Below are 57,671 nucleotides of genomic sequence, written 5' to 3' on the forward strand. Positions count from 1 at the left end.
TGCGGTTACTTAATAGTAGAGTGGCTGTCTAAGAAAGATTCTTTTCAAGCAAAAATGATTTTGTTTGCTATGTTTTTATATGTATCTTATCTTGCTGCAGCAGCTGTTTTGCATTCAAAAAAAATGTCGTTCATGATTACGGTTTTGACTGCATTTTCTGCCCTCCTATTGAAAGATGGCTTTATATTTATAGTCACGACCTTAACGCAATAAACTGCAAATCGGGACTGCTGAAACAACGGTCTGCGGCACCAGCATCCATATATTTGAAATGGTTTTGGTGAAAAATAACTGAATTTTACATAGTAAGTTAGGATCAATGTTAAGTAATTCCTCTATTAACCTAGTGAAGCATTCAACCTTATATTATACTTATCACGCAGAGTGATTGGGGGATACATAATGAAACACGTGTTATTCATCATGGCAGCAGCATGTTTGCTAACAGGCTGCAGTTCGGAACAAACGCTAAAGAAAACGGATGACAAGAAAGAAGCTGCAGAGGACAGTCAGCAGGAGGAACGAGTGAAAGAAGAAGAGGCCGCTAAAGAGCCGGAGAAAGAGGAGCCAGAGGAAGAAATGATTTCAGAACAGCCAGCAGAACCTAAATACACAATTGATCCTGCCAATTGGACAATAAAACCTCTAAGCGGAAACGTGAACTCAAAGACGGTTTTACTGACAATTGATGATGCACCAGATAAAAACAGTCTTGAAATGGCTCATATATTAAAGGAGCTTGGAGTGAAGGCAATCTTTTTTGTAAATGGTCATTTCATTGATTCTGAAGAAGAAAAAAAGGTTCTTAAAGAAATCCATGATCTTGGTTTTCCAATCGGAAATCATACCTTGACACATGCTAATTTGAAAGATCTTTCAATTGAAGAACAACGAAAAGAAATTATTGGGCTAAACGACCAAGTCGAAGCGATAACAGGGGAAAGACCACAATTTTTCAGAGCGCCATTTGGAAGCAACACAGATGACAGCCGCAAGATTGCCGAAGAAGAAAAGATGGTGCTGATGAATTGGACTTATGGGTACGATTGGGTGAAGGATTATCAAACAAAAGAAGCACTTACAGATATTATGGTGAATTCACCTTATCTGACAGATGGTGCAAACTTGTTAATGCACGACCGTGAATGGACGAAAGCAGCATTGAAAGGAATTGTAGAGGGTTTAATAGCAAAGGGGTATGAAATAGCAAATCCTGATTTTATCAAAAAAATATCATAAAAAAGCGATCCTTTGTGATCGCTTTTTATCTTTTATAATAGTACATAACCCGCCCATTAAATAAGGTTAATTCGCCTTGAAGCTTTTTGGCAAGAAACTTTGAAAACTCATTTGCTTTATTTTTGTCTCCAAATTTTGAATCACCTGGAAGGGTAATTTGCAAAAAAGCAGCACTTTCAGAACCGACACCAACATACATTTTAGAATAGCCGCGTTCGTTTGACGTTAATGAGAGATAGCCTTCTGTTTGCTGGCACTCATATGGAAAAGCAGAATTTTCATATTTAAAGTTCAGTTGTTCTCCTGTTTTGTTCGTAATATTTTTATAGTAGTTGAAGAGATCTTCAACTTCATCCAATGTAATCTGCTGCTGAATTGATCCGGGCACTAATTTAATATAAGCATGGGAAGCCATATTCTCAACTCCATTATTAATTATTGAAATTTATGAATCATTTAAATTTTACAGTGATTTCACGGAACTTACAAGATGACGAAAGGAATAAATTGTATAAAAAGCAAAAATGATTTATAATAAATCTGAATAGTCAGACAAATAATGAAGGAGGCTGTCATGAACGCTTTTGAAAAGTTTTATGATGATTCGGAACAAGCACATGTCAGGTATGTTGGTTTTGTCACTCAAGATCATAGGTATGATTTAGCTATCGTTTACTCAAGCATGTTTTTTGGAAAACCGCTCGTCGTCTGTCTCCAAACTTGTAAAGCGACTCTTCTTGATTCATCTGACATTGAAGACCTCGAACTCCTCAAACAAGCATTTCAGACTGGAACCCTGCAGCAGGCCGCAGAGCTCGCCGACTTTTTCAAAGAAATCATCCCTTCTGTTCAATTGACCACGCAATATGAATAATAGAAAAACTGGCAGTAATTACTGCCGGTTTTTTCTATTTTATCGAAAGGCTATATGCTTAGTTACCTATAAAGATACCATATTTCTACATGAAATAATAAATGTGTTATACAATTTAGGCTTGACGAAATGAATGTGACATATTATTATAGAGTTACAAACTATTAAGCGCTTTCAATAATGTGCAAAGCGCAAATTCATTCAAAAAGGGGTATGTGTGATGGGAACAATCGTATGTCAAACATGCAATGGTACAATCGATCATTTTGAAGATGAAAAGGTCAGTGTGTTGTACGGGAAGTGCACCAGCTGCGATTGCCAAGTACCTGAAAGAGAAATAACGGTTATTCAAGGGGTTTAAATAGAAGATAGATAGAAAGCATGCAGGATTTTCTTGCATGCTTTTATTTTTTTAGCTATAAGTGAAAAATCAGATTTAATCATTAGAGGGAATTGGAAGAGTACATACAATTTCATTTTTTGAACAGGCACACATACGGGATGTGCTCCAAAAACTAATTTTGAGAGAAAAAATGTATTTTTCCTATATAATGGAATGAAATTTTGAATGTCGGCTATTGATTTGTGACCGTTCAATCATTCTTGTAACCACTAAGACAGAACGTTCGATTGAATTATTGACCACTAATCCATTCACTTCTAGTTCCGGCACCTTGGATGCATTTTTTGAGGGTGTCCGACTCTTTGTTGTGGCATCATAACTTGGTTGAAGCACTTATTTTGGTGATCGGGCATATTTGTTGCGTCATAACTTGATTTGAAGCACTTATTTTGGTGATCGGGCATATTTGTGGCATCATAACTTGGTTTGAAGCACTTATTTTGGTGAGCGGGCATATTTATTGCGTCATAACTTGACTTGAAGCACTTATTTTGGTGATCGGGTATTTGTTGTGTCATAACTTGATTTGAAACACTTTATTTGACAAATGCCGACGTTGATCGATGCCTCTTGGAAGTTGAATACGTAACGAACGCAACAAATCATGCGCAAAAAAGGCGATTCATACAAGAATCGCCTTTTTTGCTATTATCTATCTAATTGCCTTATGCTCTTTTATCACTCTTAAATAGTTAAGCTCAGGATCTTCAGGACCTTGAACTGGAAGTCCGACTTCTAAGTTTTTACGCACATATGCAAGATTTTCCTCTGAAATGATTTCACCAGGAATAAAAATTGGGATTCCCGGAGGATAAACCATGATAAATTCTGCAATAATGCGTCCGGCTGATTCACTAAAAGGGACGATCTCCGTTTCAGCGTAAAACGCATCACGCGGTGTTAAAGCCAAAACAGGAATATCCGGCAGCATAACAGTCGGTTTTATTAAGTCTGCTGAAGCGTTGATAAATTCAGAAGAAAGTGCCTGAAGCGCTTCAATTAAGATGCCTGTCTCTCTTTCTGTATCTCCTGGTGTAATAATGCAAAGGATGTTATATAAGTCCGACATTTCTACTTCAATATTATAGTTTTCACGCAGCCATTTCTCTACATCATACCCATTTAAACCGAGCTCTTTAATGGAGATGATCAGCTTTGTCGGATCAAAATCAAATGCTGCTTCGGTTCCGACAATCTCTTCGCCGATGCACTCTATCTTCTCAATCTCATTTATCTTTTTGCGAGTGTCATTCGCCAGGCGAATAGCTTGTTCGGCAAGTTCGCGTCCTTCTGTAGCCAGACGTTTTCTTGCCACATCAAGTGAAGCTAGAAGCAGGTAGGATGTAGATGTTGTTGTCAGCATGCTTAAGATTGTTTGAACTCTTTGAACGGAAACCAATCCTTCGCGGACATTTAAGATAGAACTTTGTGTCAGCGATCCGCCAAGCTTATGAACGCTTGTTGCAGCAATATCGGCTCCAGCCTGCATCGCCGACATCGGCAAGTCCTCGTGGAAATGGATATGCACTCCATGAGCCTCATCCACTAAAACAGGCACATTGTATGAGTGTGCGATTTCAACGATTTTCTTTAAATCTGCAGATACCCCAAAATAAGTAGGATTGATAACAAGCAAACCTTTTGCATCTGGATGCTGCTCTAGTGCATGTTCAACTGATTCGGTTGTAATTCCATGTGATATTCCTAATTCTTTATCAATTTCAGGATGAATAAAGATTGGAGTAGCACCCGAGAAAACGACAGCTGACATAACCGATTTATGAACATTTCGGGGAACGAGGATTTTATCTCCAGGTCCGCAGACAGCCATGACCATGGTCATAATTGCTCCGCTCGTACCTTGTACGGAGAAAAATGTATGATCTGCTCCAAATGCTTCTGCAGCTAAATCCTGAGCTTTTTTAATCATACCCTTTGGAGAGTGAAGATCATCTAAAGGGCCAATATTAATTAAATCTATTGAAAGGGCCTGAGCACCAATAAACGAACGAAACTCTGGATCGATGCCAGCGCCTTTTTTATGTCCAGGGATATGGAATTGAACAGGGTCTTTTTTTGCATGCTCTTTTAAACCGGTGAATAACGGTGTTTCATATTGCGACAATTTGTATTCCCACCTTCTTTTATAAAAAATAAATATCTATTTTCATTATTTCTTCTTTGTCATTTACACATAAAACAAGTGAATTATATCACTTTCTTTTCAGAATGGAAAGTTATTTTTCCAAGGGAATACAAGCAGATAAAAGAATTAATTTATTAGAATTTTTAGAATAATAGTTGTCTTTTTTCACAGAAACATATTATGATAGAAATAGATTTACATACCAACCGGTTAGTAAGTTTAAAGAAAGGGTGATTTAATTGAATTTCACTTATTCAGACAAGGTACTTGAACTTCAAAAACAAGTGACATCTTTTATGGAAGAATTCGTTTATCCAAATGAAAAAAAGTATGAAGAGCAATTAAATGCGCAGGAGTCAAGATGGACTGAAATTCCGTCCATTATGGAAGAGCTGAAAAACAAGGCTAAAGAACGGGGATTATGGAATTTGTTTTTGCCAGAGAGCGAGTATGGGGCAGGTCTTTCAAATTTAGAATATGCGCCGCTTTGTGAAATCATGGGACGCTCATTGCTTGCACCTGAAGTGTTTAACTGTGCAGCTCCAGACACAGGAAATATGGAGGTTCTTGTCCGCTATGGAACAGAGGAGCAAAAAGAGAAATGGCTGAAACCTTTGCTTGCCGGCAAAATTCGTTCTTGTTTTTCAATGACTGAACCTGATGTTGCTTCAGCTGATGCGACGAATATTGAGGCCAGCATCATTCGCGACGGAGATGAGTATGTCGTAAACGGAAAAAAATGGTGGTCTTCTGGTGCAGGCGATCCTCGCTGTGAAATTGCGATCGTCATGGGAAAATCGGATTTCAAGGCACCAAAATATGAACAGCAGTCGATGATCTTGGTTCCTCTTGGTACATCAGGTGTAAAAATCGAAAGAGTATTGCCTGTATTCGGTTATGATCACGCACCACATGGTCACGCTGAGATTACATTTGATAACGTACGTGTGCCAGCTGCAAATATTTTACTTGGAGAAGGAAAAGGATTTGCGATCGCCCAAGGCCGCCTTGGACCTGGAAGAATTCATCACTGTATGAGACTGATCGGGGCAGCTGAACGTGCACTTGAGGAATTATGTAAGCGTGTACAAAAAAGAGAAGCGTTCGGCAAACTGATTTCAAGTCAAGGTGTTATAAGGGAATGGATCGCAGACTCCCGCATTGAAATTGAACAGGCTCGCTTACTGACGCTAAAAGCTGCTTATATGATGGATACAGTCGGCAATAAAGCTGCTAAAACAGAGATTGCGATGATTAAAGTGATTGCTCCTAATATGGCTTTAAAAGTAATTGATCGTGCTATTCAGGCGTTTGGTGCAGCTGGAGTCAGTGAAGATACACCGCTTGCCGCTCAATGGGCAAATGCAAGAACACTCCGGATTGCAGATGGTCCTGATGAAGTGCATCGCGCACAATTGGCAAGGCTTGAACTTAAAAAATATGATGTGAATCTTCAAACCGTATAAGGAGGAGAAAGCATGCATGTAAAAGAGATGTTTGATTTAACAGACAAGGTAGCCATTGTTACAGGCGGAGGGCGAGGACTCGGCGAGCAAATGGCTGAAGGTTTTGCACAGGCAGGTGCTTCACTTGTGCTTTGCTCACGAAAGGCAGAGGCGTGCGAAGAAGTGGCAAACCGATTAAGGGCTGAATATGGAGTTAAAGCCATTGGTTTAGCGTGTGATGTAACAAATATTGATGATGTGAGAAACGTTGTTAAAGCGGCAATTGATACGTTCGGAAAAATTGATATTCTAGTTAACAACAGCGGAGCAACATGGGGTGCTCCTGTTCAGGAAATGCCGCTTGAAGCATGGAATAAAGTAATGAATGTCAATGTAACCGGAACATTCCTGATGTCTCAGGAAGCTGGAAAACATATGATTGAGCAAAAGAGCGGAAAAATCATAAATATTGCTTCAGTAGCAGGACTCGGAGGAACTGACCCGCGTTACATGGATACGATTGCGTACAACACGAGCAAGGGCGCCGTCATCACTTTTACGAAGGATTTGGCTGTGAAGTGGGGTCCTCATAACATTAATGTCAATGCTCTTGCTCCTGGTTTCTTTCCAACGAAAATGTCGAAGGTGATTATTGAACAGGGAGAAGACCATTTCCTTAGTATCACACCGCTTAAGCGATTTGGAACAGATCAGGATTTAAAAGGCGCTGCCTTGTTTTTAGCAGCAAGAGCTTCTGATTTCATCACGGGTGATGTTCTCGTCGTAGATGGCGGAACACATGCCATGTAAAGGAAGGGGTTTTTAAAAAATGAATCGTGATCCAGTAATCGTAGCAGCTGTCAGAACTCCAATCGGGAGACAAGGCGGAACACTTTCTTCAATGGAAGCAAATGAATTTGGGGCAATCGTAATCACAGAGGCGATAAAAAGAGCAAATATCTCTCCAGATATGATTGACGATGTCATCTTTGGAAATGTCCTTTCAGGCGGGGGGAATATTGCCAGATTAACAGCATTATCTACTGGACTATCAATGGATATACCGGGAATGACAGTGGATCGTCAATGCGGATCTGGAATCAATGCAGTTAATCTTGCTGCTCAGGCGATTAAAGCAGGTGATGGAGACATCTTTATTGCAGGCGGCACTGAGAGTATGTCTCTTGCTCCATATTTAATGGAAAAACCGAAAAAAGCGTACAATCCCGCTCCTCCCAAGTTCAAATCAGCTGTTCTGTCACCAAAGGAAATTGGAAATCCGCCGATGGGCATTACAGCTGAAAATTTGGTCTCCAAATATGAGATAAGCAGGGAAGAACAGGACGAATATGCTCTCCGCAGTCAGCAAAGAATGGCTCAAGCTGTTTCAGAGGGAAGATTTGATGAACAGATTGTGCCAATTGAAATCCCTCAAAGAAAAGGAGACCCTGTTCTTTTCAAAGCAGACGAACATCCCCGCCCGAATACAACAATAGAAGCTTTAAAAGCATTGGGGCCAGCATTTAAAGAAGACGGAACGGTTACGGCCGGAAGCAGCTCTGGACTAAATGATGCTGCATCAGCACTCGTTATCATGTCAAGAGAGAAAGCAGAAGAGCTTGGTTTAACACCGCTATGCACGGTGAAACAATATGCTGTTGCAGGTGTTGATCCGAATATTATGGGAATCGGACCTGTCCCAGCTGTGAAAAAAGTACTTGAAAAAGCCAATTTATCTTTATCTGACATGGATTTAGTTGAACTTAATGAGGCGTTTGCAGCACAAGTTTTAGCTTGTGACCGCGAGCTTGATTTTGACCATACCAAGCTAAACGTAAATGGAGGAGCGATCGCTCACGGCCATCCGCTTGGTGCAACCGGAGCGATCTTAATGACAAAGGCTATTTATGAGCTGAAACGGTCAGGAGGACGCTATGCTTTGATTACTGCTTGTATTGGCGGGGGACAGGGTATTGCAACGATTATTGAAAGAGAAACAAACCAATGAGACTTTCCGGAAAAGTTGCTGTCATTACCGGAGGAGGAAATGGGATAGGAAAAGCTGCGGCTCTTTTATTTGCTGAACATGGAGCAAAGGTAGTAATAGGTGATTTTAACAGTGAAGCAGGAGAAAAGGCTGCTCATGAGATTAGAGAGAAAAATAATAATTGCATTTTTGTAAAAACAGATGTTACAAACCCAAAAGAAGTTGAAGCATTAATGAACACGGCTGTAAACGAATACGGAAAACTGGATATTCTTTTCAATAATGCCGGCGTTTCAAATCAGAGCGTAAAGCTTGGGGATATGGAAATTGGAGAATGGGATCGTGTGGTGGACATAAATCTAAAGGGTGTCTTCTTAGGAATGAAATATGCTGTTCCATTTATGATAGATGGTGATGGCGGTTCTATTATCAATACCTCAAGTGTACTTGGGATAAAAGGGAAAAAGCTGCTTGCACCTTATAATGCTTCAAAAGCAGGCGTTATTGCACTTACAAAAAATGCGGCGCTTGACTACGGAAAGAAAAAGATACGTGTAAACGCAATTGCTCCAGGTGTCATTGATACATCTATTGTGGATGAATGGCGAAATGATGAAAGAAGATGGGAAATTTATACGAAATCAAATGCTTTGGCAAGAATTGGCCAGCCTGAGGAAGTAGCCAAGGCTGTGTTATTTCTGGCAAGTGACGATGCGTCTTATGTAACAGCGACTACGCTGCTTGTTGATGGCGGAACCATTACCTTTTAGGGAAATAAAGGAGGAACCATTCATTGGATAAATGGCTTGCAAAATACCCTGATCATGTGCGTCATGATTTCGACATTCCTTACATTTCGATTCCGCAAATGCTAGATGAAACCGTTCATAAGTATGGAGAGAACGAAGCCATTTCTTTTTATGGAAAATCATTTTCGTATCAGCAAATTGCAGGCATGGTGTTTGCCTTTACATCTGCTCTTCAGAAAAATGGCATTCAAAAAGGTGATCGGGTTGCCATCATGCTTCCGAATTGTCCGCAGTATATTGTCGCATATTTCGGTGCATTAAAAGCTGGAGCGATTATAACTCAAGTGAACCCGATGCTTGTGGAAAGAGAATTGGACTATATTCTGAATGATTCAGGTGCAGAAACCATTGTGGTATTTGACGCTCTTTACCCTAGAGTCAAAGCAATAAAAGAGAATACGAGCTTAAAACAGGTGATTACAGTCAGTCTGCAGGAGGAAATCCTTCCTGACGAAGGGGATTGTACATTCCAGCAATTTTTAGGCATGGGCAGAGGGGAAGTGCTTCCAGTCCAAATTGAACCAGAACATGATATAGCCGTCCTTCAATATACAGGCGGGACAACAGGACGTTCTAAAGGTGCAATGCTCACACACAGAAACTTGATGGCCAACATTTATCAATCGAATGAATTTTTTAAAAACGATGTAAAATCAGGAGTAGAGCGCTGTTTAACGGTTATCCCGTTATTTCACGTTTTTGGTATGACTTCGTGTATGAACTTAACGATTTTGCGCGGGAATTCAATGATCATGCTGCCTCGGTTTGACTTAGAAGAAGTCATGCAGACGATAAAAAGAGAGCAGCCTACTATTTTTCCGGGAGTGCCGACGATGTATGTTGCAATTACAAACCATCCAAAGGCGGAAGAATACGGCATCAGCAGCATTCGAATCTGCAATAGCGGCAGTGCTCCTATGCCTGTCGAGCTGTTAAAAGAGTTCGAACGGAAAACAGGTGCGCAGATTTTAGAAGGCTATGGCTTATCTGAAGCAGCCCCTACGACCCACTGCAATCCCCCTTTTGCAGAGCGAAAGCCAGGGAGTGTAGGACTTGGGGTTCCCGGAACAGCTTATAAAATTGTGGATCTCGCAACTGGCAATGAAGAAGTGCCGCCTGGTAGTCTCGGAGAAGTCATTATTAAGGGGCCTCAGGTGATGAAGGGGTATTGGAATATGCCGGAAGAAACAGCCAATACCATTCGGAATGGCTGGCTTTTCACAGGAGATATTGCGAAAGTGGATGAAGAAGGATATCTCTACATTGTGGACCGTAAAAAAGATATGATCATAGCAAGCGGGTACAATATCTATCCGAGGGACATTGAAGAAGTGCTTTATGAGCATGAAGCCATTCAAGAAGCTGTAGTAATCGGAGTTCCTGATCCGTATCGAGGAGAAACAGTGAAGGCTTTTGCCGTATTAAAATCAGGAAAAAGCGCAACAGAAGACGAAATCATATCATTTTGCCGCAGTCAGTTAGCTTCCTATAAAGTACCTGCCGTAATAGAGTTCCGCGACCAGCTGCCGAAAACGAGCGTCGGCAAAATATTGCGAAGAGCTCTCAGAGAAGAAGCTGTGCAAAGATAAAAAATTGATATAATAATCTATGAATCTCGGGCAGAACGGCTTATGGTATAATCTGTTTAAAATAGGATCTAGGCTAGAGAGGATTAGGCATAATGAAAGAAAAAATCATACAGCAAAGCATACAGCTATTTGGAGAAAAAGGATTCAAAGAAACATCGATTCAGGATATAGTAGATGCACTCAGTGTTACGAAAGGGACCTTTTACTACTATTATACAAGTAAAACAGAGCTGCTGATGGCGATTCATTTAAAGTACATTGATGATCTTCTGCGCAAACAGGAAGAAATCATAAATGATGACTCTAAGCTGCATAAAGAAAAACTTCATGAAATTGTTTATATGCTCATTCACGACATAGAAAAAGAAGGATTAAGCGCAAAAGTTTTTTTCCGTGAAATTAGAAATTTAAGTAAAGAGGATATGGCAGAAGTAGTGGGCAAAAGGGATTTGTTCAGAATAAAAATTCAACAGATTCTAGAAGAAGGAATTGCTGCAGGCGAATTTCGGGAAGACCTTCCGATGGATATTGTCACTTTCGGGATACTTGGCATGACGAATTGGAGTTATTTCTGGTTTGATCCAAATGGAAGGGTGTCTGATCTGGAAGTTTCTGAAATTTTCCTGAAAATGGTATTAGAAGGGCTAATGGTATAAGAAATTTCCGTTTACGGGGATTTCTTATACCTAAAACATACCGACTGGTTAGTAGTCAAGGGAGGATAATCATGAAGAAAGAAGATATTCAGCAAATAGCCGTCATCGGAGCGGGCCAAATGGGTCATCAAATTGCTATGCTTTGCGCACTCGGAGGCTATGAAACAGCCATTCAGGATATTCATGAGAGCGCTTTAGAAAAGGCCAAGGCAACACTGCATTCCATTATGGATAAGTGGGTAAAAAAATCCAAGCTGACAGAAGAAGCTAAAAAAGCCGCTTTTGGAAGGCTGACATTCACAACTTCATTAGAACAAGCTGCAGGTCAAGCGGATTTTATTATCGAAGCAGTCGTTGAAAAACTTGATGTAAAGAGAGAGCTGTTTGCGAAATTGGATATGCTTTCAAAGCCGCACGCCATTTTAGCTTCAAATAGCTCGACTATTGTTAATTCTTTGATTGCAGACGCCACAAGCCGACAGGATAAAGTGGTTAATATGCATTTCTTTTTCCCTCCGCTTGTCATGGATTGTGTAGAAGTTGTGATGAGTGAGCAGACATCCAGGGAAACAGCAGAATTGACGATGAATGTATGTGAAACCATTAACCGAACCGCTGTATTGTTAAATAAAGAGATTTCAGGATTTATCGCAAATCGTATTTTAGGCGCCTTGCAAAGAGAAGCTGTGTTCCTTTATGAAGAGGGATATGCAAGCTTTGAAGATATTGACATCATTTGCCGAAAAGCTTTAAATCATCCAATCGGTCCATTTGAATTAATGGATTTATCAGGAATAGATGTCGGCTATTTTGTGATGCAGCAGCGCTTTGCGGAATCAGGGGATCCAGCTGATAAGCCGTTTGCATGCATCGAGCAAAAAGTAAGACAAGGTGAGCTTGGAAGAAAAACCGGTAAAGGCTGGTATGAGTATAAAAAAGAAGAGGTGAAAAAATGATGAATAAACTGGTAACTGCAGATAAAAATGGTTCAATTGCAATTATCACAATTAACAATCCTCCATTAAACGTCATGAATCAGCAAGTAACACGAGAGCTGAAAGAATGCTTTCGGGCATTAAAAGAGGACAGTGAAGTTGTCACAGTGATTTTAACTGGTGCAGGAGAAAAAGCATTTATGGCAGGAGCAGATATTAAGGAATTTCCGCAGCTTATCGGCAAAAAAGGAATCAAGGCCAATTTCTTGGAAGGACATGCTTTTTTAAATGAAATTGATCAATTTCCAAAGCCGACCATTGCCGTTTTAAACGGATTAACATTTGGAGGGGGCTGTGAGCTGGCATTAACGTGCGATCTTAGAATTGCGGAAGAGCATGCTCAAATCGGATTGCCTGAAATCAAGCTTGGATTATTCCCCGGAGGAGGCGGAACTCAAAGGCTTCCGCGCATTGTCGGTGATGCTAAAGCAAAAGAAATGATGTTCACAGGCGATCCTATTGATGCAAGGGAAGCGGAACGATTAGGTCTTGTCGGGTCTGTCGTCCCAAAAGGCGAAGGGATTCAAAAAGCGATTGAACTGGCTAACCGCATCAGCCGTCATTCCCTGCCGGCACTTTCTAAAATCAAAAAAGCAGTTGATGAGGGATTAAACAGCACCCTTCTGAATGGTCTTGACCTTGAAGCAGGCCTGTTTGAAGAGGTGTTTCAGACAGAAGATATTAAGGAAGGCGTACAAGCTTTTATTGAAAAAAGAAAGCCAGCTTTCAGCCATAGATAAGGAGTGGGATTGATCCATGCATGAAGCTCTTATGAGAGTAAGATTTTGTGAAACGGATGCGCTGGGTCATGTGAATAATACGAGCTATTTTATTTATTTAGAGGATGCCCGTGTGCAATTTTTTGAGGCTCTCGGCTATTCGATGTCCACCGGCGATTGGCCATTCATTTTAGCAAGAGCAACGTGTGATTTTCGCGGTCAGGCTTATTTTAATCAGCATCTAATCATTAAAACAGCGGTCCATAAGATCGGCAATAAAAGCTTTACTCTTTCTCATGAGATTGTTGAACAGCAAACTGGGCAGCTCATTGCAGAAGGGGAAGCGGTTATCGTCACATTTAATTTCAAGACACAGGAAAGTGAAGCAATGCCCGCTGCTTTGAAAGATAAATTACGACAGTATGCTGCATCTTTTAATATCTGAATTTTTAAAATAAAAGAGGTGATTCGATGTCTCAAATCATACCCGTACGTGCTGGAGAAGAGCTGGATCTTGTGACGCTAGAAGCATTTTTAAGAAGTGAATTGGCTTCACTGCCCTCTGGCCGATTGCAAATCAAACAATTTGGGACAGGCGCTTCAAATTTAACGTATGCACTGAAAATCGGAGAATGGGAAGCTGTCTTAAGAAGACCGCCGCTCGGTCCGGTTGCAGCCAAGGCACATGATATGGAAAGAGAATTCAGCATATTAAAAGCACTGCATCCCCTTTTTCCATTGGCTCCAAAGCCTTATCTTTTTAACGATAACCCTTCAATCGTTGGAAGTCCATTTTTCGTAATGGAAAGAAGACATGGCATCCTGGTAGATACAGAGCTTCCAGGCGGTATGGATTGTACGGATGAAATTGGCTCTGCACTCTCAGAAAAAATGGTTGAAACACTTGTCAAGCTCCATGCTGTGCCTTACCGGGGAACTGTACTTGAACAAATAAGCAAACCTGAGGGATTTATGGAGAGACAAGTGCATGGCTGGATTGTCCGATATCATAAAGCGAAAACAGATGAAATTTATGAAGTTGAGCTGCTGACAAAATGGCTGCAGAACAATCTTCCGGTTTCGGGGGAGCCTGCTGTCATCCATTATGACTATAAATTAAATAATTCCTTATTTACATCGGATTTAAAAGAGATGACAGGTTTGTTTGATTGGGAAATGACAACCATCGGAGATCCGCTGGCAGATCTTGGTGCTGCCATGAGCTATTGGATGGAAGAGGATGATTCGGAACCTCTCAAATACGGGATGGGCAAACCTTCGATTACTACAAATGGGAAATTCTATACGAGAGAACAGTTTATCGAAAGCTATGCCCGAAAAAGCGGCAGAGATGTGTCAAACATTCATTATTACACAACATTTGCAACATTCAAATTAGCGGTGATTTGTCAGCAAATCTATTATCGCTTTAAAAAGGGACAGACAAATGATCAGCGGTTTGCACGTTTTGGTCCTTTTACAGAAATTCTGATACAGCATGCTTTTAGCATGGCACATAAGGATTGATCATGAGGAAAATACATGTTGTTACTCGAAAAGAAGAAATTGATCCTCTAAAGATGGAGGGGAAAACAGCTGTTGTATTTGATGTGCTGCTGGCAACATCAGCAATTACAACAGTTCTTCATCACGGTGCCGTATCGGTCATACCTGTTTTGGATGCAGCGCATGCAAAGAAGCGTGCCAATCTATTAAAAAAGGAAGAATACATTCTAGTAGGTGAGTATGAAGGGAAAACGATTGAAGGCTTTCTTGATCCTAATCCATCAAGCCTGAAAGAGGCAGCAGCCGGAAAAAAAGTGATTCTTTCTACAACAAATGGAACGGTTGCCATTCATAAGAGCAGTCCAAGCCTAAAGGTATATGCATGTTCTCTATTGAATGCACGTGCTATTTCTGACCAGCTGATCACAGAAAATGAAAATGAGACAATCATTATTGTTTGCTCGGGATCTTCTGGCTTATTTAGCTTAGAAGACTTCTATGGCGCTGGCTATTTAATTAGTCTATTAACCTTAGAACTGGACTTTGAGCTGAGTGATTCTGCAAGAACCGCAAAACTATTTTATGAGGGAAATCATCAGGATCCGTTTCACATCCTCTCTCAGTCACGGGTAGGGCAAATGTTAAAAAAACATGGTTTTGAAGAGGAAATCCATTTTATTTGCAGGAGAGACTGCTTCGATATCATTCCAGTACTAAAAGGGGATGAGCTAATTAACCTCAGTACAGCCAGTGTGAGAGTCGTCCGAGAATGAAAAATGAAATGGAAAGGAAGTGAATAGAGTGAGGTTTGATACGCAAATCGCTGTAGTGACTGGAGCAGGAAGCGGGATAGGAAAAGAAACCTCGAGGAGACTTATACAAGAGGGTGCTCAAGTTGTTTTAGTCGGCAGAAATAAAGAGAAGCTATCAACAGCTGCAGATGAGTTAAATGAAATGTCTGCGCAGAAGACAGCCTTTCCGTTTCCAGCTGATGTAACCAATCAGGAAGATGTTGAAGCTCTTGCAGCATTCGTTAAGGAGCAGTTTGGCAATTTACATGTGCTAGTGAACAATGCGGGAGGCTCCGTGCATTCCAGAATCATGGAAACTTCAGCAGAGCAATGGGACTTTGTCCAAAATGTGAATCTGAAAAGTGTGTTTCTTGTTTCGAAATCCTTGGGAGGATACATGGTGGAAAAAAGTGCAGATCATATTGCAAACAGAGCCATTGTGAATGTTGCCTCCCTATCAGGACACAAAGCAGGTGCAGAAATTCCGCATTACAGTTCAGCCAAAGCGGCAGTTATTAATTTTACAAGAGCACTTGCATATGAGTTCGCCCCATATGGGATTAGAGTCAACTCTGTTTCACCAGGGTTTATCGAAACTCCGCTGACTGAAAAAGGACTTCAGAACGAGCGGTTTACAGAAGCAATTAAACGAAATACGGCTCTTAAACGTGTCGGAAAGCCGGAGGAAATTGCAAACATCATTGCTTTTGCGGCTTCACATGAAGCTTCTTATATGACAGGTTCTGATCTGCTTGCTGACGGCGGCTGGCTTATTACATGATGAATAGGAGGAAATTAATATGAGTGATTTATTGGTTGAAAAAAATGGAAGTGTATTATTATTGACATTGAATCGTCCTGACAGGCTGAACGCTTTCAGTGCAGAAATGATTCATTCACTGACAAAGGAAATTAACAATGCGAAGCAGGATGACAGTGTGCGGGTTGTTGTATTAAGCGGATCGGGCAGGTCATTCAGTGCAGGCGGTGATGTGAAAACAATGGGAGAAGCAAATGGACAGCATGTATATGATCATATTGGACGTTTAAATGAATGCATCAATGCTTTCAGTACGTTAGAAAAACCAATTATTGCGGCCGTTCATGGTTTTGCAGCAGGAGCAGCCTTTAACTTGGCACTTGCTTGCGATCAGATTTTAGCAGCAGTGGACAGCAAATTTGTCATGAGCTTTTCTCAAGTCGGTCTGATTTCCGATGGAGGAGGATTGTATTTTCTTCCCCGCATTATTGGTCCATATAAAGCTAAACAGCTATTTTTCAATGCTGAGCCGATCACTGCAAATCAAGCACTTGAATATGGAATCGTCAACAAAACTGTGCCAGCAGAGCAGCTTAAAGATGAAGCCATTTCTTATGCCCATAAGCTTTCACAAGGACCAATCAAAGCCTATGGAATGATGAAAAAAATCATAAATTCCTCTGCCACTTCAAATTTAGATGAAATTTTGGAACAAGAACGTATTGCCCAAACGCTGATGATTTCAACAGAGGATCATCAAGAAGGCATTCATGCATTTAAAGATAAACGCAAACCAGTCTTTCAAGGGAAGTGATAAAAATGAGAGCGATTCAATTAGAAAAGTACGGCGGTCCTGAAGTATTAAAAATGGTAGAGCTTGAGGTTCCTGCACCTGCAGCAAAAGAAGTTTTAATTAAAATAGAGGCTATTGGCGTTAATTATGCAGATACAGCCCGAAGAGAAGGACAATATGTCATCGATACACCGCTTCCGTTTGTCCCAGGTGCAGAGGTTGCCGGGACGGTAGTAGAAATCGGAAGTGATGCTTCCCGTTTTAAAAAAGGAGATAAAGTGGTCACGCTCCTTGGGTCAAGCCGGTCAACAGGATATGCAGAATTCACAGTTGCAGATGAAAAAGGTTTAATTCCCATTCCAGAAGGTGTGGATGTAAAACAAGCTGTCTCACTTCCCCTGCAAGGATTAAGTGCGTATCACATTTTAAAGACAATGGGACGCATTGAACAAGGGGAAACAGTGCTGATTCATGCAGCAGCCGGCGGCGTAGGGACGATAGCCGTACAGCTTGCAAAGCTGTTTGGAGCTTCTATTGTAATCGCAACGGCAAGCACACCAGAAAAACGCAGCCTTGCCCTTGAAATGGGTGCGGACGCTGCCGTTGATTATACACAAGAAGGCTGGGAAAAAGAGGTTCTGCAGCTAACTGGCGGAAAAGGCGTTGATGTAGCTCTTGAAATGGCTGGGGGAGATGTATTCAGAAAAACATTATCCTGTATGGCACCTTTTGGAAGGCTTGTTATTTATGGAGTGGCAAGCGGTGAACAATCACGGCTATATCCTTCATCCCTCATGGCGCAAAATTTATCTGTCATCGGCTTTTTCCTTCCGCAGATTATGAGAAAGAAAGAATTATATTTACAAAGTTTATCTGAATTGCTTGCTTTTCTTCAAAATGGAGATATAAAGCTGACAATCGGAGGAGTCTATCCGCTAGAAAGCGCTAAAGAAGTCCATCAGATGCTGCAGGGAAGACAAACAAAAGGAAAACTGATCTTAGTTCCTTAAGGTGAAGCGGGGCCGGATCAAGATAAAACGGTCCCGTTTTTAACAACTTGTAACTCTTCATATTCTTCTAATCATCCCGCCTATATGCTGCTGTATTCACTTCAATCAAGCTTTTAGACTTCAAAAATAAAAGTAAGGGGGCCCGCTATGGAACTATTACTTCAGCAATTATTTAACGGAATCACAATTGGAAGCGTTTACAGTTTGGTTGCTTTAGGATTGACGCTCGTATTTGGCATTCTTCATATTCCGAATTTCGCACACGGATCGTTTTATACCATTGGCGCATATGTGAGCCTGTTGTTTATGACTCAATACGGGATAAATTATTGGGCAGCCATGTTTTTGTCCATTCTCATAGTTGCCGTTTTAGGCATTTTATGCGAACAGTTTGTCTTTAAGTTTTTAGGAAATGTAAACCCCATGAGAGTTATGGTTGCGGCCATCGGACTTATGCTCTTTTTCGAATCATTGGCACATTTAATATGGGGCACAGATTATAAACAAATGCCAACTCCATTTTCAGGAGTCGTGGAGGTATTCGGCTTAACCCTGACACAGCAGCGGATCTTGATTGTCGCTTCTTCCATTCTATTGATGCTTGCTCTGCATTTTTTCCTGACAAAGACAATGACAGGTGCCTCGATTGTGGCCATGTCGCAAAATAGGGAAGGGGCATTTTTAGTAGGAATCAATGCAAACATGGTCGCCATGCTTACATTCGCCATTGCAGCGGGTCTTGCTTCTGCCGCCGCAACACTTGCTTCGCCTATTAATCTTGTTTTTCCAACGATGGGAAGCCTGGTTATTATGAAAGCTTTTGTCATTATCATTATCGGAGGAATGGGAAGTATACCAGGGGCGATTGTCGGAGGATTTCTCCTTGGATTGACGGAAAGTCTCGGCGCGACCTATTTATCAAATGATTATAAAGATATGATTGCGTTTCTTCTCTTAGTGGCAATTTTAACGATAAAGCCAACAGGATTATTTTCAAAGGGGGCGAGTACGTGAAGATTCAAAGAATTTTGCTTCTTGGCATACTGCTGATCACCGTTCTGTTCCCGCTGCTCTCTCAAAATCACTACCATAAGCAAATCATCATTCTCGTGATGATCTGGTCCATTGCCGTTTACGGATTAAATATTATTTCTGGATTTACTGGTCAGCTCTCACTTGCACATGCCGGATTTTTTGCAGCAGGGGCATATACTCTCGGGATATTGACTGCTACTTATCAAGTGAATTTTTGGCTGGCTTTTCTTGCCTCTATAGCTGTTACGGCAGGACTCAGTTTCTTAATAGGTTTGATTGCGCTTAGGACAAGACATCACTTTTTTGCCATCTATACGATGTGTGTTGGATTTATCATTTATCTGACGATCGATAAATGGGATGAGGTAACCGGGGGAGTCAGAGGTCTTATCGGCATTCCTGTTCCGGCGCCAATCGGACCGATTACGTTTGAAACAATTGAATCCCAATATTACTTCATTTTGCTCTTCCTTCTTGGAACCATCCTTGTTGTAAAGAGAATAAAAGATTCTCTTTTTGGAAGAACTTTGCACGCAATACGGGGGAGTGAAGATCTTTCAAAAACTATCGGCATTAATATTATGAAAAATCAGCTGCTGGCATTTGTTTTATCTGCTTTTTTTGCAGGGCTTGCGGGTGCTCTTTATGCAGGCTTTATCCGTTTTCTCGGACCGGACATCTCAGCCATTACGGTTACATTTGAAATGCTGATGTATCTTTTGGTCGGAGGGATTGGAACAATGGCGGGCCCAATCCTTGGTACGTTTTTAATTGTATCTGTTACTCAATCCCTTCAATTCCTGGAAGAATACAGAATGCTGATTTTTGGACCGATTGTTGTGTTAATTATGCTTTTCTATCCAAAAGGACTTGTTGGAAGCTATTACTCTGTAAAAACGTATATAAATCGCCGCAAGATAGTACAGGGAAAAGAAAAAGTAAAGGAGGCAGGCTGATGCTGGCTGAGATCCACCAATTAACCAAATCCTTTGGCGGTTTAACGGCAGTAAATAACGTTGATCTTACAATCGAGAAAGGGAAGATTACCGCAATCATTGGACCAAATGGCGCAGGTAAATCCACGTTTCTTAACTTAATCAGCGGTTTTCATCGACCTACCTCAGGAAGCATTCACTTTGAAGGAAAAGATGTGACCGCAGCAAAACCAGCAAAAATGGCGAAGCTTGGGATTGGCAGAACATTTCAAACGACGAATTTATTCTCAGATTCTACTGTTATTGACAACGTTCTGATCGGACACCGGCTCCGCACAAAAGCTCATTTGTTTGATGGGATTTTTAACAGCAGAAGGGAAAAATCAGAACAAAAAGCGTGTTACGAAAAAGCCATGGATGCCTTAGCATTCTGCGGCATCGAGCAACTCGAAGGAGAAGTCGTTTCATCAATTACACAAGAAGCTCAAAAAAGGGTAGCTATTGCTCTGGCTTTAGCAACGGAACCAAAAATTGTGCTGCTTGATGAGCCGGCCGCAGGTGTAAATCCTGATGAGACGGAAGGATTGTCAGAGCTCATCCTTAAACTGAAAAACCATGGATATACCGTTTGTTTCATTGAACATAAGATGAAGATGGTCATGAGCCTCGCTGATAAAGTTATGGTCCTGAATCATGGAAAAAAAATTGCTGAGGGTCTGCCGAGGGATATCCAGGCGAATCCCCATGTCATTGAAGCTTATCTGGGAGGCCATGCTTATGCTGAAGCTGCAACATATTAATGTTCATTATGGTCGCTTTCAGGCTCTTAAAAATGTATCGATGGAGATTGGCAGAGGCGAGCTGGTCACAATCCTTGGTGCAAATGGAGCAGGGAAAAGCACATTATTCAATACGATTTCAGGCTTAAATAAAGTCTCAGAGGGACAAATTTTATTTGAAGAAACGGAAATCCATAACAAACCTCCTTATAAGCTTGTCAGATCAGGAATTGTCCAATGTGCGGAAGGAAGAAAGCTGTTTCCAGAAATGACTGTTTTTGAAAATTTGAAAATGGGAAGCTACAGCCATCGCAAAAAAAGTGAAATGGTAAAAAAACGGCTTGACGAGATTTATGCTCTCTTCCCTATTTTATTTGAAAAAAGAAAAAATGCCTCCGGATCTTTAAGCGGGGGACAGCAGCAAATGCTTGCGATCGGAAGGGCACTCATGTCCCACCCAAAAATCCTTCTTCTCGATGAACCGTCGCTTGGGCTTGCACCGCTTATTGTCGAACAAATGTTTAGAGTCATACAGGAGATTCATAAAAATGGCACGACCATTTTGCTTGCAGAACAAAATGCTCATGCAGCTCTCTCGATATCTTCAAGAGGATATGTAATGGAGAGCGGGCAAATTGTTATGGAAGGTTCGAAAGAGGAGCTGTTTGATAATGAAGAGATTAAGCGTGCTTATATAGGCGCATGATCATACACTTCACGCAGCAGGGGGTGAGGTTTTAAGATTGGCAGCAGTCAGGTGAAAATGAAAAATAGGGGGAATCAATGTGAAATCGCTGAAAAGGATTGGTATTGTACTTGGATTATTTGTCTCAGTATTAGGGCTCTCTGCCTGTAACTCAAGTGAATCTTCAACTGCTGCAGGAGGTTCAGATTCAAAAGAGGGTACAGTCAACATTGGGTTTAGCGGTCCTTTATCAGGTCCTGCGGCATTCTATGGGGAAAATACATTAAGAGGTTTAACCATGGCAGCAGATGAAATCAACAAAGAAGGATTTGAAGTAGACGGAAAAAAGTATAAGGTGAAAATTGTGTCTCTTGATGATAAATACCTGCCGAATGAAACAGGAACAAATGCGCGCAGACTTGTTCAGGAAAACAAGACTCCAATCATTTTCGTTCCTCATAGCGGAGGCGTTTTTGCAACTCAAGTATTTAATCAGCAAGAAAATTTCATTATCGGCGCTTATACAAGTGAACCGAAAATCCAGGAACAGGGCAATAAGCTGACCTTGAGTATTCCTTCATCCTATGATGCATATCCGGAACCGTATGCAGACTATCAAATGAAGCGTTTTGGGAAAAAGCTGGCTTTAATTCCGACAGCTACTCAATACGGCAAAGATTGGACAGCAACAATAAAGCCAGTCTGGGTGAAAAAAGGCGGAGAGATCGTATTTGACGGATCTGTTGATTTCAGCAAGGAAACAGACTTTTTCACAATCATGACAAATGCTTTAAAAGAAAAGCCCGATGTCCTATTTGTAGGAGGTCCATCTCAGCCGACAGCCCTATTAATCAAGCAAGCACGAGAACTTGGTTTTAAGGGCGGAATTATGATTATGGATCAGGCGAAATTTGAAGAAATGGAGGTAGTGCTAGGAGGCTACGAAATGCTTGAAGGAGGAGTAGGAACACTTCCAATTAAACAAAGTGATGCACCGGGAGGCCCGGCATTTGTTGAAAAATATGCAGATGTGAGTGATGGCGTACCTACAGCTGAAAGTGCATTTAATTACCAGGCTCTTCACGTTGCAGTAAAGGCCATGCAGGCTGCAGGAACTGTTTCAGATCCGACTAAAATCATGGAAAATATGGAGGAAGGAATTAAAAACCTGGAGGATGAGCAGATGGTCTGGCATTTGACTGGCATAGAAAATAATGGATTTGATTGGAAAACATCTATTTATGCAGTCGAAGAAGGAAAGCTGGTCAATATAAAAAAATAAGGCTCTTTTCGTAAACATTGATGCAATAGCAATTCAGTGAAAAAATTGGGTTTTGATTGAGTCAAAATTAGTCCTGTTTATTGAAATTTAAGACGACCCGAGACCTTGGTGAGTGACTCCTGCTCAAAGCCGCCAATCAATTTCGAACACATCCAAATAATGATTGGAGTTTCCCTGACTGAATGCTGGGAAACTCTCTTTCGTTAAATTTGAAACGAACTTACAAAATTATTTTTATTTACAAAAGGTATTTATCAGAAAAATTAGAATTATATTGTAAGCGTTACCAATTATAGAGAAGAGGTGCAGCAATCCATGATTCATGCTCATTTTGAACATTGGCCGAAAAGGGTGCCCCATACATTAACGGTTCCTGACATAACACTTTATGAAAATCTAGCTGTCTCAGCAAAGCGTTATTCTGACAAAACTGCCATTTGTTATTATGGAGCAGAAATTACATACAAACAGTTATTTCGTGAAGTAGAATCGCTTGCAGGCTTTCTGGAAAAGAAATTATCTGTTGCTGTGGGCGATAAAGTACTCTTATTCGTTCAAAATTCGCCTCAATTCGTAATTGGCTACTATGCGATTTTGAGAGCTGGCGGGATTGTTGTTCCAATAAATCCGATGAATACTGAAGAAGAACTCAGATTTTATATTAATGATTGCCAAATGAACACAGGTATTATCGGCCAAGAACTTTATGAACGCTTACAGTCTATTTTCGAGTCTACGTCATTAAAAAATGTCATTACAGCGGTTTACTCTGATTATCTTTCTAAAGACTCAAACCGAGAAGATATACCAGATGAGGTAAAGAGGGATGCCATCCCGCTTTTAAATAAAGACCATTATGGTTGGAAAGAAGCACTGCAGGCATTATTTTCTCCATCAGAAATGACAGCTGGACCAGACGATTTAGCTGTAATGCCGTATACTTCTGGAACAACGGGACTTCCAAAAGGCTGTATGCATTCTCACCGGACCGTTCAGGCTAATACATTCGGCGGGTATCATTGGCTGAATGCCACTTCAGATGCAATTTGCCTGGCGACACTCCCGTTATTTCATGTAACTGGAATGGTTCACAGTATGCATATTCCCATCCTATCAGGGGCTACGGTAGTTATGATGACAAGATGGGACAGGGAGTATGCAAGAAAAGTAATTCATGAGAAAAAGGTTACACACTGGATAAATATCAGCACAATGCTGATCGATTTTCTGGCAAATCCTGCGCTTGTAAAGGAAGACGTTTCGTCCTTGATGAATATAGCAGGAGGCGGGGCACCTCTGCCTGCCGCAGTTGGAGAAAAGCTGTATAAAATGACAGGGCTTAAATTTATTGAAGGATATGGACTTTCTGAAACGATTGCGCAGACTCATTTCAATCCCCCAGACCGTCCAAAATTACAATGCTTAGGAATTCCATCTTTTGATGTCGAGGCAAGGATTATTGATCCGATTCATCTGACAGTACTGTCAGATGGGCAGGAAGGTGAAATTGTTGTCAATGGGCCGCAAGTTTTCATCGGCTATTATAATCGCGAAGAAGAAAATGAAAAATCATTTATTGAAATAGAAGGTATGAAGTTTTTCAGGACAGGCGACATTGGCAAACGGGATGATGAAGGTTATTACTTTATTGTAGATCGAGTAAAAAGAATGATCAACGCTTCAGGCTTTAAAGTATGGCCGACTGAGATAGAAGGTGTTCTTTATCAGCATCCTGCTGTGCAGCAAGCGTGTGTCGTAGGTATTCCAGATGAAAGAAGAGGGGAAACCGTCAAGGCATTTATTATCTTAAATAAAGAATATGAAGGAAAAATAGATGAGCAAGAGATTGTGAACTGGGCAAAAGAGAAAATGGCTGCTTACAAATATCCGAGATACATTGAATTTAGAAAGAGCCTTCCAATGACATCAAGCGGCAAACTTCTATGGCGTCAGCTCCAGGAAGAAGAAAATCAAAAGGTTTTGAGGGTGAAATGATGAAAAATACAATTGAAACTGTAACTGGGCCAATTTCTGCGGATCAGCTCGGGAAAACACTCATTCATGAACATTTTGTTTTTGGCTATCCTGGATTTCACGGAGATGACTCTCTAGGGGGATTTGATGAACAGGATGCACTGGAGACCGGTATTACAATTGCATTGCAGCTTTTAAGCTTTGGAGTAGAAACAGTAGTCGATCCCACACCAAATGAATGCGGAAGAAACCCTGAGCTGTTAAAAGAAATCTCTGAGCGGACAGGCTTGCAAATCATATGTGCTACTGGTTTCTATTATGAAGGAGAAGGAGCGACGCCTTATTTTAAGTTCAGACAAGGACTTGGAACGGCTGAAGAAGAAATATATGAAATGTTCAAGAAGGAAGTAACAGATGGAATCCGAAATACTGGGATTAAACCATGTATACTTAATCTTGTCTCAAGCAAGGGTGAAATAACGAAGTATGAAGAAATGTTCTTTAAAGCAGCTGCCAGGGTGCAGCGTGAAGAAGGAACGGTTATATTGACACATACACAGGAGGGAACGATGGGTCCTGAACAAGTGGATCTATTGCTGGAGCTTGGCTGTGATCCAAAAAAGATCGTGATTGGACATATGTGCGGAAATACAAACGTTGATTATCATTTGGACGTATTGAAAAAAGGTGCTTTTATTGCTTTAGACCGCTTTGGGATACAGGGAATGGGGGGAGCTCCTTCTGATGAAGAGAGGATAAAAACCCTCTTGAAATTAGTATCCCTTGGCTATACAAATCAGATCATGCTGTCTCATGACACTGTTAATTATTGGATGGGCAGACCTTTAATTTTGCAAGAGCAGATTCAAGAAAAAATGAAAAACTGGCATCCTGCACATCTCTTTGAAAATATTATTCCTGAGTTGCGGGAGCAAGGGTTATCAGAGGAAAGCATTAGCACGATGGTTGAAGTAAATCCTTCCAGACTCTTTTTTCAGCAAGAAGCTAAATTGAATGCTTAATCACGGCGGCGGAAATAGCCGCCGCTTATTTATTTAACACCTGAATAAATTTAGTTGAGGGAAATGAGCAATTATGGGGCAGGTCTAATATTCTAATTTCTTCTTATGAACAGGAAATTTTATAGAAATATCGAATGAATTACTGAACAAAAATTTTTAAAATTATAAAAAAATATGTAAGGCTAGAATCGAAAACAATTATTTATAGTTTTGACTTCAAGAGAGGGGAATATGGATGAAATGGAACACGAGAATTACAGAACTGCTCAATATCGAATATCCAATAATACAGGGAGGTCTCGCATATCTTGCTTATTCAGATTTGGCAGCTGCCGTATCTAATGCAGGCGGACTTGGGCAGATTACCGCTATGTCTTTAGGTGAACCTGAGCTGTTAAGGGAAGAAATTTCAAAAGTACGACAAAAAACCGATAAACCTTTCGGAGTGAATTTTGCAATTGGACAGCATGGAAGAGCGTTTTCAGACCTGCTAGATGTTGCTATTGAAGAAGAGGTGCCCGTAATATCAATGACTGGAGGAAACCCGTCTCCAATATTTGATCAATTAAAAGGGGTAAATGTAAGGAAGCTAGTCCTGGTTGCTGCAAGAAGGCAAGCCGAAAAAGCCGAAGAATTAGGTGCAGATGCTGTGATGGTAGTGGGACAGGAAGGAGGCGGCCACCTTGGAAGAGACGATACCGGCACGTTTGTTCTTATACCTCAGGTTGTCGATTCAGTCTCAATTCCAGTGATTGCTTCTGGAGGTATTGGTGACGGAAGAGGGCTGATGGCAGCTCTCAGTTTAGGTGCAGAAGGAATTGAAATGGGAACACGTTTTATTGCAACCAAGGAGTGTATCCATGCTCATTCAGCGTATAAAGCTGCTCTAGTAAATAGTTCTGAGCGGGATACGGTTGTTATAAAACGCAGCATTGGTGCTCCGGCGCGGGCTCTTGCTGGTCCGTGGACTGCAAAAATATTAGAGATGGAAGATGAACATGCCGATTATGAGCAATTAAAAGATTATATTAGCGGACATGCTAACAAAAGATACATATATGATGGTATGATAGACAATGGTTTTGCCTGGGCAGGTCAAGTAACAGGTTTAATTCATGATATTCCAAGTGCAGAGCAGCTTATGTCACGGATGATAAGCGAAGCCGAAAGTCTAAGGCAAAGATGGAGTCAATAAACCATTCAACATGAAAAGGCAGGTGAGGACCTTTGGAATATCAATATCCAATTCAGCCTGATTGGAGCACGACTGAAATTATTGATGTTATTGCATTTTTCCAATCAATTGAAAAAGCGTATGAGAGCGGGATCAGCCGAGAAGCATTAATGAATGCCTATCGGAGATTTAAAGAGATTGTCCCGAGCAAAGCAGAAGAAAAAAATCTTTGTGATGATTTTGAGGAAATGAGCGGTTATTCTTCCTATCGTGCCATCAAAAAGGGAAGAGAAAGCAGCGACTCTGATAAAATTAAAATGTAGGCTCTTTTAAACGATTGCTGTAAATACAATAGCTTCAATCGTTATATCAGGGGAAACTTCGAGAATTTTGTTTAGAATAGAGCACGGCTTCTATGTCTATCTGCGGAAAACAACAATCTAGGGAACACTGCTAAAAAGCAAAAGGACGGCACATGCCGTCCTTTTGCTTTTTCAAGTGATAAGATAGTATACTCTAGCTCCAATACTCAGCTCCTCGCTGCCTGCGCTAAATGGGAGCTTGCGCTTTTCTCATGAAGAAACTGCTGCTTTATGTGCAAGATTATATAGAGGAAGAAGCGTTTTAAATGCCTTTTCTACAGTCTGCGTGAATTCTTTTCCAGACATTTTTACAGCGTCCTCCCGGACAATTTTTAATCCGCATAATAATTCAGCTTTTTTTACAGTCCGCAGTCTTTCAAACAATTTTTGAAAATCTTTAGGACCGAGGTCTTTTTGTACCATCACTTCTGGTTTCGTATGATCTGAAGACCACACATAATTCTGTGGGATATCTGATTGGATTTTTTTCCAATTTTTTGCAAGCTCTGCCCCATATTGATCTTTGATTGGAGATTCGTAAATAACTGCAAACCAAACGAAGGCATGAGTTTCCCACAAGCCAATTTGAAAATGGGGAAGCATCTTATAGCCGCGCTTATTGCCTGCAAAAGCAACCCATGTATCTTTAGGCGGATTCACAGATCTGCGGGCATGTTTTGCAACATGTGCAAACATTTCTTCTCCCGTTAAGCCTGATAATTCTGGAGAAAACATCTCACCAAGCTGTTCAAGTTTAGGTCTTACTGTTTTAATTAATGCTTCCATTCTTTCATCTAAGCCCTGAATGGTAAAAACCTTAAAATCATCTTCGGTAAATCCTTTAAATTCCATACTGCTACCTCCTGATCATGCTGCATGGAAATAGTTTAGCATATCATTCAGCACATTCGAAAGAAACATGCACGTTTCGACATTCATTAAATGTGGTATTAAATAAATAATTAGGTGAATACACAATTTTAACATCCAAGTTGCATCCTATTTTCAAGTGTCATATCATATATAAAAATATCTGAAAATTAAGTTAAATGATGGTCGCTGGAAAACAAAAATAGACATTTTTTGAAAGGGGCGGTAGAAAGATGAAGCAAATTGTTAAAACTACAGGACAAAAGGAATATGATAATCGCATTGGGGTGCTGAAACTTGAGTTGGATTATGAATTGGCCACCCTTTATGACGCAATGAGCCAAAACGATGAAACGAAAAAGAATGAATGCAAACGTAAGCTTGAAAGACTTAGAAAAGAATGGATTCGTTTAAAAGCTTAAATGTATCATACGTAGCGAACCTCGTATAAGGGTTCGTTTTTATCTGATTAAATACATACTTTGCAAAAATAGCCTTTTCTTGCTTTCCATAATTTCCTTAAGTATCCTATAAACATAGATACTTTTCTACATAGAAAGAAGGTTTTAACATGGCAAATTGGGCAGACATCGAACAGCATGCAAAATCATGGATATATGAAGCTGGCGAAAAAATAAGACAATCCTTTCAAAACGAACTGTCGATTCAGACAAAATCAAATCCAGATGATTTAGTTACCAATATGGATAAAGAAACCGAGCAGTATTTAATTTCGAAAATCAATGAAACCTACCCTGAACATCGTATTCTTGGGGAAGAGGGTTTTGGGAATGAAATTCAATCTTTAGAAGGTATTGTATGGATTGTTGACCCAATCGATGGAACGATGAACTTTGTTCATCAGCAGCGGAATTTTGCCATTTCAATCGGTATTTATGAAGATGGAATAGGAAAAATAGGTTTAATCTATGATGTTGTTCATGATGAGCTTTATCATGCTGTTCGAGGCAATGGCGCATATATGAATGACATCAGGCTCCCTAAACTGAAAGATGTCCCTTTAAATGAAGCTGTCATTGCACTTAATGCAACATGGGTGATGGAGAATCGGCGCATTGATCACAATTTATTGATTCCTATTGCAAAAGCTGTAAGAGGCACACGCTCTTATGGATCGGCTACTCTGGAATTTGCATACGTAGCCTCAGGCAGGCTTGATGCATATATCACGCTCAGACTTGCTCCCTGGGATTTTGCCGCTGGTTTGATATTGCTTGAGGAAGTTGGGGCAAGTGCAACAACTTTAAAGGGAGAAAAGATCAGCCTTCTTGGCCAAAACAGTATATTTGTTGCAAAGAAGGGAATTCATTCGACCATATTAAAGGATTATCTCCATAAATAGATGATAAAGAATCGGCTATTAACGGAAGCGGACTATTCTTTTTTTAGAGAATTAATTACGGATAGCGAGATGTGGATGCAGGAAGAATGCACACCAGATCAGCTTGAAGAATATTTGCTCTCTTATAAAATGTATAATGGCAATTGGTCTGTATGGACGAAGGAAAATGAGAAAGCCGGAATCTCCTTTCATATTGAATGGTCACCGTCAAACGAAAAACCTTGGCTTGGAACCATCCTAATTCATAAAAAGTTTCGGCACGGAGGGCTGGCTAAAGAAGTCATAACCCAAATTTCAGATGAATTAAAACGAAAAGGGCATAAGGCGCTTTTTGCAGGCTGTCCTCTTGCACAGCTGGAATGGCTGCAATTTTTAGGCGCCAGCGGGTTTGAGCAGCTGAAAATGGAGAAGAACACGAATGGCAGTGACTATATGATTTTAGTGAAACCAGTTTGACCCCATAATCTGGGGTCTTTTAATTGGTGAAATTTAAATAAGCTTGGAGAAATTCATCCAAGCTTCTAATTAAAGCAGACCTTTATCACGCATTTTCTTTTTAGTGGCAAAGCCAAATCCCATTGCTGCAATCAGGGCAATAATCGATATTAAAATTCCTAATATGCTTCTTTCACCAACGGCAATACCGATGCAGATCATGGATCCGGCTGCGATTAATGCTAAAAGAAAGAAAACCCATTTTCCGGATTTCATTAAAATTTCATCCCTTTCGTAAACCGCTTGAACAATTAATTTTTGTCCCTTTTATCAGTTTACATAAAATGATTTCTTTTTTCTACAAAAGTTTGTGGTATAATACATAAGGTTATTTTATTTTTTAGGAGATGAAAATGTGAAACTTCGAAATGATATTCGAAACATTGCTATTATTGCCCACGTAGACCACGGAAAAACGACTCTTGTCGACAAAATGCTTCATCAGGCAGGTACGTTCCGTGCGAACGAACAAGTTGCTGAAAGAGCGATGGATTCCAATGATTTAGAGCGCGAGCGCGGAATCACGATCTTAGCAAAAAATACGGCAATTAATTATAAAGATACACGCATCAATATTATGGATACACCTGGACATGCTGACTTTGGCGGAGAAGTAGAACGGATCATGAAAATGGTTGACGGCGTTTTACTTGTTGTTGACGCTTATGAAGGCTGTATGCCGCAAACACGTTTTGTTCTGAAAAAAGCGCTTGAGCAAAATTTAACGCCAATCGTAGTAGTTAACAAAATTGACCGTGATTTTGCCCGTCCAGAGGAAGTAGTGGATGAAGTTCTAGACTTATTTATTGAACTTGATGCATCAGAAGAGCAGCTTGAGTTCCCGGTTATCTTCGCTTCAGCTATGAATGGCACAGCGAGCACAAGCCCGGACCCTGCTGATCAGGAAGAAAACATGGTTTCATTGTTTGATTCTATTGTTGAGCATATTCCTGCTCCAGTTGATAATACAGATGAGCCTCTTCAATTCCAGGTAGCTCTTCTTGATTACAACGATTATGTTGGACGTATCGGAATCGGCCGCGTATTCCGCGGAACGATGGAAGTTGGCCAGCAGGTATCATTAATGAAGATTGATGGTTCTTTCAAGAACTTCCGTGTAACAAAATTATTCGGTTTCCAAGGTTTAAAGCGTATAGAAATTGAAAGCGCAAAAGCAGGAGATCTAGTAGCAGTTTCCGGAATGGAAGATATCAACGTAGGGGAAACGGTTTGCCCGGTAGAGCATCAGGAAGCATTGCCAATTCTTCGTATCGATGAGCCGACTCTTCAAATGACGTTTGTTGTAAACAACAGCCCATTTGCAGGCCGCGAAGGAAAATATGTCACTTCACGTAAAATTGAAGAGCGTTTAATGGCTCAATTACAGACAGATGTAAGTTTACGTGTTGAAAACACAGAATCTCCGGATGCCTGGATCGTATCAGGCCGCGGAGAGCTTCACCTTTCAATTTTAATCGAGAACATGCGCCGCGAAGGCTACGAGCTTCAAGTTTCTAAACCTGAAGTTATCGTTAAAGAAATTGATGGAGTCAGATGTGAGCCAGTTGAACGCGTTCAAATTGATGTACCTGAAGAGCATACTGGTTCTGTTATGGAATCAATTGGTGCCCGCAAAGGTGAAATGCTTGATATGATTAACAACGGTAACGGTCAAGTTCGACTAATTTTTAACGTGCCTGCACGCGGATTAATTGGATACTCTACAGAATTCATGTCAATCACTCGCGGTTTCGGCATCATCAACCACACATTTGACAGCTATCAGCCAATGCAGCCAGGTCAAGTAGGCGGACGACGTCAAGGCGTACTGATTTCTATGGAAAACGGAAAATCAACAACTTACGGTATCCAAGGTGTTGAAGACCGCGGAATTATTTTCCTTGACGCGGGTAAAGATGTGTATGAAGGCATGATCGTTGGAGAGCACAATCGTGAAAATGATCTAGTCGTCAACATCTGCAGAATGAAGCAGCAAACAAATATCCGTTCTGCAAATAAAGACCAAACAAGCACAATGAAAAAACCTCGCATCATGTCACTAGAAGAATCTCTTGAATACTTGAACGATGATGAGTACTGTGAGCTTACTCCAACATCCATTCGTTTAAGAAAGAAAATTCTTGATAAAAATGAGCGTGAAAAACAAGCTAAGAAGAAAAAATTAGCTGGCTTGCTTTAAGATATAGACCCTAGACATGCAATGGAGGGGAATATGGGATGGACGTATACGAAAGTATGTGGCCGGTTGCCTATGCGATTTATACAGGAACCGATCCTGATACACAAACAGGGGCGAATATTTTATATTTGGTCATTCTCGGATTATCAATAATTGTATTTAAGCTGGGGTTTGCAAAAAAGCTTCCCCTCTTGAAGGCAATTGTCATTTACCTGTTCTTGATGCTCGGCTGTACTGTCTTAACGTTTTTAGGTGCATTTCTTCCAGTAGCTGAAGGTTTGATTGTAGCTGACTTGATTTTAATTATTTATAAGATCCGGCTGCATCAATCCAAAAAATCTGAACGGAATGAAGCGACATGAGTTCTCTTCAGGACTCGCTTTATAATTGGCTGTCAATTAAAGTTGTTGCAGATGCACGTCCAGATGATACGGCTGCAATTGATACGTTTATGCTGTTTGACGAATTGCTCAAGGAAAATCATGCGTTGACTGACTTAACGATTCATAAGGATGATGGAATGTATCTTGTCCGCTATCAAATAGACGGAGAATCGAAAACATCAAGATTCCCAGTAGAACTCATCGACAGCATGATCGATCAAATACAGGCAGAACCTGAAAAATATAAGAATTTCCAATAAAAAAACACCTCATTGAGGTGTTTTTTTATTGATAAAATGTTCTGAACAAGCAAGCACGGCAGCGAATAGAATATGGCCTGCTGTCCACCATCCTATTGAAGGATAATCGTTAAAGGCTGGTGTTTCTTTTTTCGCCAAAGATGTAAGAGGAAAGTACAAAAAGATGGCTGGAACGGTTAAGGCCATTGCTGCAAGTCCTTTTTTCACCTTAAATTGAATCCTGAAAAAATACAGGATGTAAACATAAAGAATTCCGATGGATGAAGCAACTGCTAAATGCATATTAAATTCTATTATCTCAGGAAGTAGACTGCTGTATATAAAATCCACATTGAGCAATAATACATATACTTTTTGACCAGTCATTGCTTCGATTCCTTTTAAAAAGAGACTAAGAGCGGTTCCGGTGATCAAGCCTGCTAGAACCCCTCTAAAAAGCACTACCAGTTGTCCTCTGTTTTCTTATCTCGATACAGTCTGAAATTTCCTGTATTTGCCCGTTCTATTGTCCGGTTTTCAATGCGATTATCACATTCAGCACACATGTATGTATGGATTGGGCGATTCCTAAGCCGTTTTGCCTGCAGCGTTTCATCTTCAATCGTTTCTACTTTATCGCACAAAACACATTTTACTCTCATTTGACACCTCATCATTCATATATTTTTTCTGCGTTTCAGGTTATTTCAAAAGAAATATGTTTTACTGTTGGAAAGGAAAAAGAAAAAAAGGTATGATAGCATTATACAACTTTAATGGAGGGAAGAAAATGGCTAATAAGGTAGAAACAAAATTGATTCAGCCTTTGTTTGACAATCTCCAAAAAGAAAGATTTGCACTGTTTACAACACTAGATCATGAAACTGGATCACCGAATGTTTCAGCCGTTTCATGGGTGTATGCACCTGATCAAGAAAGGGTTTACCTTGCAGTCGACAACAGATCCCGCATTGCCGATAACATTAAAAAGCATCCTGCTGCTGCTATTACCTTGCTTGCGAATGAATCTACATATTCCATTAACGGAAATGCACACGTAAAAATAGAAAAATTAGAATCTGTTCCGCTAAAACTGGCTCTTATTGAACTGAAAATTTCAGAAGTAAGAGATGTTATGTTTTACGGTTCAAAAATATCTTCTGAACCAGCATATGAAAAAACATATGATGAAAAAGCAGCTGCTAAGCTCGACAGCCAGGTTTTAGAAGCAATGAAAAAAGCTTAGACAGATGTAATCTAAGCTTTTTTCGTTTATATTTTTTGCTCATAGCACCTATTCAAAATGAAACAATATGTCACTGTTTTTTTTCTCAATTTTGTTTTAAATGATTTTTTGATTGGTCTTCTTGTTCACGGTCAAGTTCTTTTTGCTGATTGTTATTCAATTGATCTTTATCTTGTTCAGTAGGTTTATTTTCCTGGTTATCGAGCATATCATTCGGTATCTCTGGCATAACCCGACCTACGATAGCTGCAAGTTCATCAAGGATGCCACCAACAGGTCTTCCTTCTTGAAGATCTTTGCCCATCTCGCGTAAGCGGACAGTTGTATCAGCATCAGCAATGATGACGGCATTTGCTCCGTATGGATCGTGCTGAATGCTTTCAGCTACAGCATATTTAATGGATTCGACTTTGTTTCGATCAAGCTTTGAATTAACATCAATGCCTACGACTGCGTATTTACCAAGAACAACGGCGCTGACATCATTTACACCTGGTACTCGGCCTGCAAGGTCAACAAGGCGTCTTGAAATTTGCTCTCCTGATTTTTTTTGAACAGGATCATTGATCGAGTTTTCCACATTGATCGGTTTTCCATTGTATTCATCAGGCGCTTCACCTTGTGAGCCTTCATTTGTAGAGCATGCAGACAGAGCCAGCAGAAAAAACAGTGCTAAGAAACCATATTTACGCATGAAATCACTCCTTTTTAGGTCATGCTTTTTAATAATATTGTCTAATAAATCTTCTATCTTTATGCACCATTTCATATATTTTAGCAACGCTTCAATTACAGCTTGATTATTTTTGTATGACCGATATGTGCTACATTCTATAAAAACCGGTACTAGGTAGGAGGCGGAAGGTTGAGTAAAATCTATGTTTTGGATACGAATGTCTTACTGCAAGATCCGAATTCCATTTTTTCTTTTGAAGAAAACGAGGTAGTCATTCCCGCGGTCGTTCTTGAAGAGGTCGATTCTAAAAAGCGGTATATGGATGAAATAGGACGTAATGCAAGACATGTTTCCAAACTGATTGATAGCCTAAGGCTGATTGGAAAGCTGCATGAAAAAATACCTTTGCCAAGCGGAGGATTTTTAAGAATTGAGTTGAATCATCGCTCCTTTCATGAACTTCAGGAAATTTTTATAGAAAAAACAAATGATAATCGTATATTGGCAGTTGCTAAAAATTTATCACTTGAAGAAGAAACCACTGAAAACGGAAGGCCTGTTATTTTAGTAAGCAAAGATACGCTTGTCAGAGTAAAAGCGGATGCCATTGGTTTGATTGCAGAGGATTTCCTCAGTGATCGGGTAGTGGAAATTGATCGAATTTATACAGGATACCTTGATTTGTATATAAACGGAGATGATTTAAACCGTTTTTACGAAAAAAACGAATTGGTTCTATCAGAAGTTACCAATCATCCTTTTTATCCAAATCAGTTCGTTGTGATGAAAAATGCGTTAGGCGGTTCTGCATCTGCTATTGGAACAGTTGATAAATCGGGTAAAAAAGTGAAGCGGCTTGTGTTTGACCATGATCATATTTGGGGAATCCGTCCGAGAAATGTGCAGCAGACGATGGCAATGGAACTTCTATTGCGCAACGATCTGCCATTGGTTACTTTAATTGGAAAAGCAGGCACAGGGAAAACATTGCTCGCTTTAGCAGCAGGTTTAATGCAAACGGAGGATTTAAAGTCCTTTAAGAAATTGCTTGTCGCAAGGCCAATTGTCCCTGTCGGCAAAGATATCGGATACTTGCCTGGTGAAAAACAGGAAAAATTAAGGCCGTGGATGCAGCCGATTTATGATAATTTAGAGTATCTTTTCAATGCAAAAAAACCTGGAGAGCTTGATGCTATTTTGGCGGGAATGGGTTCAATAGAAGTTGAAGCGTTAACCTATATTCGCGGCAGAAGCATTCCTGAACAGTTCATCATTATTGATGAGGCGCAAAATCTAACAAAGCATGAGGTAAAGACAATTTTGACGAGAGTTGGGGAAAAGAGCAAAATTGTATTAATGGGAGATCCAGAACAAATTGATCATCCATACCTTGATGAATATAACAATGGACTGACATATGTAGTAGAGAAATTTAAAGACCAGAATATTGCAGGGCATGTCAGGCTTGTAAAAGGAGAACGTTCGGGTTTAGCCCAGCTTGCTGCAGACTTACTGTAATAATGAAATGCTGTGTTCGTGTATGCTGAAGTTTTTCGTAAACATAAAAACCCAATGAAAAAAGCCGCTGATTCATCAGCGGCTTTTTTACAATTTCACCCCATCTAAACAACTACTCGATGATTATTTCTCTCGTTTTAACAAATGGATTTTCTTTATTGCTTCCATCTCCATAATAAAGAGTGACTGGACCTTCATCGGATAATGGTTTTCCGTTTTTGCTGAATCCTAAGATAACGGTGGATGCTTCTTCCAAAGACATTTTTATTTCGCCGTTTTCCGTTTTAAAAACCACATACTTTGCATGAGGTAAAGGTTCTGCATTTTTTAAAAATGGAAGAAATGGAATACCGAATGTTCCGTTTATGATTTTTTCTTTTTCAAACCTCTTCTTTGTTTTTTCTGAAGGTATTTGTGCCCCTTCTCTAATTTCCTTGTCCCAATGTTTTGATACAGCCTTTGTATACTCTTCTAATTCATTGATTTCCAATTTGTTTTCCTCAAAATATACAGTCAGATCGACTTTTCTGTCATCGAAAATCCATACACCCGGGTCGAGCGTTATTGGAAAGGCAACATTTCCTTTGATCATGATGATTGAATCCATTGCTACACTCCCTTTCATAGAAAGTATAAGCGCTTTCTGAGATTTTGTCATGCGGCATGGATGCTGTTCAATTGGGCAAACTAACACCTCAAACTTACCCTAAAGAGGTGAACGGAAAAATGCCATGTCAAACAAACGAGGAATTGGAACAGCTTGTGGAGATAGCAAGGCAAGAAACAAAAAAAGGGAAGATTGCAGATTATATTCCTGCTCTCGCAAAAGCTGAAGAAGATGATTTATCGGTCGCCATTTATCATGTGGAAAATACTTGTATGTCGGCAGGAGATATAGAAAAAAGCTTTACCCTCCAAAGCATTTCCAAAGTGCTTACGCTTGCTCTCGTTCTTATGGATCATGGTCATTCTTATGTGTTTAATAAAGTTGGGATGGAGCCTACGGGAGATCCGTTTAATTCAATCGTAAAGCTTGAAACACATGAAAAACAGCGTCCTCTCAATCCGATGATTAATGCAGGTGCACTTGCTGTTACAAACATGATCAAAGGAGCTGACAAAGAAGAAAAGCTGAACCGTTTTTTAGAGTTTACAAAAGAATTAACATTCAATAAAGAAATTAAAGTATGTCAGGAGATCGCTTCCTCTGAATTTGAGACGGCATGGCTGAACCGTTCGCTATGCTATTTCATGAAAAAGGATGGAATTATAGATGGACAAGTAGATGATTTAATCGATTTATATTCAAAACAATGTGCCGTACAAATGCACAGTTTAGATCTGGCGAAAATAGGGGCGGTTTTTGCTCTTGACGGCAAGCACCCCCAAACAGAGAAGCAGATCATCCCAAAGGATATCGCCCGCATATGCAAAACATTCATGGTAACATGCGGCATGTACAATGCTTCAGGTGAATTTGCAATAAATGTAGGCATACCTGCTAAAAGCGGTGTATCTGGAGGGATAATGGGAATTGTCCCTTATCACTTTGGAATTGGAATTTTTGGACCTTCACTTGATGAAAAAGGAAATAGTATAGCTGGCATAAAGCTGCTGCATTTATTATCAGAAAAGTATGAATTAAGTATTTTTTGATATTGTTTAAAGTTGGATTCATACTCTTCGGAAGACTGTCTTGTTTTTTCTTGATTTTTTACTGTTTTCCCTATAATATTAATAGATAGATTAGGGTAATTGCTCGGGAACGGAGGGGTTCAATTGGCGTCTGAGATTGCAATTGATCATCGAGAAAAAGCACTTGCGCTTTTAAAGGCTGATGCTGATAAAATTATGAAGCTGATTCAAGTCCAAATGGACAATTTGACGATGCCTCAATGTCCTCTTTATGAAGAGGTTTTAGATACACAAATGTTTGGATTATCAAGAGAAATTGATTTTGCTGTCAGGCTGAATCTTATCGATGAACGCGAAGGTAAAGCATTGCTAGATACACTTGAGAGAGAATTATCAGCTCTGCATGAAGCGTTCACAAAGAAATAATAAAAAAACTCAAACTGTTTTGATACAGTTTGAGTTTTTTTATAAAGACTCTTTACGGGACATTGCTGCTATAGATAGGCCTTAAAAAATCTAGGTTTTCAGTATGTACAGGATCCGAGATAGTCCTGTCTTTTTGAGGAATAGAGCACAGACGAGAACGTAGTGCGTGTGCAAAATTCATACGCCATCCAACAATCAAAGCAATTACAGAATTTATAAATAATAGGGAACAGAGCTAAAGACCTACATACTTTTTTAACTTGTTTATCCGCCTTTAGGTAGGTTAACATTAAGCGTGCCTTGATATAACAGAAGGAATTTCAGCTTTTATATCGAATTTCTTACTTAGAAAATAAATTCACCCGAGAATGCAGCAACTTGTTAGGATAGGAAGCGATAAAATGATAAAAAAAATACTAAAATCATATGATTATTCACTCATACTTGCCATGCTTCTTTTGTGCGGCTTTGGACTTGTGATGGTGTACAGCTCAAGTATGATAGCTGCAGTTGCAAGGTGGAACTATGAAAGTGATCACTTTTTTCAAAGACAGGCCATCTTTATTGCATTAGGTCTTGTATTCTTTTGTATAACGATGTTTTTTCCATACAGAGCTTATTTAAATCGATTTTTCATAAGAAGTGTTGTGCTTGTCTCCATATTAATGCTTCTTGCACTTTTTGTATTTGGATCGATTAAAGGCGGGGCTAGAGGATGGTTTTCTCTGTTTGGTTTTAGTCTCCAGCCTGCTGAATTTGTGAAGCTGAGTGTCATCATTTATTTAGCAGCTGTCTATGAAAAAAAACAATCATACATAAATCACTTCGGAAGAGGGGTTTTACCTCCTATCATATTTACAGGTTTTATCTGTATATTGATTATTTTGCAGCCTGATATTGGTTCAGCTTCTATTATAGCGATGATCGCTCTTTCAATGGTTATTTGCTCTGGACTTGGCATGAAGAATATATTTAAGCTTATTATACTTGGTGCTGCATGTCTTGTAGCAATAAGTCCATTGCTTTTGCTGAAGTGGGACAAGATTTTCACAACTGAGAGAATAAGCCGTTTTGCAGGATTCATGGATCCGTTTGCTGATGCGGGAGACTCTGGGTTTCATTTAATAAATTCCTACTATGCGATTGCTTCTGGGGGACTTACAGGACTTGGTTTAGGGGAAAGTGTTCAGAAATATGGGTATTTGCCTGAATCGCACACTGACTTTATTTTAGCGATTATCTCAGAGGAGCTGGGGATTTTTGGAGTTCTTTTCGTCCTTGTTTTGCTTGCATTTATTGTTTTAAAAGGGTTTCAAGTTGCAAGACATTGTGAAGATGCGTTTGGGACCTTATTAGCGATTGGCGTTTCAAGTATGATAGGTATTCAGACCGCAATAAATGTATGCGGGTTAACCGGATTATTGCCGATAACTGGTGTTACACTGCCGTTTATTAGCTATGGGGGATCTTCTATGCTTCTCTTAATGCTTTCCATAGGGATTCTTGTCAATATTTCTATGTTTGTGAAATTTAGAGCTGTACATCAGAAATCTGATTCCAAACCAGCAGGAGAAAGTACAGGCAGTCCAGCAACAATTTAACAGATTAAAAGTGTTATACTAATTATAAATGTGTTATACTTTTATTATTGCAAATGATGAAGCCTAAGGGGGATTTCCTATGTCGCAGAAAAAAATTCAGAAAATACTTGTAGCTAACCGCGGTGAAATTGCCATTCGAGTATTCCGTGCCTGCACGGAGCTAAATATTCGGACAGTTGCTATTTATTCAAAAGAAGACTCTGGTTCATTTCATCGGTATAAAGCAGATGAAGCATACATAGTCGGCGAAGGGAAAAAACCAATCGACGCATATTTAGACATTGATGGCATTATTGAGATTGCAAAAGCAAATAATGTTGATGCGATACACCCTGGATATGGGTTCCTATCAGAGAATATCCATTTTGCAAGACGGTGTGAAGATGAAGGAATCATATTTATTGGTCCTAAATCGAAGCATCTTGATATGTTTGGAGATAAAGTAAAAGCCAGACGTCAGGCTGAAATGGCTGAGATCCCTGTCATTCCTGGAAGTAATGGTCCTGTTCAAAGTCTTGAAGAGGTTGTTGAATTTGGAAAAGAGAACGGCTATCCATTTATTATTAAGGCTTCTCTAGGCGGAGGCGGCCGGGGGATGAGAATTGTCAGAAGCCAGGCTGGTGTGAAAGAATCATATGAACGTGCCAAATCAGAAGCTAAAGCCGCATTTGGAAATGATGAAGTATATGTAGAAAAGCTTATCGAAAATCCTAAACACATCGAAGTGCAGATCCTTGGTGATGAACACGGCAATATAATTCATTTATTTGAACGTGATTGTTCCGTTCAAAGGCGTCATCAAAAAGTTGTTGAAGTTGCTCCAAGTGTTTCTGTCAACGAAAAGCTCAGACAGGAAATTTGTGATGCAGCTGTTAAACTAATGGAAAAAGTTGACTATGTAAATGCAGGAACCGTTGAGTTTTTAGTTGCAGGCGGTGAATTTTTCTTTATCGAAGTCAACCCTCGAGTTCAAGTAGAGCATACCATTACGGAAATGGTGACAGGTATTGACATCGTTCAAACTCAAATCATGGTTGCACAAGGATATAAGCTTCATGGGAAAAACATTGGAATTCCAGCCCAGGATCAAATCAGGGTAACAGGCTATGCGATTCAATCCCGTGTTACGACAGAAGATCCATTGAATAACTTTATGCCGGATACAGGGAAAATCATGGCGTATCGCTCAGGCGGCGGATTTGGAGTAAGGCTTGATGCTGGAAACGGTTTCCAGGGCGCTGTTATTACACCGCATTATGATTCCTTGCTTGTTAAGCTTTCGACTCAGGCGCTTACCTTTGAGCAGGCTGCAGCAAAAATGATCAGAAACTTAAGAGAATTCCGTATTAGAGGGATCAAAACCAATATTCCATTCCTGGAAAATGTAATTAAGCATGAAAAATTCATGTCAGGCGAATATGATACATCATTCATTGATTCATCGCCAGAGCTATTCGTGTTTCCAAAAAGAAAAGACCGCGGTTCGAAAATGCTTTCCTATATTGGAAATGTTACAGTCAACGGGTTCCCTGGCATTGGGAAGAAAAAGAAGCCAGTCTTTGATAAGCCGTTCGTTCCAAAGGTAAAATATTCTGAGCCTATTCAAAACGGAACAAAGCAAATCCTTGATGAGCAAGGTCCAGAAGGTCTTGTCAAATGGCTGAATGCTCAAAACGAAGTGCTGCTTACGGATACAACATTCCGTGACGCACATCAGTCATTGCTGGCGACACGCTTGCGGACTACTGACATTAAACATATTGCAGAGCCGACTGCAAGACTGCTTCCAAACTTGTTTTCGCTTGAAATGTGGGGCGGAGCAACATTTGATGTTGCATACAGATTCTTGAAAGAGGATCCATGGGACCGATTATTAACAGTAAGACAGCAGGTTCCTAATGTTTTGCTGCAAATGCTCCTTAGAGCATCTAACGCAGTAGGGTATAAAAACTATCCTGACAATGTAATAGAGGAATTCGTTGAAAAATCTTCCCACGCGGGAATTGATGTCTTCCGTATTTTTGACAGCCTGAACTGGGTTGAAGGAATGCGTCCGGCAATTGAAGCCGTAAGAAATTCAAATAAAATTGCCGAAGCTGCCATTTGCTATACAGGAGATATTTTAGATCCAACACGACGTAAATATAATTTAGAGTATTATAAAAATTTGGCAAAAGAATTAGAAGAATCCGGCTCACATATTTTAGGTATAAAAGATATGGCCGGTTTGCTTAAACCTCAGGCTGCCTATGAATTAATATCGGCATTAAAGGAAACAATCTCAATTCCAATCCACTTGCATACACATGATACAAGCGGGAACGGTATTTTCACTTATGCAAAAGCGATTGAAGCTGGAGTGGATGTTGTGGATGTAGCTGTGAGCTCCATGTCTGGATTAACATCTCAGCCGAGTGCAAACTCTCTATATCATGCTATGCAGGGAATGAAACATAGTCCAAAAGTTGATATCGAAGCTTTAGAACAGCTTTCCCAATATTGGGAGGGGGTACGCCACTACTATCAAGATTTTGAGAGCGGTATGAATTCACCTCATTCTGAAGTGTACATGCATGAGATGCCGGGCGGACAATACAGCAACCTGCAGCAGCAGGCAAAAGCGGTTGGACTGGATGATCGCTGGAACGAAGTAAAGGAAATGTACCGACGTGTAAACGATATGTTTGGAGATTTAGTAAAAGTGACGCCATCATCGAAAGTGGTTGGAGACATGGCACTCTTTATGGTCCAAAATAACCTGATTGAAGATGATATCTACGACCGCGGGGAAACACTTGATTTCCCAGACTCAGTTATAGAATTGTTTGAAGGGTACCTTGGACAGCCTCATGGCGGATTCCCGAAAGAACTTCAGCGCATTATTTTAAAAGGCCGTGAACCTATTTCAGTAAGGCCAGGAGAATTGCTGGAGCCAATCAATTTTAACGCACTGAAAGAAGAGCTTTTCCAAAGCTTAAACAGGCAGGTTACAAGCTTTGATGCAATAGCTCATGCTCTTTATCCAAAAGTATTTATGGACTATGCAAAAACATTTGAACAATATGGAGATATCTCTGTATTGGATACACCGACATTTTTATATGGTATGAGACTCGGAGAAGAAATTGAAGTTGAGATTGAGCAAGGGAAAACATTAATTGTGAAGCTTGTGTCAATCGGAGAGCCTCAGCCTGATGGAACTCGAGTTGTGTATTTTGAATTAAATGGACAGCCTCGTGAGGTAGTTATCAGAGATGAAAATATTAAAGCGACCGTTACTGCAAAAATGAAAGCTGATAAAAGCAACAAAGACCATATTGGAGCTACAATGCCTGGTACAGTAATAAAAGTACTCGTTGAAAAAGGCGAAAAAGTCAGCAAGGGTGACCATCTGCTGTTAACAGAAGCAATGAAAATGGAAACAACAGTCCAAGCTCCATTCTCAGGAACGATTAAAGACATTCATGTATCAAATGGGGAAGCCATTCAAACGGGTGACTTGCTGATAGAATTAAGTCTTTAAAAATAGGATTATGCTGCCGTTTTTAACAAGAATACTGGAAAATCCCCTTTGCCTGATAGGCAAGGGGGATTTTTTATATGGGTGAAAATTAGTTATTTAAATTTATCAGTGTAAATAGAAGATTTATCAGTTTACATGGCTGGTTTATCAATGAAACAATTCTCAACACAAATGCACTGCTTGCTGCTAATTGGAATATCGGAAAAGATTGTCCGCTTCCATCAATAGACCACAGCGAGATGTTTAAAAAATATAAAAAGAATTATGTTCTCAATGATTGATACTTTGCGAATGGTTATTACTAATGAACAAAGTTCTCGGTCTTGCTCTTTTCCTCAAATTTGAATTTGGACGCCGCAAATATAATAAAAAATCAAAAAACCGATTTTTTGCCGACTAGCTATAGCAGCAATGTGTACGAAAAGAACCTAAAAAAAGAAAGAGGGGCGATTGGACGCCTCTCTCTCAGTCTACATAGCTTTTTTATTTCCTTTTGATGAATGGGCCTGACGGTTCATTTTATTTCTGCTGAGCAGCAAAATAAAATAGCTCAGGACTCCGAATAAGCAAGAAATGATTAATGCATGAGCAAGTGCGACAGACAAATTTAAACCAGTCAGTACTACTAACGCTCCAGATATGACTTGTAATGAAACAAGTGTAAATGCAATCATCCAGCCATAATAAACGACTCTTTGATGTTTGTAGTGTTTAATAGCTGTATATGCTGCGACTGCAATCCATATAAAGATCAACGCAGCTGCAAATCTATGGCCCATCTGTATCCATTCGTGAAGCGTCGCAGGAAGCCCATATGGTCTATTGCTGCACATTGGCCAGTTTGGACATGCAAGACTTGCTCCTTTATGTCTTACATATGCGCCTGTATAAACCACAATGTAAGTGTAAGAAATAATGCCGATCATATGGAACTTCATTCTTTTATCAATAATCAGAGATTCTGTATTGAATTTCTTATCAACTTCAAAGATAAGAAGAGTAAGCAGCAGAACGGATGCAAATGATATTAAGGATATTCCGAAATGCAGAGCAAGTACGGCATCGGATTGCCCCCACTTAACTGCAGCAGCTCCGATCAATGCCTGCAGGATAAGAAAGAATAATGACACGCCTGCCAGAAATTTTGTTTCTCGTTTATATCCAATTAAAATCCACGATGAAACAGCTAAGAGAAGGACGAAAATGCCGGCAAGTCCGCTTACAGCACGGTGACTGAGCTCAATGACCAGTTCAGGTGTAATATCTGATGGAATAAGCTGACCATGGCATAATGGCCATGAATCGCCGCATCCTGCTCCGGATTCTGTTTTTGTAACTAATGCTCCTCCTAATAATACGAAAAGCATGATGATTGTTGTGAGCACGCCTAACCACTTTAATGCTCGTTGCAAGATGTTCACCTTCTTATTTGTAATAATATGTTTAGCAGAATCGACAAAAATCTGCGCATTCCGCATTTCATGGCACAGAAACAACGGTCGATCAAGCAGCAAATAATATGTCAGTACGTATCCCTTATTATTATAGTAATAAAACAGATACTTTGAAAAGGTATAAAAAGAATGAATCTATTGCTCATGTTTTTTCGCAAAAGATTCCATATTCTATAAAAATTTTCTAATAGTTATGATAGAATGTTATCGTGGTCAAAAAGTTATGCCATCATTTGTTAGAGTATCAGTGAATGGACTTCTTTTCAATCGATTAGCCGGCGGTTAAGATCTGCTTCACAATTTCGACATAACTTCTTCATAATTTGTTCACAAAACATTGTCTGATTATGGTTTAATATCAAGAAGGAGCATTTTGTAAAAATTGTTTTATTTAGTATGATGTCAGTAGTGAAAAAAGTTCACGCCGGCACCTATTACATAGATTTGCATTGAAAAGGAGGTCTCATAAGATGCCTGATTCAAGGACCTTATCAGAAAAGCAGCTTACAGAAAATCGGCCTCAAGACATCCATGATACGACAGCTCTCAAAGACTTTTTAAGTCTTATTAAAATGGGGATTGTCAATTCTAATATGATTACGACTTTTACTGGATTGTGGCTGGCATTGCATTTTACAGGACAAAGCTTCCTGCAAAATATAGACAGCGTTTTGTTTGTTTTATTTGGTTCCGCTTTAATTATTGCCGGCTCATGCGCAATCAATAATTATTACGACCGTGATATCGATCATATCATGGAAAGAACAAAAACAAGACCGACAGTTACAGGCAAAATGGTCCCAATTCAGGCTTTGTGGATTGGTATTTTATTGCTTACATTCGGTTTTATTTTACTGCTGATGACGACAGTCACGGCTACATTAATTGGGTTGGTCGGCGTAATTACATACGTCTTCTTTTATACAATGTGGACAAAGCGTCAATATACCATTAATACGGTTGTAGGAAGTATATCCGGTGCAGTGCCGCCGCTAATCGGCTGGGCTGCAATTGACGGGAACCTTAGTGTGACCGCATGGGTGCTGTTTATGATTATGTTCATATGGCAGCCTCCGCACTTTCTTGCACTCGCGATGAAAAGAGTAGAAGAGTACCGGGCAGCAGGAATTCCCATGCTTCCTGTTATCCATGGATTTGCCATTACAAAAAGGCAAATGATGGTCTGGGTTGCATGTCTTCTTCCTTTGCCATTTTATTTATTTCAGCTAGGGGTTCCTTTCATTATTTTGGCAACTATATTAAACATAGGATGGCTCGTGCTTGCTCTATCAGGCATGAAAATGAAGGATGATCTGAAATGGGCGAAGTGGATGTTTATTTATTCACTTAATTACTTAACGATCCTTTTTGTGGCGATGGTACTTTTCACGATCAACTAGGTTAGAAATTCTTTCTTTTAGGAATTTATATAGAAGGAATTATCAATTTCCGTGTTAATTGCGGGGATTAATTTACTGAAAGAGGGGTTTGATTAAGCTATGGAAAAGAGGCTGACAAAATTTCGTCTCGTTGCCATTTTTGCAATGTTGACACTTGTCCTAGCCGGCTGTGGTGAACCATATCTTTCCGCTCTTCAACCAGCTGGTGAAGTTGCGGATATGCAGTACTCATTAATGGTGCTGAGTACACTCATCATGGTCATTGTCATCGCAGTCGTCACTGTGATCTTCATTTATGTAGTTGTGAAATTCAGACAGCGCAAAGGTGAGGAAAATAAAATTCCTGAGCAAGTAGAGGGAAGTCATAAACTTGAAATCATTTGGACTGTTATTCCTATTCTTTTACTACTTGTGTTAGCGGTTCCAGTTGTATCTGCTACATTTGAACTTGCAGATGTGAAACCGATGGATAAAAAAGACCGTAAACCTGAAGATGCGATTGTGGTAAATGTCAGGGCAAATCTTTATTGGTGGGAATTCGAATATCCAGACTATGGGGTCATTACGAGTCAGGATTTAGTCGTACCATCAGATGAAAGGGTTTACTTTAATCTAGTTGCTTCTGATGTGAAGCATTCATTCTGGGTTCCGTCTGCAGGCGGCAAAATGGATACAAACACAGAAAATACGAATCAGTTCTGGCTCAATTTCGACAGTAAACGAGCTGAAGAAGCTGGAGAATATTTTTATGGGAAATGTGCTGAGCTTTGCGGCCCATCTCATGCTTTAATGGATTTTAAAGTGAAAACAAAATCCCGCGAGGAATTTGATCAATGGCTTGAAGAAATGAAAAACGCTAAAGCGGTTGCAGATTCAGACTTAGCTAAACAAGGCGAGCAATTGTTCCAGGAAAAAAGCTGTATCGGCTGTCACGCAGTAACACCTGCAGACAAGCGTCCTGAACAAGCCAGAACAGCACCAAACTTAGCTAACTTTGGAGAGCGTTCACGGGTAGCGGGGATTTTACCACATAATGAAGAAAATATCAGAGAGTGGCTAAAAGATCCTGAACAATACAAACCAGGAAACAAAATGACAAAAACGTATCCTGAGCTAAACGATGAGGAACTTGATGCACTGACTGAGTACTTAAGTGGCTTAAAGGTTGAAGCTCAATAAGATGTCTTAACAGAATAAAAGGGAGGTAACACTGTGAGTACGTTAACTCAGAAAAAGGGGTTAGGCGCTGTGATTTGGGATTACTTAACAACAGTAGACCATAAAAAAATCGCCATCCTTTACCTGATCTCCGGCGGCTTCTTCTTCCTCGCAGGTGGATTGGAAGCGATGCTTATCAGAATTCAGCTCGCTGTGCCAGACAACGATTTTATCGCAGCTGGTCTTTACAACGAGATTTTAACTATGCATGGAACGACAATGATTTTCCTTGCAGCTATGCCGCTCATTTTTGGATTTATGAATGCGGTTGTGCCGATTCAAATTGGAGCGCGCGATGTTGCATTTCCATTTTTGAACTCTTTAGGGTTCTGGCTGTTTTTCTTTGGAGGACTTTTCTTAAATCTAAGCTGGTTTTTAAATGGTGCACCAGATGCAGGCTGGACAAATTATGCTTCCCTTGCATTGAACTCTCCAGGTCATGGGGTAGACTTCTATTTGCTTGGATTGCAGATCTCAGGATTTGGTACGCTGATTGCGGGGATTAACTTCCTGGCAACGATTATCAATATGCGTGCACCTGGTATGACTTATATGCGCATGCCGCTGTTCACTTGGACAACATTTGTTGCTTCAGCACTTATCTTATTTGCTTTTCCTCCACTAACTGTTGGTTTAGCAATAATGATGTTTGACCGCTTATTCGGAACAGGATTTTTCAATCCTGATGTTGGGGGAAATTCGATTATCTGGGAGCATTTATTCTGGATCTTCGGACATCCTGAGGTATATATCTTAATTCTTCCTGCATTCGGAATTTTCTCAGATATCCTGCCTCACTTTTCTAAAAAGCGTCTCTTTGGATATTCTTCGATGGTATTCGCAACTGTGTTAATCGGATTTTTAGGATTCATGGTTTGGGCGCATCACATGTTCACTACTGGACTGGGACCAATTGCAAATGCAATTTTCGCGGTTGCAACGATGGCGATAGCCGTGCCGACGGGTATTAAAATCTTCAACTGGATGTTTACGATGTGGGGCGGAAGTATTCGTTTCACTGTACCAATGATTTGGTCTGTTGCATTCATTCCAACATTTGTAATGGGTGGAGTAACTGGAATCATGCTTGCAGCTGCACCTACTGATTACCAGTACCATGATACATATTTCGTAGTTGCGCATTTCCACTATGTTATCGTAGGCGGAGTTATCATGGGTCTATTTGCTGGTCTGCATTACTGGTGGCCAAAAATGTTTGGCAGAATGCTGAATGAAAAACTTGGCATTGTAACGTTTGTTTTATTCTTTACAGGCTTCCATTTAACGTTCTTCATCCAGCATTTCTTAGGATTAATGGGTATGCCAAGACGTATCTTTACATTTCTTCCTGGGCAGGGCCTTGAGATGGGGAACTTTATCAGTACAATCGGGGCATTCTTAATGGCTGCAGGCACAATTGTTTTACTCTATAATATTGTGATTTCATCTATTAAAGGGGAAAGAGCAGCAGCAGATGCATGGGGAGACGGACGCAACCTGGAATGGGCTGTTTCATCACCTGCACCTGAATATAACTTTAAACAAACACCGCTTGTTCGCGGTCTTGATGCTTTATGGGTTGAAAGAATGGAAGGAAATAAAGGAATGACTCCTGCTGAACCGCTTGGAGACATCCATATGCCTAACGGATCGATTCTTCCGCTGATCATGTCTTTCGGACTTTTTGTTTCAGCGTTCGGCTTATTGTATCGTGAAGATTTCGCATGGGGACTTCCTGTTATCATTATCGGTTTCCTAATTACGTTAGGAAGCATGTTCCTTCGTTCAATCATTGATGATCATGGTTATCATATTCATAAAGAAGATTTAGTGAATGATGATAACGATAAGGGGGTAAAGGCATAATGCATGTTGAGGAAAAATTGACAGCTGAAACATTTCCTGCCTCTCCTGAAAAGGCGACCCTTGAAGGTAAAAATAAATTTCTAGGTTTTTGGCTGTTTCTTGGTGGAGAGACTGTATTATTTGCTTCTCTGTTTGCAACTTTTTTAGCGTTAAGAGATTCAAACAATGGCGGAGCGACAACTCAGGAAATGTTTGAACTTCCGCTTGTTTTTGCAGCAACGATGCTTTTATTAACGAGTTCTTTAACAAGTGTTTACGCCATGTATCACATGAAGAACTTCCAGTTTGGAAAAATGCAGCTTTGGATGGGAATTACTGTTCTGTTAGGAGCTGGGTTCCTTGCTCTTGAAATTTATGAGTTCAATCACTATGTTCATCATTTTGAATTTACAATTACAAGCAGTGCTTTGGGATCCGCTTTTTACACATTAGTCGGAACACATGGAGCTCACGTTGCATTTGGTTTACTTTGGATCACGACGTTAATGATCCGCAATGCAAAACGAGGATTAAACTTATACAACGCACCAAAATATTACGTTGCTAGCCTTTACTGGCATTTTATCGACGTTGTATGGGTGTTTATCTTTACAGTTGTATACTTAATGGGAATGGTGGGATAAACTGATGGCAGCTAATCAAAATTCAGGTAACCCAAAAGTTGATCTTGCGTATCGCCGCAAGAAAAATAAAGAAGACATGAAATATCAAGTTGTTACATTTGCGTTAATGATTTTCTTAACGATCATAGCTTTTGTAACAATTGGATATGATGGCATTGCAGAATGGTTTAAAATTCCATTTATTCTCTTGCTTGCTGTCGTCCAGGTCATTTTCCAGCTTTATTACTTTATGCATATGAGTCATAAAGGACATGAAATGCCAGCGCTTTTCCTGTACTCTGGAATCGGTGTAGCATTTCTGACCGTACTTACATTTGTAACAATTATTTGGTGGTAATAAAAAATCGGCTCTTGCAGCCGATTTTTTTTGTCTTTCTTTTATAAAGCCCTACTGTAAAACATGATTGTTTTTCAATCCTTATCGTAGGCTGAATTTCAAGAATTCTTTAGAATAGAATACGAATGCTTAAAAGACAGCATTCTAAGCGAAATCAGTCTTTAGAAAGGATCTGTTCTCACTTTGTCATTCTGCATATCTAATGTCATAGAACGTTCATTGATAGCGCTTCAATGTAAGTGTATAATAGTTTGCAGGAGTTAAAGCAGAAATAGGAGATGAACTCATTGTTAAATTTAGAGATGTTTGGTTTTCGAGCAATGTGGAGCCCTTATTTCTTTCTGTTTACAGCAGTCATTCTTGGCATATATTTTTTACTGATCGGACCGTTTCGAAATCGATTTCATGATAGCCAGCCTGTCTCGTTTAAACAGAAAGCTTTATTTGTCAGCAGTATAATTCTTTTATACGCTGTGAAAGGCAGTCCGCTTGATTTAATGGGTCATTTAATGTTCAGCGCACATATGACTCAAATGGCCATATTATATTTGCTGATTCCGCCGCTAATCATTTTTGGGATTCCTTCATGGTTGTGGAGAGCCCTTATTTTCGTGCGGGGAGTCAAACAAATCGTAACCTTTTTATCTAAGCCATTAATTGCTTTAATCGTTTTTAACGGAATATTCTCTCTGTACCATATTCCGCTTGTGTTTGACGTTGTTAAAACAGATCATCTGCTTCATGCTGCAGTAACTGTCTTTATTTTTATCGCGGCAATGCTCATGTGGTGGCCATTGTTAAATGACCTGCCTGAATGGAAGGAGCTTGGGGGAATTAAAAAGATCGGATATATATTTGCAAACGGCATGTTATTAACACCAGCGTGTGCACTCATTATTTTTGCTGATACGCCATTGTATGCTACGTATGCCGATCCAAGCGCATGGGTCAGTGCCCTTGAATTATGTGTACCTGCAGATATGTTAGCAGGGCTGAATTTGACAGGTCCTGAAATGTTTAATACTTTACCGCTTGTTGAAGATCAGCAGCTTGGCGGAATCATGATGAAAATCATTCAGGAGTTTGTATATGGAAGTCTGCTTGGCATTATCTTCTTTAAATGGGCACGCCAGGAAAGAGAGCGGGATAATCTTGAAGCTCGAAAAAGCTTTTCTCCGCAGCCGATTGAATAAGTGCCACTGAACGATTTCATATGTTTTTAACCTTAGTTACAGTACAATTTATATTTTTTTAGGAGCTGCAAAAATGAACGTACCTATATTACCTACTATTAGCACAGCATTTATTGTTTTAAGTGCTGCTGCTGTTGCTATTGGCTGGTATTTAATTAAGCAACGTAAAATAGAAGCTCATCAGAAGGCTATGACTATAGCTGCCGTTTTTGCAATTATTTTCTTTGCTGTGTATGCATCGAGAACGATTTTTGTAGGAAATACAGCATTTGGCGGACCTGATAGTATTAAAGTTTATTATACGATTTTCTTGATTTTTCATATTACTCTAGCAACTACCGGTGCAGTTTTTGGAATCATTACCTTGATATCAGGCTATAAAAATAATCTTTCAAAGCATCGAAAGATCGGGCCTATTACGAGTATTATCTGGTTTTTCACAGCTATTACCGGGGTCGCAGTCTACATACTTCTATATGTACTTTATAGGGGCGGAGAAACAACTTCGGTGGTTCGAGCCATTTTAGGATACTGAATGTTTAAGAAGGTGTTATAGAAAACTATATTCTATATCACCTTTTTTGTGTTTCTTTATATATCTTTAAGTATAGGACGTGAAGAAAGGCCATAAAATGTAAGTATCAGACCGGTTAATGAAAGGGAGTGACTGTAGGATGATTGAAATTGTAACAGATCGGTTATTAATCATTCCGTGTTCTCTTGATATCGCAAAGTCATTGGTCTTTCATCGTAAAGAACTGGAAAGCCGCTCCCCGATTGGAATTCCTGCAAATTGGCCTTCAACAGCTGTCAAGGGAATGCTTCCTCTCTATATTGAAAAACTGGAACAAAATGAAAAAGAATATGGATGGGGTTTATGGCTTATCATTTTATATCATGAAAAACGGATTGTAGGAGATTTGTTCCTGCAGGGGATGCCGGATAAGCATGGCGGTGTACAGCTATGCTACAATATCCACGAAGCAAATGAAGAAGAAAGCTTGACCTATGAAGCAATCGACGCTGTGATAGAGTGGCTTACAGGAGAGAAGTCTGTTTCACAGATCAGCATGGAGTGCATTGATCAAAATAAAAAATCGATTCGGCTGTTTGAAAAACTAGGGATGATCTGCACAAAAAAAGAGGATATCTTTTTATCCTGGGAACTTAAAAAGAAAGCCTAGCGAATGAGAATCTATGATCAGCACTGAAAAAAGGGTTAGATGATTAAGCATCAAACTTATCGCAATCCTTTTATTTTATAGGATACGATATTTTAAAAGAGAAAAGTGTACAACCCTTTGATAGACATAATAACAAAGCCTAGATCTGCAGCTATTCCAATATTCTTTTGGAAAAATAAGCAGGGAGGCAACTGAAATTAATCAGTTTAGTCCCTGCTTATTTTTTCTTTTTACAATTTAAATGTATAACGGATAATGCCTGCTTCTCTCGCTGAGTTATACACAATTAAGATTATGGGTCCGATGAAAAATCCAAGCACACCGAATAATTTCAGACCAAGGTACATTGAGATAAGGGTGGCGAGAGGGGATAAACCAATATGGCTTCCCATCACTTTCGGTTCAATGGTACGTCTTATAATTAATAAGATGACAGTCAATATACCAAGCTTTGCCGCTTGGACTGGATCACCTGAAATTAGGTGATAGAGTGTCCATGGCCCCATTATAATAATGGATCCGATGATTGGTATGACATCAATTAGCCAAATAATCACCGACATAACCAGGGCAATTTCCGGTGCAATCAGGAGGAGCCCAATTAAAGAGGCGACAAAGATACTAATACTGACCAAAAATTGTGCTTTTGCAAAGCCAAAAATAACAAAAGACATGCGAGTAATCATAAAATTTACTTTTTGAGCTGTGTTTTCGGTCATATGAGCATACATTCGAACTTTGAGTGACGGCAGCTCAATCATAAAGAGAAAAAGTGCAATTAAATAAACCAGCATATTTACCATGTAATTAGGAATATTCGTAAAGATTCTTTTAACATTTTCTATATTAATGGAACTTGCTAAATCTGTTTTTGTCTTTTCAAGAAATTCCTCGACCTGACTGCTTATTTCTCTTACAAACTCAGGCGGAAGATCCTTTGCAGAGTTCGTTATTTTATCCTCGAAATGGTTCCAGGCATTTGTTATTTCATTTATGTATAATGGTGCATTTTCTATCGTGCTGATGGCTTCTCCGACTACTTTAGTCGTAATAAAATAGCCGATGATCGTGATGGTGAACAGAAAAATCAGAAACGACAGCAATACTGCCATTTTTCTCTGCAGCTTCATGCGATTGTGAAATAGCCTGACAAGGGGCTCCAATAATAACGCTGTAATAAAAGCCATGATTAGCGGAATGGAAATTGGAAGTAAAAAGAAAACAATGATTCCGATGATAATAATAGAAAAGATAATGAGGAGATTTCTTTTATTGACAATGGCCGACAATCGCTTGCTCCTTTCAAAACCGGTTTCTGCTTAAATTATAGTACGAAAGTACGGGTATATAAAGATGTTTCAGAAATATTTTCAAATGAAAATAAAGAGTATGCGCCTTTGCCAGTATTAGTACTAATAAAAGACTGTTTTCGCATTAATTGTTGTTATTCGAAAATAGACTAATACCGATTTCTCCTAAGATTACGTACACTTCTTTTGAAACGGGGGTTGATCCTGGATATTCAAATGGAAAACTAACAATTGCTTATAAATAAAAAAAGCAAAAGCATAACTGCTTTTGCACACTTCATCAGACAATGCGTCCGATTTCTTCTTTCAATTGTTTAAGCAGAGTCTGACTTGAGGTTAAGACAGAATTAGGGAAGTTTTCACCTTCTCCATATTCAACACCATGCGGATAGTAATGTTTTCCTAGCAGCGGTGTCATTAATTTAACAAGTGCATGTTTTGCACCTACATCACCCTCTACCGCATATCCAGGAATGCGCAAGTAATAAACATCGCCCTTATTTTCAAACTTACGATCATATGTAACTCGTTCGTAATCCCATTGACCGGCGCGGACAATACCAAGCTCATCCATAATTTCATCCAGTCTGGATAGTTCTACTGTAAGTCCATCTAGTCCAGTGTTTTCAAATTTCATTATGTATTCCCTCCTAAAAACCTAATCGGCATTTTCATTATTAAAGCGCTTTAATGAACTCCACTTCAATCATAGTACGAAAGCATTCAACTTTCAATCTTTACCTGATATTTTACATCTTTATCTTTGGATATGGCCAAACTATAAGAAGAAGGGTAAAGATCTCATTCATTTACAGGGAGGTTTATTAATTGCAGAAAGTAAGTGAAATTATGTCACATGATATCCAGGCATGCACTCCGCTTGATAATGTATTTGAAGTAGCAGTAAAGATGAAGGAATGGGATGTAGGCTCTATCCCAATTGTTGAAGGCAATCAGCTCCTGGGTATGATTACGGATCGTGATTTAGTTGTGAGAGGAATTGCTGAAAAACATCCGGGGTCCTATGAAGTTACAAAAGTAATGAGTGACCACCTTTTTACAATCAGCCCTGAAGCCAATGTTGAGGAGGCTGCGCAGCTCATGGCAAAGCATCAGATCAGAAGGCTTCCAGTCGTAGAAAATGGACAAATCGTCGGAATGGTAACACTTGGAGATCTCTCCTTGAATCATTTAACAGATCAGCAGGCAGGGTCAGCTTTAACAACAATTTCAGAACAGAATCATCAAGATCTTCACTAGAAAAAAAGGAACATGCCGATCATTCAGGTATGTTCCTTTTTATGTGAATATTTACCCGAAAAAACCTTCAAGAAACAACATAATTGAAAAAACATGCCATTTTTGATTAAATGACTTATAAAAGGATATACTATCTGCCAATCTTATGAAATACTGTTTAGTAGAATAATGAATCCAATGGTTCATATAATGTTAGAAATCAGCGATCTGGAGGGATTGAAACTGAGCAGTATTCTAAAAACTGTCTTTATATTGCTTATTATATTTATAACCTATATGCTGTTTATTCAATATGGAAACAAGACGCCCATTAAACCATTAGACGAAAATGAGCAAATCGCTAATGAGTCAAAAGAAAAATTAAATTTGCCAGAGACTGGTGTTCTATCTTTTGTAGGCAAATCATCAGGTGAGATTATTAAAACGCTTGGAGAACCTGCAAGAAAAGATCCCTCTTCCTACGATTATGAATGGTGGATCTATAATCAAAACGACCAGCAATATTTGCAGATTGGCGTACTTGATGAAAAGGTTGTAACCGTATATGCGATAGGGCCAGATGTTAATGTTAAGCCTTATCAATTAGGACAGCGGGTTGATGAAGTTTTTAAGACCAATTCAATTACTTCAAGTATTTCTATTGATTATGAAGGCAACTCTTATCGCTTTGAATTGTCAGAAGAAGATATGAATACAAGACCAATTGTGAAAATGGGTAATGTTTATGTTCAGCTGTACTTAGATAAATTTGACGGTGAACTTTCAAGCATAAGAGTGATGAACGAGGAAACTTTAATCAAGCAGCGCCCATATGAAGTCGTTTATCGCGGCGAACTTATTCAGCCTAAGAAGCTTAGTGCTGAAGAATGGAAGGCTGTAGAAGAAGGAGCAGAAAAACAAATTTTAGATCTTACGAATGTCATTCGCAAAAGACATGATATTTCACCGGTGGAATGGGATGAAATGACTTCAGAAGTAGCTTTCATGCACAGCAATGACATGAAAATGAATGACTATTTTTCACATGAATCTCCAACTAAAGGCTCTCTTGCAGACCGCTTAAAAGCAGAAAATGTAGCATATCAGATGGCGGGCGAAAATATTGCAGCGCAATATATTGACGGGATTGCCGCGGTTGAAGGGTGGTTAAACAGCAAAGGCCATCGTGATACACTTCTGAATCCTGAATTTACCCGATTAGGTGTTGGTGTAAATGAAGTATATTATACTCAAAATTTCATCACTCCATTTGAATAAAGCCTGTGTATGTATGTTTGTTGTTTTTCGTAAAAGGACTAATTCCCGTATTTACTGAGGGTTTCCGTGCTCTTTTGAATGGAAAAGCAACAATGATTTACAGAAAGAGCCTAATAAAAAGACATCCATGTGGAAGAAACGCGGATGTCTTTTTTATTCGTAAAGTTTGTTGCTTTTAGAAAAATGGTTAAAACCTTTAGTGGATTGTAGCGGAAGGCACTTGACTCCTGCGGGAAATAGAGGGGATTGGGAGACCCTGCAGACATAGCCGATGAGGTTCCCATCCCTCCCCGCGAGAAAGCAAGTGTCTGCAGCGGAAATCCTCGGGCAAATTAATAACCAAAAACAACAATCAATGCGAACGAAGCCTTTTTTATTCATTTAGGTGGATTGACGGTATTCATTTTGTCTAGTCAGCTTTTTTAAAAGCCCGTCTTTCAGCATAGCCTTTGCATAAATGGCAAACTTCGATTTTTCGGCTCTTATCTCCCAAGTAAGTTTCGGTCTTTTTTGTTTTCTTTTTGCAGAAATGGCACGTTTTTTTGAAAAAAGTAAACATATTTCTCTCCTTGCTTATTGTATAGGGCGATCGATAATGAAGAAGCTGGCTGTACAATGAGCCATTAGCCTGCCGTCATCACGAAATACTTTTCCTTCTGTTACAACAGTTTTGCTACCTTTATGGATGAGGCTTGCAACACATTTAAGTTCACTGCCTATACCAGGTGCAACATAATTGATTTTCATTTCTGATGTCACGGCAGCAAGTTCTTTTGGCAAAACATGATGAACAAGCGATCCCATTGCAGAATCAAGAAGTGTAGCTGTAATCCCTCCATGTACAAATTGCAGGGAGTTCTGAATGATTGCGGTATTGGGGATTGTTAAAATAAATTGGTTATCTTTATACTCTCCTTGTGCATGAAGCAATGCACCTATGTACGAGCCGCTTTCCTTTAAAGCTTTCTTTTTCAATCCTTGAAGAATCAAATTTAATACTGGAATATCATCTTCTTCAATCTCAGACAATAGCCGAGTTAGTTCTTCTTGTTCCATCTTTTCACCCAATCCTTTCTATTTACTTTCTAATCTTATCAGTACCTGGAATTATTGTGCAATCTGCTTTTTGCAAAAAATTGGGCGAACAGATTTCCTTATCTCCGATAAAATATAGTAGGCGAAGGTAAGCAGAGGTGATGAAAGATGACAGAGAAAAAGGAACATCCATCGATTGGCGCATTTAAAGAATTTGTAAGAAAACATCCAAAACTGATTGCTGAAGTCAGAAAAGGCGATAAAAAATGGCAAGAATTGTATGAAGATTGGTATTTGCTTGGCGAAAATGATACATCATGGAAAAAATACCAGGAGGTTACAGCTGAAGAAGAGAGTGCTGATAATACGAAAGTAGACTTTATGTCAAA

62 protein-coding genes (2 of these 62 only partly in view) are annotated in these 57,671 nt (G+C 39.7%); 50 read left to right on the top strand and 12 right to left on the bottom strand.

Going from position 1 to position 57,671, the window contains the following annotated elements:
• Window positions 1-213, top strand: partial view of a hypothetical protein gene (locus CYJ36_RS03785; RefSeq protein ID WP_101564933.1) — the 3' portion only. The gene continues 42 nt to the left of window position 1, outside the view; only the last 213 of its 255 coding nucleotides appear in the window; the start codon falls outside the window, past its left edge; it ends in the stop codon at window positions 211-213.
• Window positions 214-402: 189 nt separating this feature from the next.
• Window positions 403-1,239: a polysaccharide deacetylase family protein gene (locus CYJ36_RS03790; RefSeq protein WP_101564935.1), complete on the top strand. Its 837-nt coding sequence runs from the start codon at window positions 403-405 to the stop codon at window positions 1,237-1,239.
• 25 nt (window positions 1,240-1,264) lie between these two features.
• Here CYJ36_RS03790 and CYJ36_RS03795 read toward each other — a convergent pair whose 3' ends face one another.
• On the bottom strand, window positions 1,265-1,654 hold the full coding sequence (locus CYJ36_RS03795) for a DUF1885 family protein (protein ID WP_101564937.1): 390 nt from the start codon (window positions 1,652-1,654) through the stop codon (window positions 1,265-1,267).
• Between the two features lie 159 nt (window positions 1,655-1,813).
• Between CYJ36_RS03795 and CYJ36_RS03800 the strand changes: the two genes are divergently transcribed.
• Complete coding sequence (locus CYJ36_RS03800; protein WP_101564940.1) at window positions 1,814-2,113, top strand: DUF3055 domain-containing protein; 300 nt, start codon at window positions 1,814-1,816, stop codon at window positions 2,111-2,113.
• A 220-nt stretch (window positions 2,114-2,333) separates the two neighbouring features.
• A complete protein-coding gene (locus tag CYJ36_RS03805; RefSeq protein ID WP_101564942.1) occupies window positions 2,334-2,474 on the top strand; it encodes a GapA-binding peptide SR1P in 141 nt (46 codons plus the stop codon).
• A 694-nt stretch (window positions 2,475-3,168) separates the two neighbouring features.
• Here the strand turns inward: CYJ36_RS03805 and CYJ36_RS03810 are convergent.
• Entirely contained in the window at window positions 3,169-4,641 is a 1,473-nt protein-coding gene (locus CYJ36_RS03810) for an aminotransferase class I/II-fold pyridoxal phosphate-dependent enzyme (RefSeq protein WP_101564944.1), read from the bottom strand.
• Window positions 4,642-4,901: 260 nt separating this feature from the next.
• On the opposite strand from CYJ36_RS03810, the gene CYJ36_RS03815 reads away from it, so the two are divergent.
• From CYJ36_RS03815 to CYJ36_RS03925, 23 genes are all read left to right on the top strand, one after another.
• Window positions 4,902-6,128 carry an acyl-CoA dehydrogenase gene (locus CYJ36_RS03815; protein WP_101564945.1) on the top strand — a complete coding sequence of 409 codons (1,227 nt, stop codon included), beginning with the start codon at window positions 4,902-4,904 and terminating at the stop codon, window positions 6,126-6,128.
• 12 nt (window positions 6,129-6,140) lie between these two features.
• Window positions 6,141-6,917: an SDR family oxidoreductase gene (locus tag CYJ36_RS03820; RefSeq protein ID WP_101564947.1), complete on the top strand. Its 777-nt coding sequence runs from the start codon at window positions 6,141-6,143 to the stop codon at window positions 6,915-6,917.
• A gap of 19 nt (window positions 6,918-6,936) precedes the next feature.
• Window positions 6,937-8,115, top strand: a complete 1,179-nt coding sequence (locus CYJ36_RS03825; protein ID WP_101564949.1) for a thiolase family protein — start codon at window positions 6,937-6,939, stop codon at window positions 8,113-8,115.
• Complete coding sequence (locus CYJ36_RS03830) at window positions 8,112-8,864, top strand: SDR family NAD(P)-dependent oxidoreductase (protein ID WP_101564951.1); 753 nt, start codon at window positions 8,112-8,114, stop codon at window positions 8,862-8,864. Before CYJ36_RS03825 ends, CYJ36_RS03830 begins: the two co-directional genes overlap by 4 nt.
• A 23-nt stretch (window positions 8,865-8,887) precedes the next feature.
• Window positions 8,888-10,492: a long-chain-fatty-acid--CoA ligase gene (locus CYJ36_RS03835; RefSeq protein ID WP_257962387.1), complete on the top strand. Its 1,605-nt coding sequence runs from the start codon at window positions 8,888-8,890 to the stop codon at window positions 10,490-10,492.
• Window positions 10,493-10,584: 92 nt separating this feature from the next.
• Window positions 10,585-11,148: a TetR/AcrR family transcriptional regulator gene (locus CYJ36_RS03840; protein ID WP_101564953.1), complete on the top strand. Its 564-nt coding sequence runs from the start codon at window positions 10,585-10,587 to the stop codon at window positions 11,146-11,148.
• 71 nt (window positions 11,149-11,219) lie between these two features.
• Window positions 11,220-12,104, top strand: coding sequence for a 3-hydroxyacyl-CoA dehydrogenase family protein (locus CYJ36_RS03845; protein WP_101564955.1), 885 nt, complete (start codon window positions 11,220-11,222; stop codon window positions 12,102-12,104).
• Entirely contained in the window at window positions 12,101-12,883 is a 783-nt protein-coding gene (locus CYJ36_RS03850) for an enoyl-CoA hydratase (RefSeq protein ID WP_101564957.1), read from the top strand. The genes CYJ36_RS03845 and CYJ36_RS03850 overlap by 4 nt, the downstream gene beginning before the upstream one ends.
• Window positions 12,884-12,899: 16 nt before the next feature.
• Window positions 12,900-13,307, top strand: a complete 408-nt coding sequence (locus CYJ36_RS03855) for an acyl-CoA thioesterase (protein WP_101564959.1) — start codon at window positions 12,900-12,902, stop codon at window positions 13,305-13,307.
• A 26-nt stretch (window positions 13,308-13,333) separates the two neighbouring features.
• On the top strand, window positions 13,334-14,389 hold the full coding sequence (locus tag CYJ36_RS03860) for a phosphotransferase family protein (protein WP_101564961.1): 1,056 nt from the start codon (window positions 13,334-13,336) through the stop codon (window positions 14,387-14,389).
• A gap of 2 nt (window positions 14,390-14,391) precedes the next feature.
• On the top strand, window positions 14,392-15,141 hold the full coding sequence (locus CYJ36_RS03865; RefSeq protein WP_101564963.1) for a 2-phosphosulfolactate phosphatase: 750 nt from the start codon (window positions 14,392-14,394) through the stop codon (window positions 15,139-15,141).
• Between the two features lie 28 nt (window positions 15,142-15,169).
• The gene (locus CYJ36_RS03870; protein WP_101564965.1) at window positions 15,170-15,940 is read left to right on the top strand and encodes an SDR family NAD(P)-dependent oxidoreductase; all 771 of its coding nucleotides are present in this window, start codon (window positions 15,170-15,172) and stop codon (window positions 15,938-15,940) included.
• Between the two features lie 13 nt (window positions 15,941-15,953).
• Window positions 15,954-16,733: an enoyl-CoA hydratase/isomerase family protein gene (locus CYJ36_RS03875; RefSeq protein ID WP_101564967.1), complete on the top strand. Its 780-nt coding sequence runs from the start codon at window positions 15,954-15,956 to the stop codon at window positions 16,731-16,733.
• Window positions 16,734-16,738: 5 nt separating this feature from the next.
• The gene (locus CYJ36_RS03880) at window positions 16,739-17,722 is read left to right on the top strand and encodes a quinone oxidoreductase family protein (RefSeq protein WP_101564968.1); all 984 of its coding nucleotides are present in this window, start codon (window positions 16,739-16,741) and stop codon (window positions 17,720-17,722) included.
• A gap of 147 nt (window positions 17,723-17,869) precedes the next feature.
• The gene (locus CYJ36_RS03885; protein ID WP_101564970.1) at window positions 17,870-18,736 is read left to right on the top strand and encodes a branched-chain amino acid ABC transporter permease; all 867 of its coding nucleotides are present in this window, start codon (window positions 17,870-17,872) and stop codon (window positions 18,734-18,736) included.
• Entirely contained in the window at window positions 18,733-19,713 is a 981-nt protein-coding gene (locus CYJ36_RS03890) for a branched-chain amino acid ABC transporter permease (protein ID WP_101564972.1), read from the top strand. Before CYJ36_RS03885 ends, CYJ36_RS03890 begins: the two co-directional genes overlap by 4 nt.
• Entirely contained in the window at window positions 19,713-20,492 is a 780-nt protein-coding gene (locus tag CYJ36_RS03895; RefSeq protein ID WP_101564974.1) for an ABC transporter ATP-binding protein, read from the top strand. Before CYJ36_RS03890 ends, CYJ36_RS03895 begins: the two co-directional genes overlap by 1 nt.
• Complete coding sequence (locus tag CYJ36_RS03900) at window positions 20,470-21,177, top strand: ABC transporter ATP-binding protein (RefSeq protein WP_101564977.1); 708 nt, start codon at window positions 20,470-20,472, stop codon at window positions 21,175-21,177. Before CYJ36_RS03895 ends, CYJ36_RS03900 begins: the two co-directional genes overlap by 23 nt.
• Before the next feature lie 79 nt (window positions 21,178-21,256).
• On the top strand, window positions 21,257-22,438 hold the full coding sequence (locus CYJ36_RS03905; RefSeq protein ID WP_101564979.1) for an ABC transporter substrate-binding protein: 1,182 nt from the start codon (window positions 21,257-21,259) through the stop codon (window positions 22,436-22,438).
• Window positions 22,439-22,753: 315 nt separating this feature from the next.
• Complete coding sequence (locus tag CYJ36_RS03910) at window positions 22,754-24,433, top strand: long-chain fatty acid--CoA ligase (protein ID WP_101564981.1); 1,680 nt, start codon at window positions 22,754-22,756, stop codon at window positions 24,431-24,433.
• Window positions 24,433-25,434 (top strand): phosphotriesterase family protein, encoded by a 1,002-nt coding sequence (locus CYJ36_RS03915; protein WP_101565660.1) that lies wholly within the window; start codon window positions 24,433-24,435, stop codon window positions 25,432-25,434. The genes CYJ36_RS03910 and CYJ36_RS03915 overlap by 1 nt, the downstream gene beginning before the upstream one ends.
• Before the next feature lie 235 nt (window positions 25,435-25,669).
• A complete protein-coding gene (locus CYJ36_RS03920) occupies window positions 25,670-26,629 on the top strand; it encodes an NAD(P)H-dependent flavin oxidoreductase (protein WP_101564983.1) in 960 nt (319 codons plus the stop codon).
• Window positions 26,630-26,661: 32 nt separating this feature from the next.
• A complete protein-coding gene (locus CYJ36_RS03925; protein WP_101564985.1) occupies window positions 26,662-26,931 on the top strand; it encodes a UPF0223 family protein in 270 nt (89 codons plus the stop codon).
• A gap of 249 nt (window positions 26,932-27,180) precedes the next feature.
• On the opposite strand, the gene CYJ36_RS03930 is transcribed toward CYJ36_RS03925, so the two are convergent.
• Entirely contained in the window at window positions 27,181-27,822 is a 642-nt protein-coding gene (locus tag CYJ36_RS03930) for a YktB family protein (protein WP_101564987.1), read from the bottom strand.
• A gap of 251 nt (window positions 27,823-28,073) precedes the next feature.
• Between CYJ36_RS03930 and CYJ36_RS03935 the strand changes: the two genes are divergently transcribed.
• The 3 genes from CYJ36_RS03935 (at window position 28,074) to CYJ36_RS03945 (ending at window position 29,659) form a co-directional block, all read left to right on the top strand.
• Window positions 28,074-28,262 carry a hypothetical protein gene (locus CYJ36_RS03935; RefSeq protein WP_101564989.1) on the top strand — a complete coding sequence of 63 codons (189 nt, stop codon included), beginning with the start codon at window positions 28,074-28,076 and terminating at the stop codon, window positions 28,260-28,262.
• A gap of 149 nt (window positions 28,263-28,411) precedes the next feature.
• Window positions 28,412-29,203 (top strand): inositol monophosphatase family protein, encoded by a 792-nt coding sequence (locus CYJ36_RS03940; RefSeq protein ID WP_101564991.1) that lies wholly within the window; start codon window positions 28,412-28,414, stop codon window positions 29,201-29,203.
• On the top strand, window positions 29,204-29,659 hold the full coding sequence (locus CYJ36_RS03945; RefSeq protein WP_257962388.1) for a GNAT family N-acetyltransferase: 456 nt from the start codon (window positions 29,204-29,206) through the stop codon (window positions 29,657-29,659). It abuts the gene before it with no gap.
• Between the two features lie 69 nt (window positions 29,660-29,728).
• Here the strand turns inward: CYJ36_RS03945 and CYJ36_RS03950 are convergent, their stop codons facing one another.
• Complete coding sequence (locus tag CYJ36_RS03950) at window positions 29,729-29,914, bottom strand: DUF5325 family protein (protein ID WP_101564993.1); 186 nt, start codon at window positions 29,912-29,914, stop codon at window positions 29,729-29,731.
• 139 nt (window positions 29,915-30,053) lie between these two features.
• Here CYJ36_RS03950 and typA point away from each other — a divergent pair, with 139 nt between their 5' ends.
• From typA to CYJ36_RS03965, 3 genes are read left to right on the top strand one after another with little or no spacing between them, the layout of a single operon-like run.
• Window positions 30,054-31,898, top strand: a complete 1,845-nt coding sequence (gene typA / locus CYJ36_RS03955; protein WP_101564995.1) for a translational GTPase TypA — start codon at window positions 30,054-30,056, stop codon at window positions 31,896-31,898.
• A gap of 38 nt (window positions 31,899-31,936) precedes the next feature.
• A complete protein-coding gene (locus tag CYJ36_RS03960) occupies window positions 31,937-32,260 on the top strand; it encodes a YlaH-like family protein (RefSeq protein ID WP_101564997.1) in 324 nt (107 codons plus the stop codon).
• Entirely contained in the window at window positions 32,257-32,541 is a 285-nt protein-coding gene (locus CYJ36_RS03965) for a hypothetical protein (protein ID WP_101564999.1), read from the top strand. The genes CYJ36_RS03960 and CYJ36_RS03965 overlap by 4 nt, the downstream gene beginning before the upstream one ends.
• A gap of 9 nt (window positions 32,542-32,550) precedes the next feature.
• Here CYJ36_RS03965 and CYJ36_RS03970 read toward each other — a convergent pair whose 3' ends face one another.
• On the bottom strand, window positions 32,551-32,955 hold the full coding sequence (locus tag CYJ36_RS03970) for a hypothetical protein (RefSeq protein ID WP_101565002.1): 405 nt from the start codon (window positions 32,953-32,955) through the stop codon (window positions 32,551-32,553).
• Window positions 32,956-32,981: 26 nt separating this feature from the next.
• A complete protein-coding gene (locus CYJ36_RS03975; protein ID WP_101565004.1) occupies window positions 32,982-33,182 on the bottom strand; it encodes a YlaI family protein in 201 nt (66 codons plus the stop codon).
• 128 nt (window positions 33,183-33,310) lie between these two features.
• On the opposite strand from CYJ36_RS03975, the gene CYJ36_RS03980 reads away from it, so the two are divergent.
• Window positions 33,311-33,766, top strand: coding sequence for a pyridoxamine 5'-phosphate oxidase family protein (locus CYJ36_RS03980; RefSeq protein ID WP_101565006.1), 456 nt, complete (start codon window positions 33,311-33,313; stop codon window positions 33,764-33,766).
• Window positions 33,767-33,851: 85 nt separating this feature from the next.
• Here the strand turns inward: CYJ36_RS03980 and CYJ36_RS03985 are convergent, their stop codons facing one another.
• Window positions 33,852-34,460, bottom strand: a complete 609-nt coding sequence (locus tag CYJ36_RS03985) for a YhcN/YlaJ family sporulation lipoprotein (protein WP_101565008.1) — start codon at window positions 34,458-34,460, stop codon at window positions 33,852-33,854.
• Window positions 34,461-34,631: 171 nt separating this feature from the next.
• Between CYJ36_RS03985 and CYJ36_RS03990 the strand changes: the two genes are divergently transcribed.
• Window positions 34,632-35,960 (top strand): PhoH family protein, encoded by a 1,329-nt coding sequence (locus CYJ36_RS03990; protein WP_101565010.1) that lies wholly within the window; start codon window positions 34,632-34,634, stop codon window positions 35,958-35,960.
• A 112-nt stretch (window positions 35,961-36,072) separates the two neighbouring features.
• Here CYJ36_RS03990 and CYJ36_RS03995 read toward each other — a convergent pair whose 3' ends face one another.
• Complete coding sequence (locus CYJ36_RS03995) at window positions 36,073-36,567, bottom strand: hypothetical protein (protein ID WP_101565012.1); 495 nt, start codon at window positions 36,565-36,567, stop codon at window positions 36,073-36,075.
• 119 nt (window positions 36,568-36,686) lie between these two features.
• Here CYJ36_RS03995 and glsA point away from each other — a divergent pair, with 119 nt between their 5' ends.
• The 4 genes from glsA to pyc all read left to right on the top strand — a co-directional run bounded on the left by glsA (window position 36,687) and on the right by pyc (window position 43,145).
• Complete coding sequence (gene glsA, locus CYJ36_RS04000) at window positions 36,687-37,616, top strand: glutaminase A (RefSeq protein ID WP_101565014.1); 930 nt, start codon at window positions 36,687-36,689, stop codon at window positions 37,614-37,616.
• 123 nt (window positions 37,617-37,739) lie between these two features.
• The gene (locus CYJ36_RS04005; protein WP_101565016.1) at window positions 37,740-38,021 is read left to right on the top strand and encodes a YlaN family protein; all 282 of its coding nucleotides are present in this window, start codon (window positions 37,740-37,742) and stop codon (window positions 38,019-38,021) included.
• 401 nt (window positions 38,022-38,422) lie between these two features.
• Window positions 38,423-39,622, top strand: coding sequence for an FtsW/RodA/SpoVE family cell cycle protein (locus tag CYJ36_RS04010; protein WP_101565018.1), 1,200 nt, complete (start codon window positions 38,423-38,425; stop codon window positions 39,620-39,622).
• Window positions 39,623-39,701: 79 nt separating this feature from the next.
• Window positions 39,702-43,145 (top strand): pyruvate carboxylase, encoded by a 3,444-nt coding sequence (pyc, locus tag CYJ36_RS04015; RefSeq protein ID WP_101565020.1) that lies wholly within the window; start codon window positions 39,702-39,704, stop codon window positions 43,143-43,145.
• Window positions 43,146-43,615: 470 nt separating this feature from the next.
• On the opposite strand, the gene CYJ36_RS04020 is transcribed toward pyc, so the two are convergent.
• The gene (locus CYJ36_RS04020) at window positions 43,616-44,557 is read right to left on the bottom strand and encodes a COX15/CtaA family protein (RefSeq protein WP_101565022.1); all 942 of its coding nucleotides are present in this window, start codon (window positions 44,555-44,557) and stop codon (window positions 43,616-43,618) included.
• A gap of 512 nt (window positions 44,558-45,069) precedes the next feature.
• Between CYJ36_RS04020 and cyoE the strand changes: the two genes are divergently transcribed.
• The 8 genes from cyoE (at window position 45,070) to CYJ36_RS04060 (ending at window position 52,420) form a co-directional block, all read left to right on the top strand.
• Window positions 45,070-45,999, top strand: a complete 930-nt coding sequence (cyoE, locus tag CYJ36_RS04025; RefSeq protein ID WP_101565024.1) for a heme o synthase — start codon at window positions 45,070-45,072, stop codon at window positions 45,997-45,999.
• A gap of 99 nt (window positions 46,000-46,098) precedes the next feature.
• Window positions 46,099-47,178, top strand: a complete 1,080-nt coding sequence (gene coxB / locus CYJ36_RS04030; RefSeq protein ID WP_101565026.1) for a cytochrome c oxidase subunit II — start codon at window positions 46,099-46,101, stop codon at window positions 47,176-47,178.
• A gap of 33 nt (window positions 47,179-47,211) precedes the next feature.
• Window positions 47,212-49,083 carry a cytochrome c oxidase subunit I gene (gene ctaD / locus CYJ36_RS04035; RefSeq protein WP_101565028.1) on the top strand — a complete coding sequence of 624 codons (1,872 nt, stop codon included), beginning with the start codon at window positions 47,212-47,214 and terminating at the stop codon, window positions 49,081-49,083.
• A complete protein-coding gene (gene ctaE, locus CYJ36_RS04040; protein ID WP_101565031.1) occupies window positions 49,083-49,706 on the top strand; it encodes a cytochrome c oxidase subunit III in 624 nt (207 codons plus the stop codon). The genes ctaD and ctaE overlap by 1 nt, the downstream gene beginning before the upstream one ends.
• Window positions 49,707-49,710: 4 nt before the next feature.
• On the top strand, window positions 49,711-50,043 hold the full coding sequence (gene ctaF / locus CYJ36_RS04045) for a cytochrome c oxidase subunit IVB (protein ID WP_101565032.1): 333 nt from the start codon (window positions 49,711-49,713) through the stop codon (window positions 50,041-50,043).
• Window positions 50,044-50,330: 287 nt separating this feature from the next.
• Window positions 50,331-51,236 carry a cytochrome c oxidase assembly factor CtaG gene (gene ctaG, locus CYJ36_RS04050; RefSeq protein ID WP_224773302.1) on the top strand — a complete coding sequence of 302 codons (906 nt, stop codon included), beginning with the start codon at window positions 50,331-50,333 and terminating at the stop codon, window positions 51,234-51,236.
• Between the two features lie 73 nt (window positions 51,237-51,309).
• Window positions 51,310-51,771, top strand: a complete 462-nt coding sequence (locus CYJ36_RS04055) for a DUF420 domain-containing protein (RefSeq protein WP_101565036.1) — start codon at window positions 51,310-51,312, stop codon at window positions 51,769-51,771.
• A 139-nt stretch (window positions 51,772-51,910) separates the two neighbouring features.
• Window positions 51,911-52,420: a GNAT family N-acetyltransferase gene (locus CYJ36_RS04060; protein ID WP_180850066.1), complete on the top strand. Its 510-nt coding sequence runs from the start codon at window positions 51,911-51,913 to the stop codon at window positions 52,418-52,420.
• 230 nt (window positions 52,421-52,650) lie between these two features.
• Here CYJ36_RS04060 and ytvI read toward each other — a convergent pair whose 3' ends face one another.
• Together ytvI and CYJ36_RS04070 are read right to left on the bottom strand one after the other, a co-directional pair.
• Window positions 52,651-53,709 (bottom strand): sporulation integral membrane protein YtvI, encoded by a 1,059-nt coding sequence (gene ytvI, locus CYJ36_RS04065; RefSeq protein ID WP_101565040.1) that lies wholly within the window; start codon window positions 53,707-53,709, stop codon window positions 52,651-52,653.
• A 301-nt stretch (window positions 53,710-54,010) separates the two neighbouring features.
• A complete protein-coding gene (locus CYJ36_RS04070) occupies window positions 54,011-54,367 on the bottom strand; it encodes a YugN family protein (protein ID WP_101565042.1) in 357 nt (118 codons plus the stop codon).
• A gap of 191 nt (window positions 54,368-54,558) precedes the next feature.
• Here CYJ36_RS04070 and CYJ36_RS04075 point away from each other — a divergent pair, with 191 nt between their 5' ends.
• The gene (locus tag CYJ36_RS04075; RefSeq protein ID WP_101565044.1) at window positions 54,559-54,990 is read left to right on the top strand and encodes a CBS domain-containing protein; all 432 of its coding nucleotides are present in this window, start codon (window positions 54,559-54,561) and stop codon (window positions 54,988-54,990) included.
• A 222-nt stretch (window positions 54,991-55,212) separates the two neighbouring features.
• On the top strand, window positions 55,213-56,247 hold the full coding sequence (locus tag CYJ36_RS04080) for a CAP domain-containing protein (protein WP_101565664.1): 1,035 nt from the start codon (window positions 55,213-55,215) through the stop codon (window positions 56,245-56,247).
• 573 nt (window positions 56,248-56,820) lie between these two features.
• Here CYJ36_RS04080 and CYJ36_RS04085 read toward each other — a convergent pair.
• Window positions 56,821-57,303 (bottom strand): PaaI family thioesterase, encoded by a 483-nt coding sequence (locus tag CYJ36_RS04085; RefSeq protein ID WP_101565046.1) that lies wholly within the window; start codon window positions 57,301-57,303, stop codon window positions 56,821-56,823.
• Between the two features lie 147 nt (window positions 57,304-57,450).
• Between CYJ36_RS04085 and CYJ36_RS04090 the strand changes: the two genes are divergently transcribed.
• Window positions 57,451-57,671: the 5' portion of a YlbD family protein gene (locus CYJ36_RS04090; protein ID WP_101565048.1), read on the top strand. Its footprint extends 175 nt past the window's final position; only the first 221 of its 396 coding nucleotides appear in the window; it begins with the start codon at window positions 57,451-57,453; its stop codon lies off the right edge, out of view.

It is taken from the genome of Bacillus sp. UMB0893 (assembly GCF_002858905.1).
Taxonomy (GTDB): domain Bacteria; phylum Bacillota; class Bacilli; order Bacillales; family Bacillaceae; genus Bacillus_P.

Excerpts from the sequence above, each read along its gene's own strand:
- CYJ36_RS03790 (WP_101564935.1), top strand. The coding sequence starts at position 403 with ATGAAACACGTGTTATTCATCATGGCAGCAGCATGTTTGCTAACAGGC.
- CYJ36_RS03795 (WP_101564937.1), bottom strand. The coding sequence starts at position 1,654 with ATGGCTTCCCATGCTTATATTAAATTAGTGCCCGGATCAATTCAGCAG.
- CYJ36_RS03800 (WP_101564940.1), top strand. The coding sequence starts at position 1,814 with ATGAACGCTTTTGAAAAGTTTTATGATGATTCGGAACAAGCACATGTC.
- CYJ36_RS03805 (WP_101564942.1), top strand. The coding sequence starts at position 2,334 with ATGGGAACAATCGTATGTCAAACATGCAATGGTACAATCGATCATTTT.
- CYJ36_RS03820 (WP_101564947.1), top strand. The coding sequence starts at position 6,141 with ATGCATGTAAAAGAGATGTTTGATTTAACAGACAAGGTAGCCATTGTT.
- CYJ36_RS03825 (WP_101564949.1), top strand. The coding sequence starts at position 6,937 with ATGAATCGTGATCCAGTAATCGTAGCAGCTGTCAGAACTCCAATCGGG.
- CYJ36_RS03830 (WP_101564951.1), top strand. The coding sequence starts at position 8,112 with ATGAGACTTTCCGGAAAAGTTGCTGTCATTACCGGAGGAGGAAATGGG.
- CYJ36_RS03840 (WP_101564953.1), top strand. The coding sequence starts at position 10,585 with ATGAAAGAAAAAATCATACAGCAAAGCATACAGCTATTTGGAGAAAAA.
- CYJ36_RS03845 (WP_101564955.1), top strand. The coding sequence starts at position 11,220 with ATGAAGAAAGAAGATATTCAGCAAATAGCCGTCATCGGAGCGGGCCAA.
- CYJ36_RS03850 (WP_101564957.1), top strand. The coding sequence starts at position 12,101 with ATGATGAATAAACTGGTAACTGCAGATAAAAATGGTTCAATTGCAATT.
- CYJ36_RS03855 (WP_101564959.1), top strand. The coding sequence starts at position 12,900 with ATGCATGAAGCTCTTATGAGAGTAAGATTTTGTGAAACGGATGCGCTG.
- CYJ36_RS03860 (WP_101564961.1), top strand. The coding sequence starts at position 13,334 with ATGTCTCAAATCATACCCGTACGTGCTGGAGAAGAGCTGGATCTTGTG.
- CYJ36_RS03865 (WP_101564963.1), top strand. The coding sequence starts at position 14,392 with ATGAGGAAAATACATGTTGTTACTCGAAAAGAAGAAATTGATCCTCTA.
- CYJ36_RS03880 (WP_101564968.1), top strand. The coding sequence starts at position 16,739 with ATGAGAGCGATTCAATTAGAAAAGTACGGCGGTCCTGAAGTATTAAAA.
- CYJ36_RS03885 (WP_101564970.1), top strand. The coding sequence starts at position 17,870 with ATGGAACTATTACTTCAGCAATTATTTAACGGAATCACAATTGGAAGC.
- CYJ36_RS03895 (WP_101564974.1), top strand. The coding sequence starts at position 19,713 with ATGCTGGCTGAGATCCACCAATTAACCAAATCCTTTGGCGGTTTAACG.
- CYJ36_RS03900 (WP_101564977.1), top strand. The coding sequence starts at position 20,470 with ATGCTGAAGCTGCAACATATTAATGTTCATTATGGTCGCTTTCAGGCT.
- CYJ36_RS03910 (WP_101564981.1), top strand. The coding sequence starts at position 22,754 with ATGATTCATGCTCATTTTGAACATTGGCCGAAAAGGGTGCCCCATACA.
- CYJ36_RS03915 (WP_101565660.1), top strand. The coding sequence starts at position 24,433 with ATGAAAAATACAATTGAAACTGTAACTGGGCCAATTTCTGCGGATCAG.
- CYJ36_RS03920 (WP_101564983.1), top strand. The coding sequence starts at position 25,670 with ATGAAATGGAACACGAGAATTACAGAACTGCTCAATATCGAATATCCA.
- CYJ36_RS03930 (WP_101564987.1), bottom strand. The coding sequence starts at position 27,822 with ATGGAATTTAAAGGATTTACCGAAGATGATTTTAAGGTTTTTACCATT.
- CYJ36_RS03935 (WP_101564989.1), top strand. The coding sequence starts at position 28,074 with ATGAAGCAAATTGTTAAAACTACAGGACAAAAGGAATATGATAATCGC.
- CYJ36_RS03940 (WP_101564991.1), top strand. The coding sequence starts at position 28,412 with ATGGCAAATTGGGCAGACATCGAACAGCATGCAAAATCATGGATATAT.
- CYJ36_RS03945 (WP_257962388.1), top strand. The coding sequence starts at position 29,204 with ATGATAAAGAATCGGCTATTAACGGAAGCGGACTATTCTTTTTTTAGA.
- CYJ36_RS03950 (WP_101564993.1), bottom strand. The coding sequence starts at position 29,914 with ATGAAATCCGGAAAATGGGTTTTCTTTCTTTTAGCATTAATCGCAGCC.
- CYJ36_RS03960 (WP_101564997.1), top strand. The coding sequence starts at position 31,937 with ATGGACGTATACGAAAGTATGTGGCCGGTTGCCTATGCGATTTATACA.
- CYJ36_RS03965 (WP_101564999.1), top strand. The coding sequence starts at position 32,257 with ATGAGTTCTCTTCAGGACTCGCTTTATAATTGGCTGTCAATTAAAGTT.
- CYJ36_RS03975 (WP_101565004.1), bottom strand. The coding sequence starts at position 33,182 with ATGAGAGTAAAATGTGTTTTGTGCGATAAAGTAGAAACGATTGAAGAT.
- CYJ36_RS03980 (WP_101565006.1), top strand. The coding sequence starts at position 33,311 with ATGGCTAATAAGGTAGAAACAAAATTGATTCAGCCTTTGTTTGACAAT.
- CYJ36_RS03985 (WP_101565008.1), bottom strand. The coding sequence starts at position 34,460 with ATGCGTAAATATGGTTTCTTAGCACTGTTTTTTCTGCTGGCTCTGTCT.
- CYJ36_RS03995 (WP_101565012.1), bottom strand. The coding sequence starts at position 36,567 with ATGGATTCAATCATCATGATCAAAGGAAATGTTGCCTTTCCAATAACG.
- glsA (WP_101565014.1), top strand. The coding sequence starts at position 36,687 with ATGCCATGTCAAACAAACGAGGAATTGGAACAGCTTGTGGAGATAGCA.
- CYJ36_RS04010 (WP_101565018.1), top strand. The coding sequence starts at position 38,423 with ATGATAAAAAAAATACTAAAATCATATGATTATTCACTCATACTTGCC.
- pyc (WP_101565020.1), top strand. The coding sequence starts at position 39,702 with ATGTCGCAGAAAAAAATTCAGAAAATACTTGTAGCTAACCGCGGTGAA.
- cyoE (WP_101565024.1), top strand. The coding sequence starts at position 45,070 with ATGCCTGATTCAAGGACCTTATCAGAAAAGCAGCTTACAGAAAATCGG.
- coxB (WP_101565026.1), top strand. The coding sequence starts at position 46,099 with ATGGAAAAGAGGCTGACAAAATTTCGTCTCGTTGCCATTTTTGCAATG.
- ctaE (WP_101565031.1), top strand. The coding sequence starts at position 49,083 with ATGCATGTTGAGGAAAAATTGACAGCTGAAACATTTCCTGCCTCTCCT.
- ctaF (WP_101565032.1), top strand. The coding sequence starts at position 49,711 with ATGGCAGCTAATCAAAATTCAGGTAACCCAAAAGTTGATCTTGCGTAT.
- CYJ36_RS04055 (WP_101565036.1), top strand. The coding sequence starts at position 51,310 with ATGAACGTACCTATATTACCTACTATTAGCACAGCATTTATTGTTTTA.
- CYJ36_RS04060 (WP_180850066.1), top strand. The coding sequence starts at position 51,911 with ATGATTGAAATTGTAACAGATCGGTTATTAATCATTCCGTGTTCTCTT.
- CYJ36_RS04070 (WP_101565042.1), bottom strand. The coding sequence starts at position 54,367 with ATGAAATTTGAAAACACTGGACTAGATGGACTTACAGTAGAACTATCC.
- CYJ36_RS04085 (WP_101565046.1), bottom strand. The coding sequence starts at position 57,303 with ATGGAACAAGAAGAACTAACTCGGCTATTGTCTGAGATTGAAGAAGAT.